Below are 57,671 nucleotides of genomic sequence, written 5' to 3' on the forward strand. Positions count from 1 at the left end.
ATGCACCAAATGATGAGAGTATGTTTGCTCAATTCCCAATCAGTGTTGGTGTGGCGAATATCGGTAAGCATCTAGCTAATATGACACATCAACCTAGTTGGATCACCCATAACCCAGGCGGCCATGGTTTTGCTGAACTTTCTGCTAAGTTGTTGAATAAATAAAGTTTTATAGATAAATTACTGCTAGATCGCCTGTCTAAAAAAGCAAAAAGCTCATCGTAAGGGGAACGAAGGGTTTTATGTTTTCTGCATCACGTTTGCGCATCACTTTTGTTTGTCGATTTGTATGAGCCTATGCGAAATTATGCCGCTTGAGTGTCTAAACTCGCATTCAAATCATCAAAACCACCCACATAGTCTTTGCCTTTAAAAATTTGAGGTACAGTGCGTACTTCTTTACCAACTAGTGCTGACAGCGCATCTTGGGTAATGCCTTCATCATGAATATTCACATAACGGTACGGCAAACCTTGCTCGTCTAAAAGCTGCTTAGCGCGACGGCAAAAACCACAGTTGTCATGACCAAAAATTGTATAACGAGACATAATCTATTCCTCTTAACCTTGTAAAACTGACTGTTTAATCTGAGTGCTTAGCAGTGCGTTTGGCCAGTGCTTAAGCGATGTAGTCATAATAGGGAATTAGAGTTGTTAGGTAAAATTAATTAAAACTAATTGCGTGTTAGGTTTTAGCTATTTTGACTTGGTTTTTCTTTAATTGGCATAGAATCTTGCAAAGGTTAGTATTCATCTCATAAGAATCATTCTCAATTTCTCTTACTGTTTTCAGTCATGCTTCATTCTCACAAGGACTTTGTTTTGCCCGACTCTTCACCTCTCTCTTCTCAGCTTAATGTGTTTTTAAAGCAGGTCTTGCCACACGATGTGTTTGCTCACTTAATCGCGCTTAAGGTATCTGAAGAGTTTAGGGACGAGTTAGTAAAACAAGGTATTGAGCTTAATGTGGCAGATGGTGCAGTGCTTAAGCGACAGTGCGAGTATTTAGCGGGTCGTTTCTGTGCCAATGAAGGTTTGAAGCAGTTGGAGCACAAGCTTGCTATCGAGATAGTTAATAAAGAGGTTGCTACGGGTAAGAACCGAGAGCCCTTGTGGCCTCAAGGCGTGTTGGGTGCCATTAGTCACTCTAGTCGCTTTGCCATGGCTGTGTTGGCTCAAGATAAAGGCCGTTACCTAGGTATTGGAATCGATATTGAAGAAGAGATGACTGAGGATTTGGCCCGTGATGTATCGGGTCAAATCATGACAGAGAAAGAAAAACGGCTGAACCATAAGCCTGATGACTTTGACAATAAAAGTTTTGTCACCTTGATTTTCTCAGCAAAAGAGTCGATTTTTAAGGCTTTGTATCCTAGTGTTGGCGAGTACTTTGGCTTTGAAGCCTGCGAGTTAATTAATTTTGATCCCATTGAAAAAAACTTAAAATTTCGCCTAGTTTCGTCTTTAAATCATGTTTGGAAAGCAGGTAAAGAGCTTAATGTGAGGTATTTTTCACTACCAATTGAGTTTGAAAAAATAACTGGTAGTCGAAGTTGGTTCACACTAGCTCTTTTCGATGGCAGGACTTGAAAGTTGAGAGAGAAGAAGCCTAATATTGTTATTAAACTTCATCTCCATAATATTTAATTTACAACTGTTTAGTTGGCAGATCCTCAAGAATGTAGCTTACGATTGAGTCAATATATTTAGGCTCATCATTGGCATCATTCTTTGCGAATATAGTATTGAAGTTCCCGCCTACTGATTGGTCACTAACTGTGCCTGAGCGATTGTAATAACCTAATTGTTCACCATTACTAACTAAGTTTACATCTGCAAAATAGCTTAATTTCGCTAGAGCTGTTCCACCCCAAGAATAGATGCGCTCAATTCGAATATTCATTTTTACATCAACGCTATTTTTTGCATTAAGATCATTATCATTTAAATAATCTCTTACCTTGCTCCCTACGTACTGCTCAACTTCGGCATTAGACATGTAACCTGCACCAGTCGCTTTTATTTCGTTTTCGCTATTAATAGAAACTTGCACCTCTGAGTATTTAGCCGCTTCAGTTTCAAAGTAAGTTTGGCCAACATCAGTGTAGTTAACATTGGAGCCACAAGCTGTTAATAATAAAGCTGTAGAGATTGCTGCGCATGTTTTAAACATTTAACTTCCTTATTTATATTACTTTTTAAAAAACGCTTACTATGCGTAGCAATTTAATCTTCAATTGAATGAGATTCAACTCAATTTACGAAACGTTTCATTTCTCTAAATTAGTTATAACTAATTAATTTTGATAGTAGTTTAATGACTAATTGTGTTGTTTGGAGTTGCTGTGAAGGTAAGTTTTAGATTTGAGAATTTTGGCATAACCTATGCCTTTAATAAAAAGTATTATCAATTGCTTTTGGATGTCAGACTGATTTAATATTGCGCGAATGATAATTATTATCAATAAAGCTAAACTTAATAAGGATGATGAAAGACAATGGCTATCCCAAGAATTGCTCAGTATGAACTGCCTGCAACAGAAACCTTTCCTGCGAATAAGGTTAAATGGACAATTGACCCAGAAAAGGCAGTGCTGCTTGTTCATGATATGCAAGATTACTTTGTGAATTTCTTTGATACACAAGCCAGCCCTGTGCCAGCCCTTGTTGAAAATATTGCGAAACTGAAGAAAGTCGCTAAAGCCGCTGGTATTCCTGTCATTTATACGGCGCAGCCAGCAAACCAAGATTTAGAAGAACGAGCATTACTTACAGACTTTTGGGGGCCAGGCTTAAAGCAAGATACCCAAGTTATCGAGGCGTTAGCGCCAGAAAGTGATGACATTCAATATACTAAATGGCGTTACAGTGCGTTTAAAAAGTCACCTTTGCTAGATTTTCTTAAAGAAGAAGGTCGAGATCAGCTAATTGTGTGCGGAATTTACGGACACATAGGTGTGCAAGCAACAGCGCTGGATGCTTTTATGATGGATATAAAGTCTTTTGTTATTGGTGATGCGATTGCAGACTTTAGCTTGGAAGAGCATCAAGGCACACTGGGTTTTGTAACAGGACGCTGTGGTTCGGTGAAAAGCCTAGAACAGGCAGTGAGTGAGATCGCTAGTTAAAAAAATACCTAGGGAAGATGACAAGCTTCTTTGGTTTGTTCACCTTCCCTAGAAATAGCTGCTCTTTAATGGCAGCTTTATTTCCCCCTTTCTTTATTCTTCTTATAGTGTTCTTTACTCATTGATTTAAAGGGTGTTTTACTGTTTTAGGTAGGCTCTCCTTGCCTCTTTAACTGCATTGATGATTAGGGGTAAGGCATCGGATAACTCGATTGGCCGAGCCAGTTGCTCATCTTTCTGGTGATCTGATAACTCTGGTTTAAGGGCAAGAAATGCATGGTAAATAGGTAAAAAGTAGCTTCTTAGGTAGGTGTTTTTCTCACTATTTTCAGACATAAGCTGATCAAAAAAATCCCACTCCTTTTTGGCTATTAAAAGGAGTAATAACTCCATTAACCAAGCCTCTTCTAACGTCCACTCAGCTTCTATATTTATCCTTTCTTGCTCATTTTTTAGGGTTTTGAATTTGAGGTAACTCATTAATAAAGAATGAGATTGCTTGCGACAGCCTTCTAATAGGGTGGCAAAGCTTGCTTGGATTAAGAGTAAAGGAGAGGTCTCTTGCGCCTGCACAATGACGACTTGCATGGATAGCCGGTAAGCCTGCTTTGTTTCTTGTGCATGACTTAGATATAGGGAGACCAGCTTATCTTCAACGTTAAAACCCTTAGACTGAGCCAGTTGGCAAATGGCTAACTTGATACGATAAGCAAGGTTGGCCTCAAGTTCTGTATTAGCTAAATCAAATAGGCTCAATAAACCTAGGTAAGCTTGCTCATAACCCTTGCTTGCAGCGGTTAATAAAAAACTTAAGCGCTCGCCCGGTAAGTGCGCCTTAAAGTATTGGCTAGCACTGTCGCAGTAGGCTTGGCCGTCTATTTCACCTTCGCCTTGTTGTAAAAATGCATGATGAAATAATGCTTCTAGCTCTGTCTGGCTCACATCTTCATTTGTTTTAAGAGCTTCCTGATAAGCTAGTGATTGCAAGCGAGAGCGAACCACTGTGTTATTTTGCTGAACCTTGTATTCGTCCATATAGGGAATCGACAGGCTGAAATAACTTAGCGTATTAAGGCTGTGGGTAATTAACGTTTGTGTTTGTGGAGAAGAAAAGCGCATTAAGTAACTGATATGAAAGCGCTTATCTGTGATTCGATAAAAGAGATTTTTATTTTGGCTGGGGATTTTCTCTACCCAGGTTTGTTTTTCTAGCTGGGTTAATTGGGCCGAAATCGTTTTACTGGCAAGATCACACTCTTGAGTAAGCTGGGCTACCTTGATGGCCTGCCAATGGCTGGCTAGGGTATGCACTATTAGTTGTTGCTGAGAGGAAAGGTGCTGCATTTTAAAGTCATATTGAGCCTGATAATGACGTAATACATAACGCAAATAGTGATGACTGGTTTGTAGGCTGGTATCTAATAAGGCTTGGGAAAAATACTCTAGGGTTTGAGCGTTGGCATGGCTAAAATGCCTTACCGCCTCTAACTTGTTAGCTGTAAAATTGAGGCAGTTCTGCTCAACTTGATATTTTTGCTCTACGTTGACCTGTCCCTCGCTTGATTGCTTCTCACTCGATTGATGCTTCAGGGCCTTGTTAGCTTGGCTTGGCGCTTTATGCAGCATGTCTTTATGAAGCATACTGATGAGTAGTTTATAGGCCAATGTCTTGTCTAATTGTGGGATATCCAAGCTGACAAAGGGTTGGGCTAATTGGCTATCCTTCTGACAACTGGCAATCAAGCGGTAATATGGTTGTTCAATAGTCAGTATGTTTTTGACAAAAAATAAATTGTCAGATTTATCTAGTTGTTTTAAAAGAATATCTAAGTTGTCTATCAAGAGAATTAGTCTGCTATTGGTGTTGTTTATCTCTTCAATCAGACTAGGCCAGCTAATGTTTTCTTTAGGGTGGAAGTGTTCAGCTAGTTCTTTTGAATGGGTGCTTCTTAATTTACTTCTGATACGTGAGCATAGGTCCTTGATAGAGCGAATACCGTATTCATATTCGTTAAGCCTCACTATGAGAGACGTTTTCGTATTGGGTTCTTGGCTTGAGGTTTGATTCCCGTTTTCTGTCAAATGCTGAGCCAGCTGTTTGATTAAAAGGCTTTTACCTGCGCCTTTATCGCCCCGTATTAATAGGTGTTCTTGTTCTTTTATCTGGCTGCTTTTACTAGAGCCTAGGTGTACTAAAAAGCGTTTTGCTTTTTGGTAAATAATTGAAAATAAAGAAGAATAAAGGCTGACCTTAGATAGGCCTTCTTGCTCTTCACGCTTATCTTTAGTGGGCTTGGTTAATAATGGCATGCCTCATCCCTGATCTGGATTTTAGTACCCAATACAGCTTTCAAATGTGGCTAGAACGCCAAACCTGAAAAGGAATACAGATGAGATAAAGCTAGTTGGCAAAATATTTATTGTCAAAAAAATAAAATGAATTTTGACAATAAATATTTTGTTAATGACTTTTTATGGTCTTTGCTCTCTATTAGAGCTTGAAAGCATTCACTAAGGATTTTTGCTTGCTTGCTAAGCTTTCTAAGTCTTGGCTGTGTTGGTTATTGGCTTGAGAGGATTGCGCAATATCATCTGCCACAGTCACAATGCGTTGGATATTTTCATTAATAGAGTCTACTTGTGTGTTTTGCACTTGGACAGCTTCACTGATGGATTGGTTGGATGCATTGACTGCATTGATGGCTTCACTGAGCTCACTATAAGAGGCGTTAATTTGCTCGGCGATATTGGCCATGGATTCGGTTTCTGACTGGCTGGTAGCCATTGCCTTGAGTACTTGGTCCGCACTTTGTTTTAGCTGCTCGACAATACTTTCAATATCATGAGTGGCAGTTTGAGTGCTGCTGGCCAAGGTTCTTACTTCATCTGCGACAACAGAAAAGCCACGGCCATGTTCACCCGCACGGGCGGCTTCAATAGAGGCATTGAGTGCTAGTAGGTTTGTTTGTGAGGTAATGTCTTGGATGCTGCTGACAATATCCCCTATACCTGCAATTTCTTTAACTAAAGATGCAATGGATTGATTGGCTTGCTGCATTTCAATGCCCATTCTGTCTGCCGATAGTTTGTTATTGTTAATACTTTGGCTATTTGCTTGTGCCAATTTGTGTAGATGCTGTACTTCCTGGTTAGAGGTTTGTGCGTGATTCGCTACCTGGCTTGCACAGTTATGAAGCTCTTCGATGGAGCTTTTCATATCATTGGTTTCTTGGTGCTGATAACTAATTTGTTTGTCGGTTTTTTGGTTATTGGAACTGGTTTCTTGGCTAACCCCTGAGACTTCTTCAGAAACATTCGCAAGCTGCTGAATAATATCAATAAGCTTGTTTCTCAATGTGTTTATTTGAGTAGCAATTTGGCCAAATTCATCGGTTTTGTTGAGATGGATATTGTTAGTTAAATCCCCTTGAGTCATTTTCGCTAGATTTTTCATGATTAAAGATAAGGGGCGTCTAATGCTATTTACTGTCGAGAAACCAATAAAGAGTGCAGCACTGAATGAAATTACCAGAAAGATGGTTTGTATTTGGCTGTAGTTCTGATTGCTACTAACGGTAGATTCGTAGGTTTGTTGTGACAGGTTCTTAATTGCTTGGCTTAATTGAGAGAAGTGGATGTCTGCTAAATTTACTTGTTCGGCAAGAGATTTTTGTAAATTCACGCTGCGATTCTGCTGGGCTATTACTGGCGCTAGTTTGGCGTATACACCGTCTGGGTCTTTTAGGGTGAAGTCCATGAAGTCGATATAAAACTGCATCCTATCGAGAATGATATCGCGATAGCTGCCTAACTCTTTTAAGGTGTTTAACATGGCGGCATATCTGTCTGTTTGTAGTGCTAGTACGCGTTCATATTCAAATTTGTCACTAATGGCCAAGGTGATATTGATATCGCCAACAAACTCACTGTTGATTTGATCCATAAATTGAAAGCTAAAACGGTCAGATAAGGCCTCATCTGGGCTTAAATCTAGCGTTAGCTCTTCTACATCCGAATTATAAAATTCCCATTCTTCTTTGAAATTCTCTAAGGCAGAAACGAGCGCTGCCCCTTGGCTGCTTTTAAGGTTGTTGTCATTCTGTAGCATTAATCCCAAGCCAAAGGTTTGCTCGCTGGCAGGGAGAGCCAAAGCTAGCTGCTCTTCTAATTCGGGGTAATCAATTAGCTGTTGTTCAAGTAATGTTTGCGTTTGGCTAAATTGGTTTCTAATCTCTTCAAAGTCAGTCTGAATGCTTTCTCTTTGCGCCGCTTCTGTGGTGGACAAGTGCTGCATAGTGAGCTTATTTGCCTGTAGCAGCTGCTTGGATAACTGGTTGATGTTATTGCTAATAGGCATCAAGGAATCGAGCTGGAATGCTTGCTGGGACAAGAGACTTGCTTGATTCATAAAGCTCACAACCGCTTGGGAAAGCATGAGCAATAACAAGATAATAAAGCCAATAACGGTTTTTTGGACAACAGTAACTCTCATCTTAGGACCCACCTATCGACAATTGGAAGCAAAAACTAGAAGCAAACACGTTGTTTAACGTATATGAGTTATAAGGGATAAAAAAAGGCGTAACCCAGAGGGTTACGCCTTCTTAGTTAGCTGCGGCTTGGCACAGGCCTTTCGAGAATTGACTGGCCTTTTTCATTGAATAAGTAGCAATGAGAAAGTTGTGCACCAACATCAATGAGATCACCGTGTCGGCTTAAGTCATTACCTGATACTTCAAGGGTTAAACTCTTACCTTGGTAGCTAGCATATAAGAAACTCACGCCACCTAAATGTTCTGCTACATCTACTGACACTTGGATTTTAAAGCTAGAGTCTTCGTCATGAGCGGTTAGGTGTTCTGGACGAACGCCGACTTTGACCTTGTCGCCAACACTACAAGTATTCGCGATAGCTGGCAGGGTAATCTGTTGATCACCAATGCTGATAGTGAGGTCTTGTGCATTGACGGCACTGACTTTAGCATCTAAGAAATTCATTTTTGGTGAGCCAATAAAGCCGGCAACAAATTCATTTACTGGATTATGGTAAAGAGCCATAGGTGAGCCTACTTGCTCAACATTACCGTCTTTAAGAACAACGATTTTGTCGGCCAGTGTCATCGCTTCAACCTGATCATGGGTGACATAAACCATGGTGGCACTAAGCTGTTGGTGTAACTTAGCGATTTGAATACGCATATCGACACGTAATTCAGCATCAAGATTAGAAAGAGGCTCATCAAACAAGAAAACTTTTGGTTCACGCACAATGGCACGACCAATCGCAACCCTTTGTCTTTGTCCACCTGAAAGCTGTTTTGGCTTACGGTTAAGCATAGATTTAAGCTGCAAAATGTCTGCTGCATGGCTTACCCTTTCTTTGATTAAAGCTGGGTCAGCGCCATTCATACGAAGGCCAAAACTCATATTTTCCTCAACAGTCATATGAGGATAAAGGGCATAAGATTGGAAAACCATGGCAACACCGCGGTCTGCGGGAGCGACTTGGTTCATATTGACATCGCCGATGAGCAAATCGCCGTCAGTAATATCTTCAAGTCCTGCAATAAGCCTTAAAAGAGTCGATTTACCACAGCCAGACGGGCCAACAAAAACAACAAATTCGCCGTCTTGTAAGTCCAGATCTACCCCGTGTATGGTTTCAACTTCATTAAAACGCTTGATGACATTTTTTAATTTTATGGTTGCCATTTTCTGTTAAACCCTAATAGTTTTGCATGATTAAAGCGTGACGCCTTTAGCTCAACATCACGCGGAGGCCATGGCCCCCATACGTTTGGATACTTCTTGGCAGGCTTCTTTTATGCGTTTTTGAAATAATTCAAAACGCTCATCATTTACCCTAAAAACAGGTGCTGTGATACTTAGCGCTGCAATCGGTTCGTTGCGATAATTAAAAATCACTGAAGCCGCACATTGAATGCCCTCTTCGTGTTCCTGCATATCGAGAGATACGCCAGTTTGGCGAATCTTTTCTAATTCATTTCTTAGTTTTTCTTCTGTATCAAGTGTGGTGTCTGTGTGCTTGATAAAGCTTTGTTTGCTAATGGCGTCTGCCAATTCTTCTTCACCTAGGTAGGCAATCATCGCCTTGCCTACACCCGTACAATAAGCTGGGCCTTTTTTACCTACCGCTGAGAATAAACGCAGGCTCTTTTGGCTTTCCATCTTATCTATGTAAATCACTTCGCCTCTATCCAGTACAGCAAGGTGAATAGTCTCGCCAGTCTCTTGCCAAAGGGCTTTCATTTGGTCTGCGGCTAGGTCACGAATGTCCATGCTAGACCAAGCTTTATGAGCAAGCTCCAGTAGGCCGTAACCTGGGTGGTAAAGCTGTGAGTGATCTTCAAAGCGAACTAGGCCTTCATCGACTAAGGTATTGAGTATGCGATGGGCGGTGGCTTTAGGTAATTCAGAGCGTTCCACTAGGTCTGCAAAGCGCATTGGATCTTGGGCACAACACACTTCTTTTAAAACCATAAGGGCTTTGCTTAGCGAAGAGCCGCCGGATTTAGCGTCGGTATCAGCCATTCTTTTCTCCTTAAAATTCGGTTTATGAAAGTGGTGCTTAGTATCTACTCTTGTGCTGAATATGACTAGCAAACCTAATTAATAAAAGTGACATATTTGAGCAAAGAGCAAAAAAGTGAAACTCCATTCCATTATTTGCACGAAACATGAGAATGTCAAGATACTAGGGAGAATTTTAAAACTTGCAAAAATTGAAACTATGTTCCATTATTTGGTTTTAAGTGATGTCAGGCGTCTTTTAATGGCATCAAATAATGATAAAAATAAGAGGTGATTTCTTCATGCAGAAGCTCCACAGCAGACAGCAGCAATGGATGCCTGTGCTATTTTTAGCACCTGCACTCATAATGTTTGTGGTTTATGTGATCTTGCCCATCTGTCAAAGCGTATTATTAAGCTTTTATGAATGGGACGGTTTGGGTGATAAGACCTTTGTAGGTTTGGATAACTATTTTGAACTGTTTGAAGATGAACAGTTTTGGCTAGCTTTGAAAAACAACATCTATTGGATGGTGTTTTACATGTTAGCGCCGCCTTTGGGTTTGGCTGTTGCCTTATTCTTGAATCAAAAAGTCTTAGGCATTCGATTAGTTAAATCCCTCTTTTTCTTCCCTTTTGTTATCTCTCAAGTTGTTGTTGGTCTTGTGTTCGCTTGGTTCTACGACCCAAGTTACGGCTTGTTTAACATTGCTCTTACCAGTTTAGGCTTTGAGCCTATTGCTGTGTTATCCGATGAGAATTGGGTGACCTTTGGCATTATCGCAGCAGGTCTTTGGCCACAAATCGCTTACTGCATGATTCTTTATCTCACAGGCTTAAATAACCTAAGTCCAGACCAATTAGAAGCAGCTCGTCTTGATGGGGCGCACGGTTGGAAAATGCTTTGGCATGTGATCTTGCCACAATTGAAGCCAGCGACTTTTATCGCAATCGTTGTCACTGTCATTGGTGCTTTGCGTAGTTTCGACTTGGTGGCAACCATGACGGCAGGTGGACCTTTTGGTTCATCAAATGTCCTTGCCTATTTCATGTATGAGCAGTCTATTTTCAATTATCGCGTCGGTTACGGTGCTGCTATTGCAACTGTCTTGTTCCTAATTATGGATGTTTATATTGCCTACTTCCTATGGCGCATGCTGAAGAGTGAGAAAGCCTAATGTTTCCAACTCCAATAGAAAAATTATCAAAATCGGTCAATATCAGTTATCGCGCTGCGATCTGGATTGCCCTTATTCTGTGGCTATTGCCTTTAATTGCGGTAATGATGACATCAGCTCGCTCTGTTGCTGATATTAATATGGGTAACTACTGGGGAATTCCCGAGCAGTGGATGATACTTGAGAACTACACTCAAGTTTTCACCTCGACGCCAATGGCGCGTTACCTTTTGAACTCCATCATGATTACTGTGCCTGCTGTTATCGGTGCTGTTGCTATCTCTACTTTGGCAGGTTATGCCTTAGCTAAGTTTAAGTTTCGCGGTAATGTCCTTTTGTTTGCGACCTTTATTGGTGGCAACTTTGTACCCTTTCAAATTCTGATGATTCCTGTACGTGACCTGACTATCTCTATGGGTCTATACGATACAGCGACAGGTTTGATTTTGTTCCATGTGGCCTTCCAAGCCGGTTTTTGTACCCTCTTTATGCGTAACTTTATTGTTGGTTTACCTGATGAACTGATAGAGGCAGCGCGTGTTGAAGGGGTAAGTGAATGGAAGATCTTCTGGCATGTGGTTTTACCGCTAGTACGACCTGCGATTGCAGCCTTGTCTGTTCTGATCTTTACCTTTATTTGGAATGATTATTTCTGGGCATTAGTGCTAGTACAAAGTGATGAAGTACGACCAGTGACTGCCGGCATTAGTGCCTTGATGGGACAATGGTTAGCTTCTTGGCAGCTGATTTCTGCAGGGTCAATTGTTGCGGCATTACCGCCTGTTATTCTTTTCTTCGCCATGCAAAAACACTTTATCGCAGGCCTGACACTCGGCGCGACTAAGGGTTAATGCTATGACAAATACACAAACGAACTTGCAATCTGATTTTCTTCGACAAGATGTGGCAGGTAAAACCCTAGTCATTTATTGTCCTCAAGAAGGTGCGCCCGAACTTGTTTATTTTGCCACAAGTTTGCCGCTAGAGACTGATCTTGCTGCGCTAAGATTGAGCCAGCAAACCAGTATTCCACAGGCTATGTTGGATGAACCTGCTCCTTTGTCTTTACTGCCAGAAGCGGGTAAGGGTTGGCAAGGTTCTCCTGCTATGGAGGTTGCCGCGAACGACAGGCCAACTTGGGCACCACGTTGGTCTTTAGGTAAGGTATTAAGCCGTGATGCGGGTTATCAAGTTTTCTTATCTGACAATATTGCTCAATTAAGTGTCTGCCTAAGTTTAGGCTTAACTCAAGAAGGTATGTTCAAGCAAAGCCTGAGAGTGACTAATTTAGGTGAAGGGGAGCTAGATGTTCAGCGTCTGGCTTTGACCATGCCTGTTCCTGCTCACTTTACCAAACGTATGAGCTTTTATGGGCGCTGGTGTCAGGAGTTTCAGCAACAGATTTCTCCATGGTTTGATACCTGGGTACAGGAAAACCGTGCTGGGCGTAATTCTCACGCAAACTTTCCTTCGCTGATTGTTGGAGATGAGTTTTTCTCTGAGCTTTCAGGGGATGTCTATGGCTTACATCTAGCCATAAGTGGTAATCACAGATTAAAAGCGGATTACACCTTGGAAGGCCATCGATATGTGCAGGCAGAAGCGCTCTATTTAGCGGGTGAAATTAAGCTTAAAAAAGGTGAGTCAATCTCGACGCCAGACCTTTTAGTTAGTAACAGTGACGCTGGCTTAAATCCAATGAGTCAGGCGTTTCACCAACATGCCCGTAGTATTCTAAAGCTTGAAAAGCCAAGGCCTGTTCACCTAAATACTTGGGAAGCTTTTTACTTTGACCATGATATGACGCAGCTAAAAGCGTTGGCTGATGCGGCGGCTGAGGTCGGAGTCGAGCGCTATATTCTAGACGATGGTTGGTTTAAAGGTCGTAATGGCGAAAGAGCTGCTCTAGGTGATTGGTATGTAGATGAAGCGAAATACCCACAAGGGTTAACGCCGCTTATTGACCATGTGAACAAGCTAGGGATGGAGTTTGGTCTTTGGTTTGAGCCAGAAATGCTGAACCCAGATTCAGACCTATATCGAGCACACCCTGATTGGGCCCTGCAATTAAGTGACTATGCTAATGTCATGGGCCGCTATCAAATGGTTCTGGATCTCGCTAATCCTGAGGCTTACCAATATATTCGCGAAAGACTTTTCAGCTTACTAGGCGATCACAATATTGCTTATGTGAAGTGGGATATGAACCGTGATTATAGCCAAGCGGGAACAGACCTTGCGCCTAAAGCCCATGCTCAAGTGCAGGCCTTATATCGTTTATTTGGCGAGCTTAATGAGGCTTTTCCACAGGTTGAGTTTGAATCTTGCTCCTCAGGTGGTGCTCGGGTTGATTTTGGTATCTTGGATTACTGTAAGCGTTTTTGGGCATCAGATTGTAATGATGCGTTAGAAAGGCAATCTATCCAGCGTGGTTTCAGTTATTTCTTCCCACCGGAAGTGATGGGGTCTCATATTGGCCCTGATAAGAGCCACACAACCAGTCGTATTCATGATGTTAATTTTAGAGCAGGCACCGCCATGCTTGGGCATCTAGGTATCGAATGGAATCTGTTAGAAGCCAACCCAGAGCAAAAGGCGAATATTACCAGTTGGATAAACCATTATAAGTCGAATCGTGACTTGCTTCATAAGGGCAACAATTGGCGCTTACCAAGTGCTGATGGCTGTGCTCAAGCGAACTGGGCAGTGAATGATGCGGCGACTCAAGGTGTGCTGGTTTATTGCCAAATGACCATGCCAAAACAGGCGCAACCTTTACCGCTGAAGTTGCCTAATTTAGTTCCTACCCAAAATTATAGGGTCAAGGTGCTAGAGCATAGTCCTATTCCTAATCATTTAATGAAAGCTATGCCTGCTTGGTGGGGGCAAGACCTCATTCTCAATGGTGCCAGCTTAACCAAGCTAGGCCTGCAATTACCCATTTTAGACCCAGAATCTCTGCTGTTGCTGGCAATAGAAGCATGCTGAGTACGCTGTTTTAAGTATTCACGAGGAAAGATCAAATGACTGATAACAAGAAGCCATCCACACCAGAAGAATTAAATCTGGTTAACCTTGATGATGAGAAACCTAGCGCAGGTAAACCATTAAGAAGTCAGCAATGGTATGGCAAGTTAGATAAAGATGGCTTTATTCACCGTAGTTGGATGAAGAACCAAGGTTTGCCTGATCATAGCTTTGATGGCAGGCCGATTATTGGTATCTGTAATTCTTGGAGTGAGCTCACTCCTTGTAATGCTCATTTGCGTGAGCTGGCTGAATATGTGAAGCGTGGTGTATGGGAAGCCGGTGGTGTGCCACTTGAGTTCCCTGTGATGTCTTTGGGCGAAACCCAAATGAAACCAACCGCTATGTTATTCCGTAACTTGATGAGCATGGATGTGGAAGAGTCTATGCGTGCTTACGGCATCGATGGCGTGGTGTTATTAGGAGGTTGTGACAAGACAACGCCTGCGCAACTGATGGGTGCCTGCTCGGTTGATTTACCTACTATCATAGTGTCTTCTGGCCCTATGCTAAATGGTAAGTATCGTGGCCAAGATATTGGCTCTGGTACCGATGTTTGGAAATTCAGTGAAGCAGTGCGTGGTGGACATATGAGCCTTGACGAGTTCATGCGTGCTGAGTCTGGTATGTCTCGTTCTCGCGGTACTTGTATGACGATGGGGACAGCCTCAACTATGTCTTGCTTGGTTGAAGCCTTGGGCATGTCTTTACCAGAAAACGGTACCTTGCCTGCAGTGGATGCAAGACGCCAAGCGCTTTCTCACCTTACCGGTCGACGTATTGTTGAAATGGTAAAAGAAGATCTAAAACCGTCTGATATTCTAACCAAGCCTGCGTTTGAAAATGCGATCCGAGCCAATGCTGCTGTGGGTGGTTCAACCAATGCTGTGATGCATTTATTGGCCATTGCTGGCCGTGTTGGTGTGGACTTAAGCCTAGATGATTGGGACAGAATTGGGGCTGAAATTCCTTGTCTTGTTGACCTAATGCCATCGGGTAAATATCTCATGGAAGACTTCCATTATGCTGGTGGCTTCCCTGCTTTGATTGAACGAATGCGTCACCTCTTTGATATGGATACTAAGACTGTCACAGGTGTTAGCTTAGGCGAATCTATGCAAGGAGCTGAGTGCTTCAATGACGATGTGATTAGAACCTTAGATAACCCATTGAGAGAAAAAGCAGGTATTGCTGTGTTACGCGGTAACCTGTCACCGCTAGGTGCCATCATTAAACCAAGTGCTGCTACGCCTGCTTTGTTACAGCACAAGGGTAAAGCTGTGGTGTTTGAAAACATTGAAGACTATAAAGCCCGCATTGATGACCCTGAGTTAGACATAGATGCGAACTCAATCATGGTACTCAAAGGCTGCGGTCCTAAGGGTTATCCCGGTATGCCTGAAGTGGGCAACATGGCACTACCAAGCAAGCTATTAGAGCAAGGTATTACCGATATGGTGCGTATCAGTGATGCCCGTATGAGTGGCACAGCATTTGGTACCGTGGTGTTACATGTTGCACCAGAATCGACTATTGGCGGCCCTTTAGCCTTAGTTGAGAATGGTGACGAGATCTCCTTAGATGTGGCGGGTCGCAGTCTACATTTGCATATCTCAGATGAAGAAATGCAAGCCCGTAAAGCCAAATGGCAGCCGGAAGAAAGTGAATATCATAGGGGTTACGCCAAGCTTTATATCGACCATGTCCTACAGGCTGATCAAGGGGCTGACCTTGACTTCCTAGTAGGTAAAAGTGGTTCTGTTGTCAAAAGGGAGTCTCATTAATGTCCCAAGCTCAAATAGAAAATTCAACCCATTACCCTAGTTTGGATGGACGCCATGTCCTAGTGACTGGTGGTGCATCGGGAATAGGGGAAGCCTTGGTTATTGCTTTGGCAAAACAAGGCTGTGCTGTGAGCTTCTTTGATATTGATGAAGAGGCCGGTAACAAGCTCGCCCAAAGCCTTAACTCTCAATCTCTAAAGGCGCATTTTGAGCTGGTGGATCTCACTGATATTGAGATGCTAAAAAGCAAAATACAAGCAAGACTTGATGACTGGGGAGCGATTCGTGCCTTGGTTAACAATGCCGCGAATGATCATAGACATACTTTAGCAGAGTTAAGCTCAGATGAGTTTGATCAATGTATGGCAGTTAATTTGAAACACCACTTTTTTGCGGCACAGAAAGTGGCACCACTTATGGCTGAAGCCGGTGGTGGCAGCATTATTAATATGAGTTCTAACTCTTGGATGTTAGGCCTAAGTGGTTACCCAGGTTATGTCACAGCAAAAGCAGGCATAAGTGGTTTAACCAAGGGGTTAGCGCGAGAGCTCGGACCAACTAAGGTACGAGTCAATACCGTACTACCTGGTTGGGTCATGACAGAGAAACAAAAAGCCCTTTGGCTGACGCCAGAGGCAGAAGTTGAGTTAATGCAGCAACAAGCATTACAGGAAAAGATTCAGCCAGAAGATGTGGCGGATCTTGTGCTCTTTTTGGCTGCCGATGATAGCCGCATGATTACTGGGCAAAGTCTGGTGGTAGATGGTGGCCGTTTATGAATACAGGGTCTCAGGAGTCAGCACGCGTGCAGAACTATCTCTGTATTGCTGTTGATTGGGGAACGTCAAATCTGCGTGCTTACTTGCTTGATCAAGAGGGTAATTCACTTGATCAAAGGGAGAGTAATAAAGGCATTTTAAATGTTGTACCTGGCCAGTTTGAAACCGTGCTGACTAATTTGGTCGGCGATTGGCTACGCCAAGGCTTGCCTATATTGATGGCAGGCATGGTGGGCAGTCGCACTGGTTGGCAAGAAGTTGAATATGAAACTTGCCCGCTTAGCCTAGATACCTTGGGTGAAAAACTGCACTGGTTAGAGACGGATCTAGATTGCCCTGTGGCCATTGTACCTGGCTTACAAGGACGTGGTATCAGTGGCAGCAACGACATAATGCGTGGTGAAGAAACCCAGTTATTAGGTGTGCTTGATTGGTTACAAAGCCAGCAATCTGATGAAGATGTTTTGTGCTGCATGCCGGGTACTCACTGTAAGTGGGTGCGTATTGAGAAAGGGCAAATCAAACAATTTTCTACCACTTTCTCTGGTGAACTATTTGCCAATATCAATCGTGATTCCAGCTTGGTCAGAGGTTTACCTAGCTTAGAAACCTTAGATGTTGAGGCCTTTAAATTAGGTTTAGTTACCAGTCAGCAAGAGGGTGGGTTGTTACATCATCTCTTTAGTGTGCGCAGTAATTACATCAGTAATGAGCTTAGCCCTGATCAAGTGCGAGATTACTTGTCTGGTGTCGTCATAGGCCATGATGTGATGGACATGTTAAAGGCTATTTCGGTACAAGCTTCTAACACTGAAAAGGCTGAAAAAGTACACCTTATTGGTAGTCGAGCTCTGTGTGACAGATATGCTATCGCCTTGGAATCTTTGGGGATGGAACATCTTTTTATTGAGGCGGGAGAAGCCAGTATTCGCGGTCTCAAACGTTTAGCAGAGCAAAACCAAGGCTGCTTTCAAACTTTTAATCAAGAACGGAATTTAGGGGAGTGTAATCAATGAAAGACTTTTCAACATTAATGGCCCAATTGCCTATGGTTGCTATTCTGAGGGGAATTAAACCGGAAGAGGTATTGGATCATGCTGAAGCTTTGATTGACGCAGGCTTTAGTATTTTGGAAGTGCCTCTTAACTCTCCTGAGCCTTTTAAAAGTATTGAAATGCTACAGCAAAAATATGGTGATAAAGCTTTAATTGGCGCTGGTACTGTAATGCGTAAAGATCAAGTTGAAAAGCTTGTCGAAATAGGGGCTGGATTGATGGTTTGTCCACATACGGATGTGGAGCTGATTCGAGCTGCAAAAGCCGCGGGATTATATGCTTTCCCAGGTTTTTTTACCGCTAGCGAAGCCTTTGCTGCAATGGAAGCAGGAGCGGATGCGATCAAGCTTTTCCCTGCTGAGGCTATGACATCACCGAAAGTCATTTCTGCTTTATGTGCGGTTGTCCCAAAAAGTGTTCGAATTTGCCCTGTAGGTGGTGTAACACCTGACAATATGAACGCTTATATTGATGCGGGCGCTCAGGGGTTTGGCTTAGGGTCTGCCTTGTATAAGGCAGGTCAAAGCGTGGCGACGACATCTGAAAATGCCAAGGCATTTGTTGCTGGTTGGCAGGCTATTTCAGAGGCAGCACGCTAATGTTATCCATGACCTCTGTGAGTATTAAGCAGCACCAATTGGCCGAAGGGCCATTTTGGTGTCAGCGCAGCCAAGCTCTATATTGGGTGGACATTCCAGGACAAGAAGTCTGGTGTTGGCATCAGTCCAGTGGATTAAGAAAAAGTTGGCGCTTCGATCAAAAAGTCTCAGCGGTATTCACCACTCAAAGTTACCGCTTATTACTTTGTCTAGCAGACGGTGTTGCTTATTTTGATCCTGAAACAGAAGCCTTAGAGTATCTGTGCAAGCTTGATGAAGATAGGCCTAATAATCGTCTTAATGATGCTAAGTGTGATCAGGATGGTGTGCTTTATGTTGGCTCTATGGATGATGATGAAACACTAAAAACGGGCCGTCTTTGGCAAGTTGATCAAACGGGTCAAAAGACCTGTTTATTAGATGATATTGGCATCTCCAATACGCTTGCTTGGGACTACTCTCGCGAACGTTTCTATTTTGCTGACTCAATGAAAGGGGAAATACATGCTTTCCCTTGGCCTAACTTTCGAGATGTAAGAAGTGATACTGCTTTTGTCAAAACACCAGAGGGCTTTGGCCCGGATGGCTCTTGTTTAGATGCTGATGGCAATCTGTGGAATGCCATGTGGGGCGCAGGAAAAGTAGTGTGCTATACCCCAGAAGGGGTGACAAAGCATGTTATTGATCTGCCTTTTAAGTGTCCAACAAGCTGTGCCTTTGGCGGAGAGAAGGGTGATATTTTATTTGTCACTTCAGCCAGTGTAGGCGAGGCAAACCCTGCGGATAAGCCTTTTGCAGGACAAGTCATCGCCATTAATTTATTTAAAACCTTAGGCATAAACGTAAGTGGCGCGCCGGGCCAAGCGTTTGCTGGAGCATAAAGTATGAAATTAGGTGTTTGTTATTACCCTGAGCATTGGCCTAAGTCTCGTTGGCAGACTGATGTTAAAGCCATGGTTGAGATAGGCATTGAGTATGTGCGTATTGGTGAGTTTAGCTGGAGTCGCCTTGAAGGTGTTGAGGGTGAATATACCTGGGATTGGTTAGATGAAGCTCTGGAGGTCTTAGGGAATGCTGGACTTAAAGTGATTTTAGGGACACCAACAGCTACACCGCCTAAGTGGCTGGTGGATAAGCATCCTAGTATGCTCGCTTGTGATGAAGCTGGCCAGCCAAGAGGTTTTGGTTCTCGTCGTCATTATAGCTTTGCGAGCCTTGATTATCGCCAAGAGTGTCGTCGAATTGTGACGGATATGGCTAAGCGTTACGGTGCTCATGATGCGATTGTCGCTTGGCAAACAGATAATGAATACGGTTGTCACGATACTATTTTAAGTTATGCCGATGTGGATCTTGCTGCCTTTAAAGTTTGGTTAGCAGAAAAATATTCAAATATTGAGGCCCTCAATCAGGCTTGGGGTAATGTTTTCTGGAGCATGGAATATGCAAGCTTTGACGAAATTGAGCTGCCTAATCTGACGGTTACAGAGGCTAATCCTGCCCATAGACTCGATTTCCATCGCTGTTGTTCTGACCAAGTGGTTGCCTATAACAAGTTACAAGCAGATATCTTGCGTGAGTATTCACCAGGGCGAGATCTGGTACATAACTATATGGGTTTCTTTACCGCTTTTGACCATCACAAGGTTGGGCAAGATCTAGATGTAGCAAGTTGGGATACTTATCCTCTTGGCTTTCTGGATCAAGAAGCAATTTACCAAGACGAAGAAAAACAAACGTATTTACGTACAGGTCATCCTGACTTTGGTGCTTTCCATCACGATTTATATCGTGGCTGTGGTAAAGGGCGCCTTTGGATTATGGAACAACAGCCGGGGCCGGTTAACTGGGCTCCCCATAACCCAACCCCTGCAGATGGCGCGGTAAGACTTTGGACTTGGGAAGCCTTTTCCCATGGGGCTGAATTAGTCTCTTATTTCCGCTGGCGACAAGCCCCATTTGCCCAAGAACAAATGCATTCTGGTTTATTAAGGCCTGATGCTTCCAAAGCAGAAGCGGCTTTTGAGGCTCAGCAAGTTTCCGATGAAATTAATCATTTAAGCCAGCAATTGGGTCTAGATAAGGATGAACTAGAAGCTTTGCCAAGTGCCGGTAGTGTCGCTTTGATGTTTGATTACGATGCCTGCTGGGCCTTGGATATTCAGCCTCAGTCTCAGGCATATCGTTATTTGTTCTGGTGTTACCGTGTTTATGAAGCGTTAAGAGAGCTTGGTTTAAGTATCGATATTATCTCGCCTAAGAGTGATTTAAGTGCTTATAAAATGTTGGTATTACCAGCGCAGGTCGTGATTGATGACATGCTGCAAAAGGCGCTTGATAAATTTGAAGGTGTTTTATTAGTTGGACCGCGCTCTGGCAGTAAAACGTCTGATTATCAAATTCCAGATGAACTGGCGCCTGGCAAACTACAAACATTAATGCCGCTTCAAGTTGAGCGAGTTGATGCCTTACCTGAGCATACCCAGCCCTCTGTAAATGGTGCTTGGGGACAAGGTCAGCTTAAACATTGGCGTGAGCAAATAAATACTGAGTTAGCTGTTCATTTAGAAGATGAACAAGGTCAGCCTGTTCTTGTGGGTGAGGATAAGCGTTTTTATCTAGGTGCTTGTTTGGACAAGGCCTTGTTAAAAAGCTGTTTTGAAAAGCTTGCGGGACAGGCGGAATTACCTGTCTATTATTTACCTAAAGGTGTGCGAGTGCGCCATCGCGGTAAGCTGATATTTGTCTTTAATTACGGGCAAAGCGCGGCGAATTATGTGCCATTAGGGGCAACTTGCTTGATTGGACAAGCTCAGGTTGCGCCGGCGGGTGTCAGTATCTGGTTGAAATCGTAAAAATGTACAAAAAATAAACTGAAACTTGGTTTCATTTATTGACGAAAGTGAAAATTTACTTAATACTGAAACTGTGTTCCGTTTTATAAAAATAAAAGTGAGGATCTACTCAACATGAAAACCATTAAGTCTTTAATTGCTGGTACAGCTATGGCTGCAGCAGCTTGGTCGGTACAAGCGGGTACGCTTGTCATTAACTCAGACCAGGCCGATCCAGCGCCGAAAAAAGCTTTTGCTGAAATCGTTGAAAAATTTACCGCTGAAAATCCGGATGTCGAAATTAAGTACAACTTATACGACAAAGAAGGTTATAAAACGGCAATACGAAACTGGTTAGCAACGTCTCCACCAGATTTGGTTTTCTGGTATGCGGGTAACCGTATGAAGACCTTTGTTGAACGTGGCATGTTTGAAGATGTGAGTGATATTTGGGATAGCGAAGATCTTCACTCAAGCATGAGCACAGCAGAAGCTGCCATGACAATTGATGATAAACAATGGGGTATTCCATACACTTATTACCAATGGGGCGTTTACTATCGTAAAGATATCTTTGAAGCTCGTGGCCTAAGTGAGCCAAAAACGTGGGATGAGTTTTTAGCTGTCTCTGCGGCATTGAAAGCAGATAAAATTGCTCCGATTGCGATCGGTACAAAATACCTTTGGACAGCGGCGGGTTGGTTCGATTATCTGAACTTACGTACTAATGGTCTGCAATTTCATATTGATCTAATGGATGGCAAAATCCCTTACACAGACGAACGTGTACGTAAAACTTTCGAGAACTGGAAGCAATTGGTTGAACCTGGTTATTTCTTAGAAAACCATGCTTCATACTCTTGGCAAGAAGCACAGCCATTTATGTATAACGGTGATGCTGCTATGTACTTAATTGGTAATTTCATTACGCCTAACTTCCCGAAAGAGTTGGATGGCAAAATGGGATTCTTCCAATTCCCACAAATTGATCCAAGTATTCCTATGGCAGAAGATGCGCCTATGGATACAGTGCATATTCCTAGCAAGGCTAAGAACAAAGAAGACGCTCGTAAGTTCTTGAAATTTATGGCGCGAGCTGACAACCAAACTTTGGTTAATGCTGCCTTGTTACAAATACCGCCACATAAGGATGCGCAAGCTGTTGATAACTACTTCCTTAATAAAGGTGTGAATATGTTATCAAATGCGGCGGGTACTGCTCAGTTCTACGACCGAGATACTGCTCCGAGTATGGCGAAGGAAGGTATGAAAGGTTTCCAAGAGTTTATGGTTAAACCAGAGCGTTTGGATGCGATTTTGAAGCGTCTTGAGAAAGTGCGTAAGCGTACTTTTAAAGTGAAATAAGCTTTCATTTGTGATGCAAAAGCAGTGCTCTATTAGAGTGCTGCTTTTTGTCGTTTTAGGGCAGTATAAAATGCTCTCACCTTATTAGCTGCTCTGTTTAATTGAATATTTAGCAATAAGCTTTTTATTAGGTTGAAGCCTAATTGATTGGAAATTAGCTTGAAAGTGCGCAAAGAACTTACTAAGTCACCTTAAATGTTACAAAATAAGCATAGTTAGATCAGGCTTTTTGATAAATACTTAGAACCTGAATCAATGTAAGGTAATTGTTATGAAAGAGCGTGTTTTATTTACAGTCTCTCTTATTCTATCAAGTATGTTTTGCTCTTTTCATAGCATGGCAGCAAGCTTGGTGTTTACTTCTAATTTACCTGACATATTGATTGCCCCAGAAAAACCAAACCTGAGTCGATTGGCAGGCTTTGTCAGCGAGTTAAGACAAGGTAATGATGGAAAAGTGCTTTTTATCCATGGTGGGGATAGCTTGTTTCCTAATGCCTTATCTAACTATGATTCTGGCGCGCATATGATTGATGTACTTAATCATATGCAAGTAAATCTATTTGCCGTAAATCAAAGAGAGTTTGCTAACGGAATAGATCAACTGACATTAAGGTCCAGTGAAGCTAGCTTCCCTATGGTGTTATCAAACTTACTTGATAAGCGCACCAATGAACCAGTAGAAGGGACTTTTTCTCATTATTTATTAGATACTGGTGATGTTCGTTTTGGATTTATAACAATATTAGATACCTCTATTAATTTGACGTATTTACAGGGAGAGGTGTCAGTATTAAATGTTGTTGACTCAATTCAGCAGCTAGATAAAACATTAAGAGAAGAAGGGGCTGATAAAGTCATTTTAATTACCGAAAATGATGTAATTAAAAAACTTGATGACAGTGCTTATGAGCCGCTTGATTTAGTTTTGGTAGCGAAAGAGGGTGATGACTATATTGATACTCGCTCAACGCCAATAAAAGTATTTAGTGGCGGCCATGATGGTGATCTCGCTGTGATTGATTTTAAGGATAAACATGCTCATGCAAGTGGACGCATTGCCAGCTATCGAGATAATCAAGAAAGTCAGTCGGTTGATCAAACCGTGCAAAGGTATATAGATAGGCTGAATATTATTTTAGAATATGAATTAGGTGTTCTTGCTTCGCCACTTAATTCTTTACGTGAAAATATTCGTACAAAAGAAGCTGCAATAGGTAATTTGTTTGCTGACAGCATGCGAGATTATGCAAAAACCGAATTAGCTGTCATTAATAGCGGTAGTATTCGAGGCTATAGAGAGTATCCAGTTGGGCAAATATTAAAGCGTTCTCATATTAATCGCGAACTTCCTTTTGGTGATCATATTCACACCATTGAAGTGAGTACCGATGAGATTCACGCCATGATGGAAAACTCCTTAAGTAAGGTGGATGTTTTATCAGGGCGTTTCCTTCAGATTTCTGGCTTTAATGTAAGCTATGACTTATCGCGTCAGCCTTTTGATCGGGTATTAGAAATTAATGTTGCAGGAAAACCACTCGAAGAGCGTCATTACACGCTATCTTTATCCGGCTACTTATTAAAGGGTGGAGATGAATATGGGATGTTTAAAGATAAATCTGAGTCCTATACTTTAAAAGAGACTCGCCTGTTATGGACGATAGTGTCGGATTATATTGAGCGTCAGGAAAATGTGAATGTAGCGCTTGATGGCCGTTTAGAAGATTTAACACCTGAATAAGGTTAGCTCAGGAGTTCTAATGAAGTTTGAATCATTACCAAAACATTTTTTCCATTCTTTGAAATTCAAAATGTTAGTTGGTTTTGTGCTCATGTTTGCTTGCATTGGTATGATGAATTGGATTTCTATGGATAGGCTACAAACCTTTGAAAATACCATAGTCCATAATACACAAGAGCAGCTGCCAATTATGGAAGCGGCTTCGATAATACAAATACAAGTTGCTTCCTTGTCTGGCTTGATGACTCAAATGGCTGAGTCAGACTCTCAGGCTGAGTTACGTATTGTGTCGGCTGAAATTAATCATCTGCTGAAAGGGCTCGCACAGCAGTTAGAACGTCTTAGCGATAGTAAGTCTACAGAACACCTTTTAGCAATTTTAATGAAGCTAACGAAGAGTTTAGAGACGACGTCTCATATTCAAAATCAACATATTATTAAAAGCCAACAGGTGGCAAAAAACATTAAGTTTATTTTATCCAATTCACTGGATAGCATGGAGTATGGCAGTTTATTACATCGTCAAATTTGGATTCCTATTTCCAAAGAAATTTCGCTTTTATCTTCAAGTACAAAACTATTTGAAATTTCTGCCGCTGAAAAAAAGATAAAAAGAATTATTGCAAAGCACAAAGCCTCTAAACATTTATTGGAAGCAGATGATCAGGCGTTATTGCAGCAAATAATGGGCGATGTCGGTCTGTTTTATCAACTTAAAGTTAGGGAAGAGAAGCGCAAGGAATTGTCTAGCATTACCACTCAAAATCAAATTTTATTGGATGGTATGACAGAGGACAGTTTACGCCTATTTGACCAGAAAAGTCAGGAAGTACAAACCAAAGCAAGTGAATTGATATCAACCATAGAGCAGACTCGATTTAACTACTTTGTGATTATTGTTTTTGGCTTAATTCTCTTTGTTTTATCTTTGCTTTATCTAAAAGAGATCTTGTTCTCACGTCTGATTATGCTGAGTAATTTGATTCGCTCGGGCAACTTAAATAAGTATGACCTACAAAATTTCGATCTGAAAAACGAAATTGGCGATATTGCATTTCAATTGAGTAATTATCTCACCACAATTGATAGTCAACGTAATCAGTTAAAGCAGGCAAGTGAGCAACTTGCTAATGTTATTAAATTTTCAAAGTTACGGATTGCGATTGTGCAAGATGAGCAAATTGTTTATCACAATCAGTCATTCCCTCGATTATTTGATCGCACTGAAATGCGCAATGTGGGTGAGCTTCCTGCCGAAATTTCCAAAGCCATTACTCGCAATGGACTGATTAGGCATACAAGTTCCATTATTTTAAAGAGTTTTTACAGTGAGTCTTGGCAGAGGTGGTTTGATGTTTCCTCCGTGACCATACTGTGGGAAGGCAAGGAATCTAGCCTGATTAGTCTTGTCGATGTAACCGATAGAGAAAACGCTGCGAAAGAGTTTAAGGAAACTATTTCGTTAGTGGAAAAAGAGTCGCAAAAAGATGCTTTAACAGGTTTATATAATCGTAAAATTTATGCTTCTACTTTGGATTTATTGGAGCAGCAATCGGCAGATGAATCCTTTGCCATGCTAGTGTGCGATATTGATAACTTTAAAGCTTATAACGATAGCTATGGGCACCAAAGTGGTGATGATGCACTGAGAGCTGTGGCTCAAACTATTGCAAGCTTCTGCCAGCATAAGGATGTGGCTTTGCGCTATGGCGGTGAAGAGTTCCTATTAGTGCTGTTTGATCGCTCTCCTGAGGGTGCCAGTGATATAGCCCAGCGAATTATTAATCAGGTACACGATTTAAATATTATCCATAAAACATCTGAGTTTCAGCGAGTAACGGTTAGTATAGGGGTTGCGATTAAAGATGAGCCAACAGTGACTCACCCAAGAGCCTGTTTTGAATTAGCCGATCAAAGGTTATATATAGCGAAACGTAGTGGCCGTAATCAATTAATCGACCAAAGTACCTCATTGGAATTAGAAGGTTAGTCTTTATGCCAAGTATTTGGCGAAAATTGCAAATTCCTGATCCTATTCGTATCGGTAGGTCTCAAAAAATGCCTGAATTGGGGCCGCGTATTTTATTTTTTAGTGGCGGCTCTGCATTAAATAAAATCAGCCGTTCTCTCAAAAACTATACCCATAACTCTATTCATTTGGTTACCCCGTTTGATTCTGGTGGTAGTTCAGCCAAATTGCGTGATGAATTTAATATGCCTGCTGTGGGCGATATACGTAGCCGCCTGATGGCTCTAGCCGATGAAACCGTATTAGGTCAGCCTGATGTTTATGACTTGTTTCATTATCGTTTGAATCCAGATCAGGACAATCAGACCTTAAGGCAAGAGCTACAAAGGTTGGAGTCTGGTGAACACCCTTTTATGACTAAAATTACGTCACCTTTAAAAGAGCTTATTCAGACTCAACTCTCAATTACGAATGCAAGTATCAGTCAGGACTTTGATTTAAGAGGTGCCAGTATTGGGAATCTCATCATTGCAGGTGGATATTTAAATAATGAGCAAAAAATAGATCCTATTATTTTTCTTTTCTCACGCTTAGTGAAAGTGCTAGGAGAAGTGAAGACGATTACGGATACCTCGCACCATATGGTGACCCTGTTAGAAAATGGTGAATCCTTGGTGGGTCAACATAGGATGACAGGTAAAGAATGTGGTGCCATCTCTTCTGCGGTAAAAGAAATCTATCTAACGCAAAATCTAATAAGTTCTAAACCTGCTGTGGTTAAGTTAGGCCATGATAGGCATAAAATGATTCAAGACGCCGATTTAATTTGTTATCCGCCTGGTAGTTTTTATAGCAGTGTTTTAATTAACTTGGTGCCAGAAGGCGTTGCTGAGGCTATTTTGGCAAACCCTAATCCTAAAATTTATATTCCTAATTTAGGAAATGATCCTGAACAATATGGTTTAACCTTGTTACAACAGGTAGAAACTATAATTCGGTTTGTTCATAAAGGGGAAAATGAACAGGGTTCATTAGGTGCATTAGACTTTTTATTAATCGATGAAAAGCTTTCTTATACCGGGCTAAATGAAATAGAAGCTTTAGGCGTAACAATAATAAGAGCGGATATTGCGGATGAAAAAGCGCATAAATATCATGAAAATAAGTTATCAGAAGCGTTAATCTCGATACTCTGAGTTTTTTTGATATTTTATTGTAAATAATTGGCCTTATTGGACGGTTTTGACTAGTTTTTGAACAGGAAATAAGCATAATAGCGGCCATTAAGGATGACACCGTTCGCTAAGCAAATTATTAATTTATCCTTACCTGCTTGATGATGGTTACAAATGATAACCAAGTGTACTTTCCATTACTGTTTATTGCCGCTAGTAACCGTTAAAGTTTAATTTAAATTCTAATAAACGTGCAAAATAAGCATATCAATATATAGTTTAAATATTCATAAGTTAATGGTTTAAGTCTAATAGTTTTATACCTAAAGTGAGATTTCATGAGTGCCAAAGTTCTTATCTGTGATGATTCCAGTGTAGCAAGAAAACAGCTTTCAAAGTTGTTGCCGGCAGATTGGACGGTCACAATTTTGTTTGCTGAACATGGTGAGCAAGCATTAGAGATTCTGGAAAGTGAAGACATAAGTTTAATGTTTTTAGACTTAAATATGCCTGTGCTTGATGGTTATCAAACCCTAGAAAGAATGCAACAAGCTCAAATGGCGACCAAGGTAATCGTCGTGTCTGGTGATGTTCAAGCACAAGCGCTTGAAAGAGTTAAGTCATTGGGGGCAATTGATTTCCTTAAAAAGCCTGCCACGAAAGACATAATACGTGCGGCGCTTGAACAGCATGGCTTTATGGGTGATGAGTCAAATGATGATTCCCATTTAACCATGGAGGATGAGGGCATAGAGTTCTCATTAAATGACTGCCTGCAAGAAGTTTCGAACGTTGCTATGGGCCGTGCCGCTAGTGTGCTTGCCGATATGTTAGGTGTGTTTGTGAAACTGCCTGTGCCTAATGTGAATATGCTGGAAGTGAGCGAATTGCAAATGGCATTAGGCTATAACGGTGAAAGCAATCGTTATTCAGCGGTTTCTCAAGGCTTTGTGGCGACAGGCATTGCGCTTGAAGCACTATTGGTATTTTCTGATTCAAGCTTTCCTGATATGGCAAAATTATTGGGTTACCAAGAGAAGCTTAATAAGAATTCAGAAGTAGAGTTATTGATGGATGTGTCTTCGGCTTTGGTTGGGCCTTTCATTTTAGCTTTAGCCCGCCAGCTAAATATTGATTTTAGCGACAGCCACCCTGTTGTATTAGGGCAACATGTTAAGAATGATCATCTTATCAATGCGAAGAAAGCCGCGTGGAAACAAACCCTAGCAGTAGAAATTACCTATGAGGTTGAAAATTATCAAGTGAGCTGTGATTTGATTTTATTGTTTACAGAAGACTCAGTGGCCACACTTGAGAATCTACTCTCTTACTTATCGGAGGACGAATAATGTCGAGTGCAGTAGATGAAATGTTAGAACTACATTGGCTGTTTGATATGATTCAAACAATCGATGTGGGGTTAGTTGTACTGAATACAGACTTTGAGGTTGAATTGTGGAATGGTTTTATGGAAAACCATTCAGGCATTACATCTTCTAGTGCTAAAGGTAAGCCGCTTTTTTCTATGTTTGAAAATATTCCGGCAGAATGGCTAAAGAACAAGCTGAATAACGTTAAGTCATTAAAGACACCGTTTTATATCTCTTGGGAACAGATGCCACACCTATTCCCATTTACCTCTTATCGCCCGATTACTAGTTTGGCTGATAAGATGTACCAGAATGTGACTTTGAGACCGATTTCCCATGTTGATGGCTCAATTAAACACTTATGCATGGTTATTTATGATGTCTCTGACATCGCTACTAGTAAGGTTTCTCTTTCCAGTGTGAATGTGAAATTGGACTATGTTAAGCGCAATGACATGGTGACCGGTCTTAAAAACAGAACCAGCCTTGAGCATGTACTCGCTACCAATTTTACTGCTTTTCAAGAAGATACCAGCACTAATCATTCTCTTATCCTGATGGAAGTTGATAATTTAAGACAATTCCATCTAGAGCATGGTTACACAGTCGGAGATGAAGTCTTTGAAAAAGTGGCTGAATTATTAGGTGAATCAGTCCGTCCTGGAGACTTTGTTAGTCGTTTTACCAGTGGTATGTTTGCAATTCTGTTAACCAATGTGACTCAGGTGAAAGCCGAACAATATAGCCAAGGTTTAGCAAAACGCGTAGCCTCCACTAAGTTTGCTACCTCAAAAGGGGATATTAAATTAACCATGAGTTTTGGTGTTGCTCAAACTCGTGAAACGGATTCCTCTTCAGAAGACTGGTTAGGTCGTGCTGATCAAGCATTATTTGCCGCACAAACTAAGGGTGGGAATTGCTCCGAAGGTGCGGTATAAAATACAAAAAATGATCACTAAAAAAGCCCTGATTATTTCAGGGCTTTTTTTATGCAAGCGTTACCCTTATATTTTGTATTTTAAGGCCCTGTTTACCTATTGGGTGTGACAGTTTGATATGAACCTATATCAAGACTAGTGAATTAAACCTAAGTAAACCTCAAATGGTCTTATATTAATTTAGTGAGCTTATCGCTAATATGCTGCTTCGGCTAATTGAGGAGAGTTAAATGGACAAGCAATTGATGGAAGACCTAGAAATGGTAGGGGGAGTGTTAACCCCGACGAGTCTTCGCGGTTGTGATGAAATTTTAATAGAACAGCCAGGCTTTAGTGCTCGTATTGCACTTTGGGGTGGTCACTTGGTTAGCTTTATACCAGAAGGTGAAGAAGACCTATTGTTCCAATCCAGCCAAGAAACTCGTGATTCACGTTTTTCTAGAATCCATATGGGCGTGCCCATTTGTTGGCCTTGGTTTGGGGCACATGAGACGAATAAAGATTTGCCTGCCCATGGGCTTGCTCGATACTTTCGTTGGCAGCTGGCGGAAGCTGGGCACTTTAAAAATGGTGATGTTAAAATTCAGTTAAAGCTAGCGTCAGAGCAACATCCTCTGATTGAAGATATGTGGGCAGATGCATTTGAGCTAAGGCTAGTATTTCGATTAGGTGATGGCTTCGAAGTTAACTTCTCTGCTGCCAATCTATCCGATAATGATGTGAAAATTTCTGAAGCACTACACACTTACTTTAATGTGGGTAATAGTGAACAGGCCGAAGTGAAAGGTTTAGAAACCTGTCAGTATCAAGACAAGTTTGAAGGGATTTCATCGGTTCAGTCTGGCTCTATTCAACCTTGCACCGAGTTAGATCGAGTCTATCTAGATACGCCAGATACCAGTATTTTAGTTGATCCTGTTTTTGGTCGTACTCTTACCATAAGCCAAGAGGGCGCAGCGAGTACTGTGGTGTGGAACCCAGGCGCGGAAAGAGCAAAAGAACGTGTTGATTTACAGGATGATGAATACTTAAACTTTGTGTGTGTTGAAAGCGCTAATGCACTGTCCAATGCCTATACCTTAACACCAGGATCGATTCATCAGCTTAAGCTAAAAGTAAAATGGGAAAAGCACTAACTTTATTCAGGACGGGACAATATTAAGACCAAAAAAAGGGCATATTAAATGCCCTTTTTTTATTAATCGATATCGTATTCCATGATAAGTGGTGCATGGTCTGCAAAGCGCTGGTCTTTGTATACGCTACCTGAGCGTATTACTTGTTTTAAGCCCGGCGTAGTAATTTGGTAATCCAAACGACCACCTTCATCTAATTTCCAAGCACGCTCATAATCTGGCCACCAAGTATACTGCTTGTCTTGCTTGTTGATCTGACGATAAGCATCTATGTACTCATGCTCATTAAAAATTTCGTTGATCCACTGACGCTCTTCAGGCAAGAAACCTGAGTTGCGCTGATTCACAAACCAGCTGCTGACATCAATAGGAGAGCGGGCAACATTTGCTGTTCCACAGAAGATAAACTCTCTGCGCTTACGGCGAGTTTTAATTAGGTGATTCTTAAAACCTTCCATAAAAGCGTATTTGTGATCTTGTAACTCTTGTTCGTGATTAGAGCCATGAGGAGCCAAGAAAGAGGCGATACTCACTTTGTCAAAGTCTGCCTGAATGAATCGGCCTTCGAAGTTGCATTCACTAAAGCCTATGCCTGTCATGATGGCTTTTGGCATCTTCTTACAATAAATCGCTACGCCTGCAGTGTCAGGGTCATTTAATGAGTCAAAAAAATACGTGTTATACCCTGCTGGAAAAAAGACGTTATCGTTTAAGCTGGCTTCTTCTGCCTGAATATCTTGTAGACACACTACATCTGCGTCTTGTTTTACCATCCAATCAAAAAAGCCGCGGTCTGCTGCTTGTCTGATACCGTTTACATTAAGGCTTATGACCTTCATTTCTGGTCCCTACAATTCAATGCCATGTGTTATATTAGCGCCTATCTTAATTGAGGCTTTGTTCGCGAGCCTTCTAGAAGCACGCTTTTCGTTTATTAATGCAATTTTGGAGCCAGGTATGAAACCTTACCAAAAAGAATTTATCGAATTCGCCATTTCTCAGGGAGTACTGAAATTTGGTGAATTTACCCTTAAATCTGGTCGAGTTAGTCCATATTTTTTTAATGCAGGACTGTTTAACTCAGGTCAAGCGCTTGCCAAACTAGGTCGCTTTTACGCTGCCGCTTTGGTTGAAGCGAATGTCCCTTACGATGTTTTGTTCGGGCCTGCCTATAAGGGTATTCCTTTGGCAACAACTACAGCTGTTGCCCTTTATGATCATCATAATGTAGACACCCCTTATGTTTTCAACCGCAAAGAGAAAAAAGCACACGGTGAAGGTGGTAGTCTTGTTGGTGCGGAACTTAAAGGCCGCATCATGATTATTGATGATGTTATTACTGCAGGCACTGCCATTCGTGAAGTGATGGCCATCATCTCTGAAGCAAATGCATCACCAGCGGGTGTGCTGATCGCTCTAGATCGACAGGAACGTGGACAAGGTGAGTTGTCTGCCATTCAAGAAGTCGAGCGCGACTTTGCTATGCCTGTTATCAGTATCGTCTCTCTTAATGACATTATGACTTATTTAGCGGAACAAGATTCTGAGGCTTTCTCTCAGCACCTTGAAGCGGTAAAAGCATATCGTGATCAATATGGTATCTAATAAGCCATAATAAGCATCTAATGCCTATAAGGACGTAGTTTTCTCTACGTCCTATTGTATTTTAATTCTCTGTTATTAACAGCTAACTATTAGGTTTTGAGACAATAATTTCCATTGCTCAGGCCAATGTGCACTCGCTTTGTTTTTAAACTCGCTACGTACATACTGACGAATCTTTCCTTCTGCTGTAGCAACCAATAAATTGGCACTGGCAGCAACGCTAATGCTAGTGCGTAAACCTTGTTTAAGCTCAGCTTCACGTAGAATCTGTTTAATCTGTGTCTCAATACGTTCAAATAACTGGCTAATCCGCTTGCGTAAGCGCTCTGTTTCGCCTGCAAGGGCATCACCGGTTAATAATCGGCACATACCTGGATTTTGATCTGCAAAGCCTAAAGTTAATTGTAAAATCAATTGCACCTTAGTTTGTACATCGTCTTCTTCCTGAATAATACGATTAATCCGCGAAAATAAGCTGTCTTCAATAAACTCAATCAAGCCTTCGAACATTTTTGCTTTACTTGGAAAGTGTCTATACAAAGCAGCTTCTGAAACGCCGACTTGCTTTGCTAATGCTGCTGTAGTGATCCGTGCACCTGGGCTGCTTTCAAGCATTTGAGCCAATGCTTGAAGTATCTGGGTGCGACGGTCAATCTTCTTATTACTCATAATGTTTTCCAATATCAAAATAGTGCTTTAGGCGAGCTGTCCCTTGCACAAACCTAATATCTAATAGCCTAATTTAATGATTTGTTGGTAATTAAGGTACCAACCCCTTCATCAGTAAAGATTTCTAACAAGGTAGAATGGGGAACACGACCGTCAACAATGTGGGCGCTGGTGACACCTGCGTTAACCGCAGAGAGTGCGCAGCTGATTTTAGGTAGCATGCCGCCATAAATGGTGCCATCAGCGATCAATGCATCAACTTGGGCAGTACTTAAGCCGGTTAAAACATTGCCATCTTTATCTTGAACACCTGAGATGTTGGTCAGTAGCATCAGCTTTTCAGCGTTAACTGCTTCTGCAACTTTACCCGCTACTAAATCCGCATTGATATTGTAGGAGTTGCCTTCAGCATCAACACCAATTGGTGCAATGACAGGGATAAAGTCACTGTTTTCTAGCATTTTAAGTACGCTAGTATCGATAGAGTCCACTTCACCTACATGACCAATATCAACAATTTCTGGGGCTGCGCCCGGGCTTGTTTGGCTCTTAACAAAGAGTTTCTTGGCTTGGATGAATCCACTGTCTTTACCAGTTAGACCAATTGCTTTACCGCCAGCATTATTAATCAAATTAACTATGCCTTTATTGACCTGACCGCCTAAAACCATCTCAACTACGTCCATGGTACGTGTATCTGTGACACGCATGCCGTTGATGAATTTAGATTCGATGTTGAGTTCTTGCAAAAGCTTACCAATTTGAGGGCCACCGCCATGTACAACAATTGGGTTGATACCAATCAGTTTCATTAAAACGATGTCTCGTGCGAATCCAGCTTGAAGTGCTAGATCTGTCATCGCGTTACCGCCATATTTGATAACTAAGGTCTTGCCGGAGAAACGTTGTATGTAAGGTAAAGATTCGCTCAGTACGCTGGCAATTTCTAATGCAGAATCACGCGTTAAAGGCATGAAAGTAGGGCTCCTAAAGTTAAGCTCATACAAAGTCATGGACTCTGTTGAGAATCATATAATTATTATGTTTTTAAAGAATGCTATAAAGATATCAGTAAGGCTAAGTGCTAGATTTTGGGGCTAAGCACGTAAGCGAATACTTAGAGAATAATAACGTGATATTTATCTATAAACTACCGAAACTTTGGCTTAAGCGCGTTTGCTTTTGTATCTAGAGGTTAAGAAATTGCGGGGAAGTAAGAAGCGATCAAAATGAAATCTTGGTTTTTTGATCGCTATGTGTAACTAATTGTTATTTGGTACCAGTTGAACCAAAGCCACCTGTACCACGATCACTGCTTTCAAATTCAGTCACAATATCGAACTCAGCCTGTACAACAGGTAATAAAACCAGCTGAGCAATACGCTCGCCAGCTTCTATTGTGAATTCAGTTTGACCACGGTTCCAGCAAGATACCATTAGCTCACCTTGGTAATCTGAGTCGATTAAACCGACTAGGTTACCTAGAACGATACCATGTTTATGACCCAAGCCTGAACGAGGCAAGATAGTCGCTGCAAGGCCTGGATCTTGAATATAAATAGATAGGCCAGTTGGAATCAGTGTTGTTTCACCTGGCTTTAGGTTAATTGCTTCATCTAGGCAAGCTCGTAAGTCTAGGCCTGCAGACCCTTCTGTTGCATAACTAGGAAGAGGGATGTCAGTGCCAATTTTGTCGTTAACAATTTTTAGTTGAATCGCTTGTTTCATGATCTTTATGTCTATGCCTAAATGAATTGGGTTAATGTGCTTGGTACTGGCTCTGAATGAGAGTAACTAAATATTTTGCTAGTTCAGTTTTAGCTGCTTGTTCTGGTGTCCAAGTTTGATCTTTACCGACCACAGTGACCTGATTTTGATCTTGGTTAAACCCTATATCTGCACGAGAAACATCGTTGGCAATAATAAGGTCTAAACCTTTGCGAGTGAGTTTATCTTTCGCATAAGCCAGCAGGTTTTGGGTTTCAGCAGCAAACCCCACAACAAACTTAGCTTGTTGTTCAGATACCATGGTGGCAATGATATCAGGATTTTTTACTAAGGTGAGTTGCATTTCATCTGAGCCTGCCTGCTTTTTCATTTTTTGCGAGGCAACTTCTTTTAATCTGAAGTCGGCAACGGCAGCAGCACCGATGAAAACATCTGGCTGATTATTAGCGGCAATCTCTCGACACTTATCAAGCATGTCTAACGCTGATTTTACCGGATGAAGCTCAACCTCTGGAGACGCTTTAACAGCGACAGGCCCACTCACCAAAGAGACTTTTGCGCCAAGAGATTGGGCAACATTTGCTAAAGCATAGCCCATCTTGCCTGAGCTGTGATTGCTGATGAAACGCACTGGATCTATGGCTTCCATCGTTGGTCCTGCGGTAATTAACCAATGTTGGCCGGATAAAGGTAAGTCTTCTATTTGGCTCTGTTCAAGGGCTTTGAAAATGGCTGCTGCTTCACTCATACGGCCATAACCCACATCGCCACAGGCTTGATCACCAGATTCAGGGCCAATAAGTTTTACGCCTCTTAGGAGTAAGCGTTTTATATTGTCTTGCGTGGCTGGATTTGACCACATGGCTTGGTTCATGGCGGGAGCAAGCCAAATGTCAGCTGTGGTGGCAAGGCAAAGGGTGCTTAGCAGGTCATTTGCCATACCTTGTGTTTGGCGAGCAATGAAGTCTGCTGAGGCTGGGGCAATAATAATAAGGTCAGCCCATTTAGCAAGTTCAATGTGGCCCATGCCAGCTTCGGCGTCCACATCTAATAAACTGGTGCGAACGGGTAAACCAGAAACCGCCTGTAATGTCATAGGAGTAACAAAGGCCTTGGCGCCTTCAGTGAGTACTACTTGCACATCTGCACCTGCTTTTTTTAGCAATCTGACTAATTCAATGCTTTTGTAGGCTGCAATACCGCCAGTAATACCCAATAATATCTTTTTGTTCGCAAGTGCAGACATAAAACTATGCTTCTCAATTCGTTTGTAGACTATAAGTGAGTAGTTGAGACCAAGGAAGTTGGCATAGGTTCTCAAATTAGCAAGATTAACATGGATCAAGGAGGACTTCATGGGTATCAAACAATGGCCTGAGGCGCAAAGACCGAGGGAGAAGTTGATAAAACAAGGAGCGCAGGCTTTATCTGATGCTGAGCTTTTGGCGATCTTTTTGCGTACAGGTACGCAAGGAATTGATGCAGTTGAGCTAGCGCGTCGAGTGATAATGCATTTTGGCAGTTTGCAGGCTTTAATTTCAGCCTCTAAATCAGAGTTTTGTGCCTGCTTAGGGTTGGGCGAAGCAACGTTTTCGCAACTTCAAGCGGTAGTTGAGATGAGTAAACGCTATCTTCATGAGACGTTAGAAAAAGATGACGTCTTTACCTGTGTTGATAGTGTGCAGCTTTTTTTAAAAGCCAAGTTAAGATTGGCAAGCCGAGAGATTTTTGCGGTTATGTTTCTAGACAGCCAGCATAGGTTAATTCATTACCAAGAGCTTTTTTATGGCACCATAGATGCGGCGGCAGTTTATCCAAGGGAAGTGGTAAAAATGGCGCTGGCATATAACGCTGCAGCCTGCATTCTTGCCCATAACCACCCATCTGGCGTCTCTGAGCCCAGCCAAGCAGACATTTATATCACGCAAAAACTGCAACAAGCCCTTTCGCTTATGGATATTAACCTGCTCGATCATTTTGTGATTGGGGATGGAAAGCCTATTTCTTTGGCTGAAAGAGGTCATGTGTGACGGAAATTTTGTGCTTTAGTTGATCATTTTTTAACAAATTAATTGCGAAGCACCAAGGGTTATGGGAGAATTCGCGCCGCTATTCCTCGGTACGGGATATTTTTGACTTATTTCAAGTCATGCTCCGCCTGAGGGAGTGAAGCACACTTCCAACAATTCTGGATAGCAATATAAGGTATTATATTATGTCTCGCGTATGTCAAGTTACAGGGAAACGCCCAGTTACGGGTAACAACGTTTCTCACTCAAAGCGTCGCACTAAGCGTCGTTTTTTGCCAAACCTTCACTGGCACCGTTTTTGGGTAGAAGGCGAAAATCGCTTTGTACGCCTACGTGTGTCTTCTAAAGGTATACGTATTATCGATAAAAAAGGCATCGAAGCAGTTCTTGCTGACCTTCGTGCTAACGGCGAAAAAGTATAAGGAGCTGAACCATGGCATCTAAAGGCGCTCGCGATCTAATTCGCATGGTATCATCTGCTGGTACTGGCCATTTTTACACTACGGATAAAAACAAGCGAAATACTCCTGATAAATTGGAGTTTAAAAAATTCGATCCTGTTGTTCGTAAGCATGTAATGTACAAAGAAGCGAAAATTAAATAATTTTCAATTCTTTATACAAAAAAGACCGGCTTAGGCCGGTTTTTTTTGTATAGGTAACAGCCCCTATAATTTGGGCTACCTAGATAAACTGTCAAAATAACCTTCACCATGCCTGAATTACCAGAAGTCGAAACCACTAAATGTGGTATCCAGCCCCATCTACAAGACCAACATATCCTTGATGTCGAAATACGTCAGGCGCAACTTCGTTGGCCGATCACGCCAGAGCTTGTTGATCAAGTAGCGGGTGAAAAAGTGACTTCCCTCTCGCGTCGAGGTAAGTACATAGGCATTCATACGGCGAAAGGCACTATTATTATCCACTTGGGAATGTCAGGTAGCTTGTATTTAGTGCCGGCAGAGACTCCCCCTTTATTTCATGATCATGTGGATTTTAAACTCAGTTCAGGCCAATGGTTAAGGTATACAGATCCAAGACGTTTTGGCGCCATTCTCTGGACACAAGAGGATTGGCTTGAACACAGTTTAATAAGAAGTCTTGGACCTGAACCTCTATCAGATGCTTTTACTGGATCTTATTTGGCTGCCCGAGCTAAAGGAAAAACTCAAGCAGTGAAAACCTTTATTATGGACAGTAAACAAGTGGTTGGTGTGGGAAATATCTACGCCAACGAAGCCTTGTTTATGGCTGGAATTAAACCAAATAGAAGGGCCGGACAAGTCAGTGCAAAACGCTTGGCTGTCTTGGTAGATTGCATCAAGCTAGTGTTAGCTAGGGCAATTGAACAAGGAGGTACAACGTTGAAGGACTTTGTAGGTGGTGATGGAAAACCTGGCTATTTTAAACAATCACTGAATGTTTATGGGCGAGCAGGTTTGCCTTGCGTTAAGTGCGAGACAGACTTGCTTGAAATCCGACTGGGACAGCGAAGCACGGTTTACTGTAAAGAATGTCAGCGATGATTATTTTGTAAACAGTTGAAAAAAAGTTTTACCAATTGGAAAAATTTTTGATATGCTGATTCACGTTGGAACCTGAACTGGTCTCAAATTACACGATTATGTAGTAAAAAAACACAAATCGACTAAGTTTAATGGGTTTTTCCCTGCTTTAATGTCACTTTGGATTGCGATAATGGTGTAATAAGTTTATTTTTGACCAGTTAGGCAGCATCTTTTTAAAATGCTGTTACAAACATACTAATAACTACAAGAGGAATTCTAATGAAAGGTGTCTTTCTTGCATCCGCTACGGCGCTAGCAATTGCAGCTTCGGCTCAAGCTGCAGATATCAAACCTGCTGTTGTATACGACCAAGCGGGTAAATTTGATAAATCCTTCAACGAAGGTGTTTACAACGGTATTACTAAATTCACTCAGGATTCTGGTGTACAGGTTCGTGAATTTGAACCGAAAAACGAAGCTCAGGTTGAACAGGGTCTTCGTCGTTTGGCGAAACGTGGACACTCTCCAATCGTTGCTGTGGGTTTCTCTATGGCATCTGCTCTTGAAAAAGTTGCTAAAGACTTCCCTGACACTAAATTTACCATCATCGACATGGTTGTTGGCTTGCCTAACGTTCAATCTATCGTCTTTAAAGAGCACGAAGGTTCGTTCCTAGTAGGTTCATTAGCTGCTATGGCATCTAAAACTGACAAAGTTGGTTTTGTTGGTGGTATGGATATTCCTCTTATCCGTCGTTTTGCTTGTGGTTACGAGCAAGGCGTTAAATACGTTTCTTCTAACGCAGACGTATTCCAAAACATGACTGGTTCTACTCCTTCTGCTTTCAATGACCCAACTAAGGGTTCTGAATTGGCTAAGAGTCAATTCTCTAAAGGTGCAGACGTAGTATTCGCAGCCGCTGGTGGTACTGGTATCGGTGTTTACCAAGCAGCGAAAGACGATGGCAAATTCGCTATCGGTGTTGACTCAAACCAAAACCACATTCAACCAGGCACAATGCTAACTTCTATGGTTAAGCGTGTTGACCTTGCGGCTTACAATGCTTACACAGCAGCGAAAGACGGTTCTTGGGCACCTGGCGTGACTGTTCTAGGTCTTGCTGAAGGTGGTGTTGATTGGGCGCTTGATAACAACAACGCAGCGCTTGTATCAGACGAGATGAAAGCAAAAATTTCAGCTATCCGTGCTGATATCGTAAATGGAACTATCTCAGTTCACGATTACATGTCCAACAACTCTTGCGACATCTAATCTAATAAGAAACAGTCGTCTGTCATAAGCAGACGGCTGTTTTTTTTGCTTAGAATAAATTTCTGAAACTAATGTGTTTACAAGAAACTTTTGTTGCAGATAGCACATTAGACGCTAATGCTTAGCCCTTATATAAAGATTAAGTTCTTTTTAAGTCAGATTATCAGCCTGTATAAAGTTAGGTGTTAGTTCATCAATAAATAAATGCAGCAAACTAAGGTGGCTAGATCCTTGTTCTGAGTGTATTTTGAACAATGTTAAACATGGCTATCTATAATTAACCGCAGATAAATCACAAATTCTTATGAATAATACTACAAGCCCATACGCGATCGAATTGCGCGATATTAGTAAGCGCTTTGGAGCAGTCCAAGCCAATAAAGACATTTGTCTTCAAGTCCCTGCTGGCACGGTTCACGGCATTATTGGTGAAAACGGCGCAGGGAAGTCCACTTTAATGAGCATCATTTATGGCTTCTACGAAGCAGACTCTGGTGATATTGAAGTGGGGGGTGAGCTTGTTAATATCCGCACCTCTGAAGATGCTATTCGTTTCGGCATTGGTATGGTTCACCAGCACTTTATGTTGGTTGAAAACTTTACAGTGCTAGAAAATGTTGTTCTAGGTGCCGAAGGTGGTGCCATGCTTAAAGGCGGTTTAGACGCTGCCCGTAAAGAGTTGAAGCGACTAGAACAAGAATACAATCTAGATGTTGATGTGGATGCGGTTGTTGAAGATTTACCCGTTGGTTTACAGCAACGAGTTGAAATCTTAAAAGCACTTTATCGTGGTGCGAAAATCCTAATTTTGGATGAACCGACAGGGGTATTAACCCCACAAGAAGCAGATCACCTGTTTAGAATTCTACAATCCCTGAAAGAGCAGGGTGTGACAGTCATGATTATCACTCACAAACTACGTGAAATCATGGCATCAACAGACAATGTCTCAGTTATGCGTCAAGGCCAAATGGTTGCTCACAGGGTAACGGCTGAAACGGATAAAGAAGAGCTTGCAGAGCTTATGGTGGGTAAGAAAGTCCGCCTGGTGGTGGATAAAGAAGAGGCTAAGCCAACAAACGTAGCCCTTTCTGCTAAAAACTTAAGCTGGTTTGATGAGCAAGGTGTTAAGCGCCTTAAAGATGTCAGCTTAGAATTAAAAGCAGGTGAAATTGTGGGTATTGCTGGTGTATCTGGTAATGGCCAAAGTGAATTGCTAAATGCTTTGTCAGGTATTACTCCTTTATCTGGCGGCGAGATTCATTTCAATGGTGAAGTGATTACTGCCAAGAATAAGAAAAATGCATCGCAAATGCGTGACCTAAAAATGGCCCATGTGCCAGAAGATCGCCATAAGATGGGCCTAGTTACTGGCTTTGAAGCTTATGAAGCGGCTATCTTGGGTTACCACAACTCTGAAGCATACAACGGTAAAATCCTATTAGACCGTAAAGCTATGTTAGATGAGTGTAATGAGCGTATGCAAAAGTGGGATGTTCGTCCTGCGGATCCTTTCTTGAAAACGGCTAACTTTTCTGGTGGTAACCAGCAAAAGATTGTTATTGCCCGTGAAGTAGAGCAAAACCCAGATGTGTTATTGATTGGCCAGCCAACACGTGGTGTGGATATTGGTGCGATCGAAAACATCCATGAAGAAATTGTTAAATTGAGAGACTCAGGTAAGGCGATCTTACTGGTCTCTGTAGAACTGGATGAAATTATGGCCTTAAGTGACCGAATTATCGTCATGTTTGATGGCGCGGTTGTTGGCGAAATTGATGCTAAAGACGCGGATGAGCGCACGCTTGGCTTGATGATGGCGAACGCCTTGAACGAAGAAGAAAAAGCAGGAGGCCAAGCATGAGTCAGCCGAAAGTTCCGGTTTGGGTGAATCTTGCCCTTATTCCGTTTATTAATATTATGTTGGCCTTTTTGGTGTCAGCCTTGGTTATTTTAGCCATAGGTGAAAACCCAATCGAAGCAGCAGGTTACCTAGTGTACGGTGCCTTTGGTTATGAAGAAGGCATTGGCTATACCCTGTATTATGCCACTAACCTTATCTTCACTGGTTTAGCCGTATCCATTGCTTTTAAAGCCGGTATTTTCAACATTGGTGGTGAAGGACAGGCTTATATAGGTGGTTTAGGTGTGGGACTGGCATGTCTCGCATTCGACCAGACTATGCCATTCTACGTGATTGTTCCGCTAGCCATTATTGGTGGTGCTGCGTTTGGTGCTGCTTGGGCGTATATCCCTGCGTATTTAAGTGCGCGTCGTGGTAGTCACGTGGTAATTACCACTATCATGTTTAACTTTATTGCGTCTTCTTTGATGGTTTATCTGATGGTGAACTGGCTTAAACAGGAAGGTCGTATGTCTCCTAACAGCCGTACTTTCGAAGAATCTGCTTGGCTGCCATACATGCATGAAATGCTAGCAGCCATTGGTATTAACATTGAGCAATCACCGCTTAATGCCTCTTTCCTTTGGGCGCTAATTTGCTGTGTTCTGATTTGGGGCTTGATATGGCATACACGCTGGGGTTACCAGTTACGTACCGTAGGTACTAACGCAACTGCTGCTATCTATGCGGGTATTGATAATGGCAAGGTGACTATTTGGGTTATGTTGATTTCGGGTGCTTTGGCTGGTTTTGTTGGCCTGAACGAAATCATGGGTGTTCAGCACAGTCTATTGCTTAACTTTACCGCGGGTTTTGGTTTTGCTGGTATTGCTGTGTCTTTGATGGGTCGTAATCACCCAGTCGGAATTATCCTTGCCGCGATATTATTTGGTGCGCTTTATCAAGGTGGTTCAGAGTTAGCGTTTGAAATTCCAAGCATCACACCAGAAATCGTAGTTGTGATCCAAGGTCTAGTTATCCTGTTCTCTGGTGCACTAGAACATATGTGTAAAGATCGTGTTGAAGCTTTCTTCACCCGTACTTCAGCAGCTTAGGAGATAGCAGATGTTTGAAACACTTATTCTTATTCTAGATGCGACATTACGTGTATCTACACCTCTTATCCTTGCTGCTTTAGCAGGTTTATTTGCCGAACGCTCTGGTATCGTTGATATTGGTCTGGAAGGTAAAATCCTTGGTGCTGCGTTTGCGGCAGCGGCAGCGGCGGCTGTATTTGGTTCTGCTTGGATAGGTTTACTTTTTGCCATTATCGCGTCGGTTGCCCTAGCGTTAATTCATGGTTTTGCTTGTATTACCCACCGTGGTGATCACATTGTTAGTGGTGTCGCGATTAATACAATCGTCGCTGGACTCACAGTTACCTTAGGCCTTGATTGGTTCAGTCAAGGTGGTCAAACACCGGCTTTGACAGGTGATGCACGATTTACCTCTATTACTTTCCCATTTGCTGATGCATTGGCAGATGTGCCTGTAATAGGTCTGATCTATTCAGAGCTATTAAGCGGCCACAACATCTTGGTTTATCTAGCCTTCGCGATTGTGCCTCTAGCGGTTTGGATTATTTACAAAACGCGCTTTGGCTTACGACTACGTGCTGTTGGTGAGAACCCTCATGCGGTGGATACGGCGGGTATCAGTGTTGCCTTTATACGTTATCGTGCCATGATCATTTGCGGTATCTTATGTGGTCTAGCCGGTGCTTATCTATCGACTGCTCATAATGCAGGCTTCTTGAAAGATATGAGTGCTGGTAAAGGCTATATCGCTTTGGCGGCTTTGATCTTTGGTAAGTGGCGTCCTGTTCCTGTGATGTTTGCTTGTCTGTTATTTGGTTTCCTAGATGCTGTTGCGGTACGTATGCAAGGTGTTCAAGTACCAGGTATCGGTGAAGTACCAGTACAGGCTATCGAAGTATTACCTTATGTACTGACGGTATTATTACTTGCTGGTTTTATCGGTAAGGCGGTTGCGCCAAAAGCTGTCGGCCGACCTTATGTGAAAGAGCGAGGCTAGTATGTCATCTCTTGATGTGAAAAAAGCAGTAGAGCTAGCGAATAAAGCAATGAGTAAGGCCTATGTGCCTTACTCAGAGTTTAAAGTGGGTGCAGTCATCGAGACACTAAATGGCAAAGTTTATTCTGGCTGTAATGTTGAAAATGCCGCTTATCCTGAAGGCACATGTGCTGAGGCTGGTGCGATTTCAGCTATGGTACTTGATGGTGAACAGAAAATAGACAATATTTATGTATTGGGTAATGGTGAACAGCTGGTCACACCTTGTGGTGGCTGTCGTCAAAAAATCAGAGAGTTCTCAACTCCTGATACTCAAATACATATTTGCGGGCCAGAAGGCGTACGCAAAACCCTATCAATGGAAGAGCTTCTTCCCTTCTCATTTGGGCCTGAAAATTTGAAAAAATAACAGGTCCGATATTGGCGCTTTCCAAGCAGGAGAGCGCTAATCAAAATCGCCAAGGAACCGCGTACTTATCACAGGAGTGGCTTACTTTAATTAAAAAGGAAAGACGTGTATGAAGGCTTATCAATTAAGTGCAGATTATTTGCAAAAGAAAATCGGTGACCGCAAACCAGAGGTTGCTATCATTCTCGGAAGTGGATTGGGCTCATTAGCTGAAGTAATCCAAGATCCTATCTATATCCCTTACGGTGAAATCCCAGGCTTCCCTAAATCGAGTGTTCATGGTCATAAAGGTCGTTTAGTCATTGGTCGTCTTGGCAATAAAGAAGTTGCCTGTATGCAGGGTCGTTTCCATGTGTATGAAGGTATTGCTCCTGAAACACTGCAAATCCCGATTCGTACTTTAAAGCTGATTGGTTGTGACACCCTATTGTTAACTAATGCCGCTGGTAGCTTGAACGAAGATATGGGGCCAGGCAGTCTGATGTTGATCGAAGATCACATTAATTTCTCTGGTGTTAATCCGTTAGTAGGTGAAAATGACGACAGCATTGGACCTAGATTCCAAGACATGACTCGCGCCTATGATCCTGAGCTAAGTGATGGCATTAATGAGGTGGCAAAAGGGCTTAACATTAACCTGTTTAAAGGGGTTTATGTGTGGGCATTAGGACCAAGCTTTGAAACGCCTGCAGAAATTCGTATGTTCCGTACTTTAGGTGCTGATGCGGTAGGTATGAGTACGGTGCCAGAAACTATCGTAGCGCGTCATTGTGGCATGAAGGTTGCGGCAATTTCATCTATCACCAACCTAGGTGCTGGCATGTCAGGTAACTCATTAAGCCATGAAGAAACCTTAGATGAAGGCCAAAAAGCGGCTGCAGAATTGAGTAAGTTGGTTATCGCTTGGTTGGAGAGTTAAGTCATGTCTGATCAAGTAAAATCTGTTACTGAAATGACGGATGCCGAACTCGCAAAACTGGCTCTTGGTCTATTAGATTTAACCAGTTTGAATGATGATGACACAGAAGCCAAAATTTCGGCCCTGTGTGAGCAAGCGCAAATTGAGTCTGTTGGCAAAGTCGCGGCTTTATGTATTTATCCAAGATTCATTCCTTGGGCAAAACAAGAGTTGGCTCGTCTTAATATCATAGATGTGAAGATAGCCACTGTCAGTAATTTTCCACAGGGACGGGATAACTTAGCGGCGGCTGTTGCTGAGACAAAAGCCTGTCTTGCTTATGGTGCAGACGAAGTCGATGTGGTTTTTCCTTACCGCGCTTTACTGGATGGCAATGAGTCTATTGGTTATAAGCTTGTGAAGGCTTGTAAGGCTGCCTGCGGTGAAAAATCACTTAAGGTCATCATAGAGTCAGGTGAATTAAAAACACCTGAGCTGATCGCTAAGGCGAGTCAGATTTCAATTGCTGCAGGCGCTGATTTCATCAAAACCTCAACCGGTAAAGTGCCAGTTAATGCGACACTAGAGGCGGCTGATATTATGCTAACGCAAATCATTGATAGCCAAAAAGCGATTGGTTTCAAACCTGCTGGTGGCGTTAAAACCCTTGCAGACGTCAGAGAATACCTGACTTTGCTAGAATCTAAGCTAGGTAAAGAGGCGTTAACTGCGACCACCTTCCGTTTTGGGACTAGCTCACTTTTAAAAGCCTTATTAGAGGCAATGGGTGAAGCAAGCGACGGAATCACAACAGGAGCATACTAGTATGAGCCGAGCAATCATTTTAATGATGGATTCTTTTGGAGTGGGTGCGGCACATGATGCGGCAGACTTTGGTGATGTGGGTTCTGATACCTTTGGTCATATCGCAAAAGCCTGTGCAGAAGGCCAAGCAGAAGTAGGTCGAACTGGGCCCCTAAAGCTACCTAACTTAGAGAAAAAAGGCCTAGGACATCTTGCTAAAGCCAGTACCGGAAACTATCCACAAGGCTTTGATTATCGAGGTCCTGTGGATGCTTTGCATGGTTATGCACAAGAGCTAAGTAGTGGTAAAGACACCCCAAGTGGCCATTGGGAGCTTGCGGGTGTACCTGTATTATTTGATTGGGATTACTTTCCTAATACGCCAAAATGCTTTCCTGCTGACTTTATGGCAGAGCTATCAAAACGCGGCAAGCTAGAAGGTGTTTTAGGTGAATGCCACGCTTCTGGTACCGAAATCATTGCCCGTTTAGGTGACGAGCATATGCTTACGGATTTCCCTATCATCTATTCATCTGCTGACAGCGTGTTGCAAATAGCAGCGCACGAAGAAAGCTTTGGATTAGAGCGCTTATTGACCTTGTGTCAGATCGCTCGTGATCTTCTGGACGAAATGAAGATGAACATAGGCCGTGTTATCGCTAGACCTTTTATCGGGTCGAATGCAGATGACTTTGCTCGTACGGGAAATCGTCGTGACCTTGCGGTTGAGCCGCCAGCGAAAACAGTTTTGAACTATCTTGCTGAAGCAGGTGGTCAGGTGATTAGTATTGGTAAAATTGCCGACATTTATGCTCACTCAGGTATTACTCATAAGGTGAAAGCAACGGGATTGATGAAGCTAGTCGATGCGACGATTGAAAGCATTAATACCGCGCCTGATAATAGCCTTATCTTCCCTAACTTTGTCGACTTTGATTCTTCATACGGACACAGACGTGATGTGTCGGGTTATGCCGCTGCATTAGAAGCCTTTGATGCCCGTTTGCCTGAAATCGAAGCGGCGCTTAAGCCGGGTGATAGAGTATTTATCAGTGCCGACCATGGTTGTGACCCGACTTGGCCCGGTACGGATCATACCCGTGAGCATGTGCCTGTGATTTGCTTTGGCCCTGGCATTGAAGCCGGAGCTGATGCTGAGGCAACGAGCATAGGCACACGTAAGAGCTTTGCTGATATTGGTCAGAGCATTGCCTCTCATTTAGGATTAGCCAAGCTAGGTTATGGCGAAAGCTTTTTATAGCTAGTTAATCTCTATTATGAATAAACAAAAACGTCCTTAGGGGCGTTTTTATTTATGTGCCACAATCGATCTAATTAAAAGAAGGGAAATATGTCAAAACCACTTAACTGGGGCATTCTAGGTACCAGCTTTATTTCAGCCGTGATGGCGGACGCGATTTTAGCAGAAGCGAATACGCACTTATATGCTGTTGCAGGCCGCTCTCTCGCACCTTTAAAGGACTTCACCGATAAGTATGACTTCGATAAGGTCTATCAAGATTACGATGCGTTAATCGCAGATCCAGAAGTGGATGTAATCTACATTGCTTTGCCAAATCACTTACACCATGAATATGTGATTAAAGCGGCGCAAGCAGGTAAGGCTATCTTGTGTGAAAAGTCCTTGTCTGTGGATATGGCGAAAACCCAAGCGGCATTAGATGCTGTGGCTGAACATAAAGTCTTTTTCTTGGAAGGCTTGATGTACTTAACTCACCCCTTTGCCCAAAAAATCAGCCAACTGCTGCAAACTAAAGCGATTGGTGAGATTAAGGCGATACGCGGTAACTACTGTGCGGCTATTAGTGAATTTGTGAATCCAGAGAGTAAAGGGACCCTTTACAACTTAGGTTGTTACCCACTTTCTCTTATGCATTTGGTTATGCAACAAGCCTTTGGCGATGATGTTTTCTCTGACTATCAGATTCAGGCGTTTGGACGTCGTGGTAAAGACGGCAATATCTGTGATACCAGTGCTAACTTCCTATTTAACAATGGTGCACAAGTGCAACTGCATACAGCAGAAGACTTTGGTATGCACTCAAGCTTCAGCATTCTAGGTAGCGAAGGTTATCTAGAGCTGAAATCAAACCCTTGGTTACCCCAAGCAAGTGGTAACAAAATCTACTTCGCCAAATATGATGGGGAAGGGAATGAAACCGAGTTCGAGCATATTGAAGTGGATGCGCCCGGTAATGGTTTTGTCTCTCAAGTGACTCAGATTCGTGAAGCGCTTGAGCAAGGCAAATTAGAGCTCGAACGTCCAGCTGCTCGCCCTCAAGATTCTTTTACCATGATGCAGCTATTAACGGATTGGGAAGCCGCTGCCTCTTAGAAATCTTAGGTTTGCGTGAAATGGAAGGTCGCTCAGGCGGCCTTTTTTTATACCTAGTACCAAGGATTCTTATAAGAGATGTGGTATAGGTGAGAATAAAAATTGGAAATCTATTGTACTAGTACATGAATACGGTATTATGTGCGCATATTAGATAAATGGCGTTTAGCTATTAGGTGGAGAAAACAGTGCAAGATCTAATCACCTACTTAAGAAGTGCAAGCTCAGATGAAGAGATGCAGAACAAGCTGACAGGGCTTCTGACCCCAAGCGAAGTGCTCGAAATGAGCAAACGTTTGCAAATATTTGCCATGCTCAAAGAAGGTGTGCCGCAACGAGAAATTGCCAAACAACTGGGTGTCGGTATAGCGACCGTGACGCGAGGTTCGAGAGCCTTAAAAGAATTAGAACAAGCCTCATCCGATAAAGATGAGCAATAAGATGGATATAAACATGAGTGTAAAACCAGAAGCCATTAAGTTGCCGAGAAAGCCTCACTATGTGAATGTCACGGCAGATTGTGATTTTTTTGATTTGTTTAAAAAAGTCGAAAAGCGTTTTGATACCTGCTTTATGCTGGAATCTTTGGGTGAAGATAGCTTTATCTCACGTCATTCCATCATAGGTTTTGACCCGGAAAAAATCCTTTGGGCCCAAGGTAATACGCTGACAATTGAAGAAAGAGATGGCTCTTCGCAAAGCTACCAGAGCGATAATCCTTACTATTTACTGCGTGAAATCGTGCCGCAAAATATTTTATCGCGTAAATACTCAGGCGGCTTAACTGGCTATGTTGGTTATGATGCCATGAACTATTTTGAGCCAAGCTTGAGTCTTAATGTCAGTGATATGTTTGAAGCCTTTAAATTCGGCCTTTATACAGATGGTTTGATTCTCGACAAGATGACAGGCGAAGTTTTTTACTTCTACTATCAAGACAGCCGCATGGACCTGATTGAAAGTATGTTGGCCGAGCCAACCCCTGAAAATGGTCCATTAGTAGTGACCTCAACCGGCGAATCTATGTCAAAAGCCGATCACGCTAAGGCAGTGGCTAAGGTCAAGCAAGACATTATTGACGGTAAAATCTTCCAGACAGAAGTGGGCTTTAAAAAGTGGTTCACCCTAGAAGGCGATAACATCAATATCTATGAAAAACTGCGTGAAGTGAATCCATCACCTCAGATGTACTATCTAAAATTCAATGAGCAAAAAGTGATTGGTGCTAGCCCTGAACTACTTTTCCGTTTACGCCAAGGAGAGATGGAAACCTTCCCACTTGCGGGTACGGCTAAGCGTGGTGCTGATGAAACAGAAGATAGAGCCTTGGCCCGTGCCTTATTGAATGATCCAAAAGAAATTGCCGAGCATAATATGATAGTCGACCTACACCGTAATGATATTGGCCGTGTGGCGCAATTTGGAACGGTAAAAGTACGTAGCTTGATGGACATTAAACGCTTTAGTCATGTGCAGCATATTTCTAGCGAAATCGTGGGCATCATGGCAGAAACAGAAGACATGTTCTCAGGTCTTGCGAGTAACTTCCCAGCAGGTACGTTAACAGGTGCCCCTAAAATTGAAGCCATGAAGATTATTGATGATCTTGAAGGTGAAGGTCGTGGCCCTTATGGTGGTGCAGTCGGTCATTTCTCCTTTAACGGTGATTGTACCTTTGCCATTCCAATTCGTACTGTGTTTGCTAATGGCGAAAAAGCCTATGTGCAAACCTGTGGTGGTAATGTGTTTGATTCCAACGCCGAAGATGAATACGAAGAAATCCAACGTAAGTTCGCCGGAACCAAGCGCGTACTTGATCAATTTGCCCCAGCTGATAAAAAAGGAGCCTGAGTATGAAGGTTTATATTATTGATAACTATGACTCTTTTACTTACAACCTTTATCAGTTTATTGGTGAGATTCTGACTAGCGAGAAAATGCGTGGCAACATTCAAGACTTTAGCGTCGTGGTGAAGCGTAATGACGAGGTTAGCATTGAAGAGCTAAAAGCCCTGTCACCTGATCGTATTATTATCTCACCTGGCCCTGGCTCTCCTGATGATGAAGCCTACTTTGGTGTGTGCGCAGACATTATTCGTGACCTAGGTAAAACCATCCCTATGATGGGCGTGTGCTTAGGCATGCAAGGTATGGTGCATGTGTTTGGCGGTAAGGTGGTGAAAGCCCCTTTACCTATGCACGGTAAAACTAGCCCGATAGCACATAATGGCGAAGGTATTTTTAAAGACATTCCTGATCAGCTAGAAATCATGCGTTACCACTCGCTGGTGGCAGAAAACGAGAGTTTCCCTGAAGCCTTAGAAGTCACGTCTAGTGTGGGTGAATTGGCTGAAGCCGACTTTACTAACTTAGCTGTGATTCGTGCAGGTGGTGATTTTGAAATTATGGGTGTGCGCCACAAAGAGTATCCAATCCAAGGCATTCAGTTCCATCCAGAATCCTTTGCGACAGAAGGTGGTAAAGATCTTATCAGGAATTTCTTGTTTCAGGTGTGACCTGCATTAAACCGCAACTTTTCTAAAAAGCCTCGAAGAGACATCTTCGGGGCTTTTTTCATGCTTAGATAAATTTGCTTCGCTTTGAAGTCAGCATTCTCTTTTTCATCTGCTATTCTTTTACTGAACAGAGTTCACAAGCGGGCTTGTTAGCCTTGGGTATTCACGGAGCGTCTATTAGGTAACTATCTAACCTTATGCGTGATTATGTTCGTCGGTTACTGCTTTCACCACGTAGAATTTTCTTCGTTTTATTATTCGTTGGCATGGTGACGTCTTTCTTTGTACTAAAACAAGTGGAGGCGCTGGCATATGAAGGTCACAAGGCATCTGCTCTGGCATTAGGGCAGAATCATGCTGCGCTGATAAATACCACCATAGCTAATAATATGTCGGCAAATTATGCTTTGGCTGCCATGGTTAAAGAAACAAATGGGGATCTGAGTTTTTTTGATTCTTATGCAAAAAGCCTGCATCAAATTTACCCAGTGGTTTCCCACTTTACCTTATCCCCGAATGGCATTATCACGCTAGTTTATCCCATGGCGGGTAATGAGGCCTCTGTTGGCTTAAATCAATTGAAATTTAAGCAACAACAGGAAGAAGCCAATAAGGCGCGCACTTCTCGCAAGTTAACCTTGGCTGGGCCTGTGAAAATGGTACAAGGGGGCGTCGCTATTATCGGCCGCTGGCCTGTTCTTTTGCCTAATGCCCAAGGAGAAAATGAGTTTTGGGGCTTTACCAATGTAGCTGTGACTTTAGATGCTTTGCTTAACAAGGCCAATTTTCAGAAGTTAAGCCAGCAAGGTTATGAATATCGGCTGGTCAAACGTCTGGCTCAGCAAGAGGTGCTGATCACAGACTCTTCTTCTGTGGACTTTAATGATTCGGTCAATATAGATATCAAGGTGCCTAATGACATCTGGCAGCTGCAGTTGGTGCCTGTGTCTGGTTGGTCCTCTTGGTCTAGGTTAAAAGGCGAGATACTGCTGACAGCCTTGATTAGCCTGTTAATTGCGGGGCTTGTTGGTTTGCTAAGGCATATTTATATTTCCAAGCAAGGCTTAGAAGAGGTAGTTAAGCAGCGTACTCAAGATATGACTCATGCCAATAAGCGCTTGTTGGGGTTACTTGAAGCCATTCCGGACCTCTTACTTGAGATAGATGATAAGGGCGAGGTTTTGCATTGCCACTTTCCCAACAAACTATTAGCCAGTCAATTTGGCCCTGACATTGTTGGCCGTAATTTGATGGAGCTGTTCCCTTTAGAGGCGGTCAGTGTTTATAAAAACTCGTTTGAAGAAGCGCAAGCTAAAGGGTATTCAGAGGGTAATAGCTTTTGCCTTGAGTTAGGGGAGAGTGAGTACTGGTTTGAATTATCCGTGTCTTTTACGGAAAGGGTCGAAGAAAATCGCCCTTGCTTTGTGGCGTTAGCGAGAGATGTGAGCCGTCGTAAAAAATCAGAGAACGAGCTCAGAATTGCCGCAACAGCTTTTAATACCCAAGACGGTATTTTAATTACAGATTTGCAGCATAAGATAGTGAGAGTGAATAAGGCGTTTCAGCGTATAACTGGCTATCAAGAAACAGAAGTCATCCACGAAGACATACGTATTTTAAGGTCTGGCCGTCATGATGATGCTTTCTTTCGTAAAATTTATAACCATTTAGAAGAGTTTGGTTATTGGGAAGGGGAGGTTTGGAACCGTAAAAAGTGTGGTGAAATTGCGCCAGAACTGACGACTATCTCGATTGTGTATAGTGATGAAAACCTGCCTCTCTATTATGTCTTTATTATCAAGGACATCAGTTTAACCAAGCAAAATGAGCAGATGATTAATCAGTTAAGTTTTTATGATTCTTTGACCTGCTTACCAAACCGAAAAATGATCTCTGAAAAGGTTGAGCAACTTATTCATCAAGCTCAATTTGTAACCGAAGAAGTCAGTGTTGAAGGACATTATGCCCCTTTAATTCGTCATGCCTTGCTCTTTATTGATCTGGACCACTTTAAAAATATTAATGACAGTAGAGGTCACTCTGTAGGTGACAAGCTATTGCAGCAGGTGGCATTAAGGCTGGTGGATGTGGTGAGAAAGACGGATATGGTGGCACGCTTTGGCGGTGATGAATTTATCATATTGCTTGAAGGGGTCGATATCAGTTTTGACCCAGGCAGAGCGCTTTATCGAGCTAAGCGTGTATCGGCTAATCTCAATGATGCTATTTCTAGAACCTTTGAGATTGATGGAGACCACTTTTATATTTCCAGCAGTATTGGCATTACCGAAATTGATGACTCAATCAATGAGGTTTTTGATGCCTTTAAACATGCGGAACTGGCTATGTATGAGGCAAAATCAACAGGCCGTAATCGTTACTGTTTTTACTCTCCGCAAATGCAAGAAAAGATACTGCAAAGGGTCAACTTAGAAGCGGCAATGCGAGAAGCGCTGGATAGACAAGAGTTCCTCTTGCATTACCAACCTCAGTTTGATCGTTCTGGCAGTATGAGAGGCGTTGAAGCTTTGATACGTTGGATGCACCCAGAGGATGGTGTTATTTCTCCCGCTCAGTTTATTCCATTAGCAGAAGAGTCAAAGTTAATTATTCCCATCGGAGAGTGGGTAGTAAGAGAAGCCTGCCAAACCTTGGCCTTATGGCAGGAAGATCCAGCATTAAAACAGGTCAAAATGTCAGTCAATGTGAGTGCTTTACAGTTCTCTCAGGATAACTTTGTTGAGCTGGTGGAGCAGATACTAGAAGAGACAGGGGCTCAGGCAAGACTTTTGCAGTTTGAATTAACAGAGAGCATGTTAATCAATGACAAGATGAATATTTTAGAAAAGATGCACGCCTTAAAAAAACTGGGTGTGCTTCTCTCCCTTGATGACTTTGGAACAGGTTATTCGTCTTTGTCTTATTTACAACAGTTACCTTTTGATCAACTGAAAATAGACCAATCATTTGTTAAAAATTTATCAGGACATGGTGATCACCACCCTCTTGCTTTGACAATTACCACAATGGGGCATAGTTTGGGACTTGAGGTGATTGCAGAAGGGATAGAAAGCAATGATCATCTGCTTATGTTGCAACGCTTTGGCTGTGACTTATTTCAAGGCTATTTTATGGGGTACCCCATGATAGTGAAAGAAATTGTGCGTATTGCACATGAGCAAGCGAATTCGCCAAAAATGTGAGACGAAATAAATAGGTGGATTGATATCACCTATTTTAATGACATATATTAGAAACTTGATACTGTTTAAACGGCGAGTCGTTTAAAGCAGCAGCGAGGAAGGTAATGGAACATAGCTTTTTACTAGATGCCTACAGACGTTGTGCCGAAGTGCTCTCAGATATCGCGCTTGGTGCATCTCAGTGTCAAATATTCGAAACCTTACAGTCCATTATTGAGGACCTAGATGAGGAACGTTTTGCCAGTATTCTCAGATTGGACCCTCATGATAATACCTTGCATTTAACGGTTGGGAATAAACTGCCTGACTTTTATAACGATGCGATTGAAGGTTTAAAAATTGGGCCCAAAGTAGGGAGCTGTGGCGCAGCCGTTTTTTGTAATAAGCCCGTGATAGTTGACGATGTCACCACTCATGAAAACTGGGTAGTGTTTCGGGATCTGGTAAAGAAAGCCAATCTAGGTTCCTGTTGGTCCGTGCCTATCGTGCTTTCTAAAGGAGAAATGTACGGCTCCTTCGCGATTTATAGTTCCAGTAAGGCCACGCCAAGAGAAGAAGAATTGGAAATCCTGACTCTAGCCGCTCATATCTCTGGTGTGGTGATAGAAAAACAAAGGTCTGAAAACCAACTGACTTTTAATGCCACCCATGACCCGCTTACACGTTTAACAAACCGAAGCTTGTTTGATAATTTGGCGAGCCAAGCGCTCAAACAATCTAAACGAAAGCGCGAGCCAATTTGTATTCTGTTTATTGATATTAATAATTTTAAATATGTGAATGATCATTATGGTCATGACATGGGAGATAGGTTGTTATGCCTATTAGCCGAAGTACTTAGCCAAGAGTTAAGAGAAGCGGATATTGCCAGTAGACGTGGTGGTGATGAGTTTATCTTGGCACTAGTGGGGACAGGCGAAGACGGCGCTAAAGTACTGATTGACAGGGTAACTCGGCACTTTGCCGAGTCGCAAAAAGCATTGTTTAGTGATTATCAGGTGACCATGGCAATTGGTATTGCTGAGTCTAAAAAAGGTAATTATCAACCTATTTCTGAAATGATAAAACATGCCGATATTGATATGTACCGCAACAAACGCTCATTTAAAAAGAGCAACTAAAGGTTTTTTGCCAGATTAAAATGCGTTAAGTCTGGCTTAAGGTTCGCTCCTTATACTCCTTCTTAATCTAAAGAAGGAGTGATACTCATGAAACCCATTCAAAGTTTAATCGTTTTCCTTGCCGTATTTGGGCTATCTAGTTCTGCCTTTGCAAAGTCAGTTGATATGCAGCTCACCATGAAAGGGTATAACGGAGATGGCGCCTATGTGGCGGTTTATCTAATGGATGCTAATGGTCGTCTGGTTCAAACCCTTGCAGTAGAAGGCCGTAAGAAAAAGTATCAGAAGCATTTGCGAGATTGGAAGCGTGCCAACCGCTCGTTAAAGTTCGATGGTAAAACAGGTGCAAGTTTGCACAAAAATCGTAGCAGAAACTTCTTTGTCACTATCGATGATAAATACATAGACTCAAATTACTTTATCCATATCGATACCTCGGTCGAAGATAAACGAGATGTGCCCTCTGATGTTGTTGTGCCTTTAACTCAGCAAGGCATTGGCCAAGCCGTATCAGGTAAGGGGTATGTCAAATCGTTTGTTTATCGCTTTTAACCTTTATTAATCCTTTAGCGTCTTTTAACCCAGTTCTATAGTCAGTCTGTTTCCCCCTTTTCAGGCTGACTACTAGGAGGACTTATGTCTCGCTTAATTCATACTTGGCTCGCGATTCCTGCCACCTTCTTTATTATTCTGATTGCCTTATCTGGCAGTATTTTATCTTTAGAGACCCTAAACGAAGCCGCGACAGCACCTAAGTTAAATCTTGGTCAGACTTCATTAGCGACACTTGCGGATAAAGTAAAACAAGATTATCCAGGTGCAGAGCAACTAACTCGAACACAAAACGGGCTCTTTTTAGTCTCCTTCTCAAATGATCAGAGCTATGGTGAAGACCAAATTGATCCTGTGACAGGTTTAAAAGTGCAAGCACATCAAAGGTCTGATCTTTATAACTGGATGAAAAACTTCCATCGTTCCATGCAAATGGGTGATATAGGTAGAATGCTGGTGGCATTTGTTGCCTTTGCTTTACTTGCGTTGAGCATTAGTGGACTTTTCTTAATGATTCGACGCCTTGGGGGCATCAAACACTTCTTTAAATTAGCCAAAGGCAGTACAAGTCAAAAGCTTCATATTGAATTAAGTCGTTTTGCCTTGGTAGGCACCTTGATCTTAACGCTTACTGCTCTCTACTTAAGCGCAACCACTTTCTCTTTGTTGCCAGAGGCAACCCCAGCAGAACCAGATTACCCTGAGGCTGTTTTTGTTGAGCAAACTTCTTTAGAGTACTCAAAAAATGCTCAAACTTTATCTATTGAGAATTTACCTGCACTTAAAGAAGTAGATGCAAGTGAACTGGTTAGTCTTGGGTTTCCTTATGCTGATGACCCTAGCTCTGTTTACACCTTAGAGACTCAGTTCGGTCTTGGTTATATTCACCCTGAAACGGGTCTTTGGCTAGAGTTTCAACCCCATTCAAGTTTCTATCAGGTTAGTCAATTTATTAGTGCGCTTCATACTGGTGAAGGCATGGGGCTTTGGACACTTTTCTTAGGTCTGACGAGTCTGACACTGCCTATTATTGGTATCACTGGCATCATCATTTGGGTACGTAAACGTATTAATTCGAAGGCGTTTGGGCAGACAGATAGCTTAAGTTTGCAAAACTATGTAGAAGCACAAGAGGCAAACATTGTCATCTTGGCGGGTAGTGAAGGTCTGAGTACTTGGCGTTTTGCGCAGGAGTTTTCACAGGCGTTAATCACAGCGGGTAACAAGGTACACCTCAATAAAATGAATCAGGTGGAAGAGCAATATGCCAAGGCAACGCATGTCTTTTTCATGACCTCTACCTATGGTGAAGGTCAAGCGCCTTCAAGTGCTTCACTTTTCTTGGAAAAAGCCAAAAATCTTAGCTTATCAGAAGATTGTCAGGTCAATGTCCTAGGCTTTGGTGATAGCCAATTTAAGCACTTTATTGGTTTTGCGAAGCAGGTTGAAGCCTTAGTTGCCAAGAAGGGCTTTAAGCAAATGTTGCCTTTAACCGCGATTGATAAGTTTTGCCAAACGAGCTTGGATACTTGGATAGAAAACGTCTCTACCTGCCTTAATCAAAGTCTATGTTTGAAATTAGATAAGGAAAAAGTCAGTCCATTTCAGATGAAACTTGTTGAGCAAAGCCACTATGGTGATGAAGTAAATGCCCCTGTTAGGATTCTGCGTTTTAAAGCGGGAGCCCAAGCTGAAAGCGTATTAAATCCAGCAATTGATGAGGCTTTTGCCTTAACCCCTGACATGCCGTGGCCAAAGTTTGAAGTGGGTGATTTAGTGGGTATCATGCCACCGGGTTCTGACTTTGTTCGCTATTACTCCTTAGCCAGCTGTGATCAAGATGGCATGCTAGAAATCTGTGTACGTAAACAGCTTGAAGGGGAATGTTCTGGTTTCTTACATGGCCTAAAAGAAGGGGATTCGATACAAGCCTTTATCCAAAAGAAAGCCTCTTTTAGACCTGCTCAAGATGCAAGCTCAGTCATCATGATAGGGGCAGGTACCGGAATGGCACCGTTACAGGGTTTTATCAAACAAAACGAGAAACAAGTGCCTTATTACCTTTACTGGGGTGGTAGATTGCAAAACTCGGACTTTATCTATGAGGATAATTTGAGCCAAGCCTTAGCCACATCAAGATTAAAACAGCTTCGACTCGCCTTTTCGCGATCTGCTAAACCTCAATATGTGCAAAACCTATTAACGGATGATGCCAAGGATATTTCTAAACGCATTCTAGAAGGCGCTCAAATTATGGTTTGTGGTAGCAAGGTGATGGCTGATGGAGTAAGAGCATCACTGGATAATATTCTGAAACAAGAGCAGCTAACGGTTTCTGAATTAGAGCAAGCAGGGCGTTATGTTCAGGATGTGTATTAATAAAGGCCCTAAATTCAGATATTAAGTGCGACACTGCAATATAAGAAGCCCTGACGGTTGATCCAGTCGGGG

General features: G+C 42.3%; 51 protein-coding genes (1 of these 51 running past the window's edge). 40 read left to right on the forward strand and 11 right to left on the reverse strand.

Going from position 1 to position 57,671, the window contains the following annotated elements; all coding sequences use genetic code 11:
* Positions 1 to 164, forward strand: the 3' end of a protein-coding gene (locus OA91_RS16730) for an HAD hydrolase family protein (RefSeq protein ID WP_063339175.1). 640 nt of this gene lie to the left of the window's left edge; 164 of the gene's 804 nt are visible here — the last part of the coding sequence; its start codon lies beyond the left edge, outside the window; it ends in the stop codon at positions 162 to 164.
* Between the two features lie 140 nt (positions 165 to 304).
* Here the strand turns inward: OA91_RS16730 and OA91_RS16735 are convergent, their stop codons facing one another.
* On the reverse strand, positions 305 to 547 hold the full coding sequence (locus tag OA91_RS16735) for a glutaredoxin domain-containing protein (protein ID WP_046015533.1): 243 nt from the start codon (positions 545 to 547) through the stop codon (positions 305 to 307).
* A 273-nt stretch (positions 548 to 820) separates the two neighbouring features.
* On the opposite strand from OA91_RS16735, the gene OA91_RS16740 reads away from it, so the two are divergent.
* Positions 821 to 1,588, forward strand: coding sequence for a 4'-phosphopantetheinyl transferase family protein (locus OA91_RS16740; RefSeq protein ID WP_197477834.1), 768 nt, complete (start codon positions 821 to 823; stop codon positions 1,586 to 1,588).
* 58 nt (positions 1,589 to 1,646) lie between these two features.
* On the opposite strand, the gene OA91_RS16745 is transcribed toward OA91_RS16740, so the two are convergent.
* Positions 1,647 to 2,171, reverse strand: a complete 525-nt coding sequence (locus OA91_RS16745) for a hypothetical protein (RefSeq protein ID WP_063339177.1) — start codon at positions 2,169 to 2,171, stop codon at positions 1,647 to 1,649.
* A gap of 325 nt (positions 2,172 to 2,496) precedes the next feature.
* Between OA91_RS16745 and OA91_RS16750 the strand changes: the two genes are divergently transcribed.
* Positions 2,497 to 3,126, forward strand: coding sequence for an isochorismatase family protein (locus OA91_RS16750; RefSeq protein ID WP_046015885.1), 630 nt, complete (start codon positions 2,497 to 2,499; stop codon positions 3,124 to 3,126).
* A gap of 138 nt (positions 3,127 to 3,264) precedes the next feature.
* Here the strand turns inward: OA91_RS16750 and OA91_RS16755 are convergent, their stop codons facing one another.
* The 4 genes from OA91_RS16755 to OA91_RS16770 all read right to left on the reverse strand — a co-directional run bounded on the left by OA91_RS16755 (position 3,265) and on the right by OA91_RS16770 (position 9,678).
* Entirely contained in the window at positions 3,265 to 5,436 is a 2,172-nt protein-coding gene (locus OA91_RS16755; protein WP_063339178.1) for an AAA family ATPase, read from the reverse strand.
* Positions 5,437 to 5,617: 181 nt separating this feature from the next.
* Positions 5,618 to 7,618 (reverse strand): HAMP domain-containing methyl-accepting chemotaxis protein, encoded by a 2,001-nt coding sequence (locus OA91_RS16760; protein WP_063339179.1) that lies wholly within the window; start codon positions 7,616 to 7,618, stop codon positions 5,618 to 5,620.
* A gap of 116 nt (positions 7,619 to 7,734) precedes the next feature.
* A complete protein-coding gene (locus tag OA91_RS16765; protein WP_063339180.1) occupies positions 7,735 to 8,838 on the reverse strand; it encodes an ABC transporter ATP-binding protein in 1,104 nt (367 codons plus the stop codon).
* A 57-nt stretch (positions 8,839 to 8,895) separates the two neighbouring features.
* Positions 8,896 to 9,678 carry an IclR family transcriptional regulator gene (locus tag OA91_RS16770; RefSeq protein WP_063339181.1) on the reverse strand — a complete coding sequence of 261 codons (783 nt, stop codon included), beginning with the start codon at positions 9,676 to 9,678 and terminating at the stop codon, positions 8,896 to 8,898.
* A 281-nt stretch (positions 9,679 to 9,959) separates the two neighbouring features.
* On the opposite strand from OA91_RS16770, the gene OA91_RS16775 reads away from it, so the two are divergent.
* The 16 genes from OA91_RS16775 to OA91_RS16850 all read left to right on the forward strand — a co-directional run bounded on the left by OA91_RS16775 (position 9,960) and on the right by OA91_RS16850 (position 30,610).
* A complete protein-coding gene (locus OA91_RS16775) occupies positions 9,960 to 10,835 on the forward strand; it encodes a carbohydrate ABC transporter permease (RefSeq protein ID WP_046015539.1) in 876 nt (291 codons plus the stop codon).
* On the forward strand, positions 10,835 to 11,686 hold the full coding sequence (locus OA91_RS16780) for a carbohydrate ABC transporter permease (protein WP_063339182.1): 852 nt from the start codon (positions 10,835 to 10,837) through the stop codon (positions 11,684 to 11,686). The genes OA91_RS16775 and OA91_RS16780 overlap by 1 nt, the downstream gene beginning before the upstream one ends.
* A gap of 4 nt (positions 11,687 to 11,690) precedes the next feature.
* Positions 11,691 to 13,823: an alpha-galactosidase gene (locus tag OA91_RS16785; RefSeq protein ID WP_063339183.1), complete on the forward strand. Its 2,133-nt coding sequence runs from the start codon at positions 11,691 to 11,693 to the stop codon at positions 13,821 to 13,823.
* A 35-nt stretch (positions 13,824 to 13,858) separates the two neighbouring features.
* Entirely contained in the window at positions 13,859 to 15,646 is a 1,788-nt protein-coding gene (locus tag OA91_RS16790; RefSeq protein ID WP_231870392.1) for an IlvD/Edd family dehydratase, read from the forward strand.
* Positions 15,646 to 16,425 (forward strand): SDR family NAD(P)-dependent oxidoreductase, encoded by a 780-nt coding sequence (locus OA91_RS16795; protein WP_046015542.1) that lies wholly within the window; start codon positions 15,646 to 15,648, stop codon positions 16,423 to 16,425. Before OA91_RS16790 ends, OA91_RS16795 begins: the two co-directional genes overlap by 1 nt.
* Entirely contained in the window at positions 16,422 to 17,441 is a 1,020-nt protein-coding gene (locus tag OA91_RS16800; protein ID WP_063339184.1) for a 2-dehydro-3-deoxygalactonokinase, read from the forward strand. The genes OA91_RS16795 and OA91_RS16800 overlap by 4 nt, the downstream gene beginning before the upstream one ends.
* Positions 17,438 to 18,079, forward strand: a complete 642-nt coding sequence (locus tag OA91_RS16805) for a 2-dehydro-3-deoxy-6-phosphogalactonate aldolase (protein ID WP_063339185.1) — start codon at positions 17,438 to 17,440, stop codon at positions 18,077 to 18,079. Before OA91_RS16800 ends, OA91_RS16805 begins: the two co-directional genes overlap by 4 nt.
* Complete coding sequence (locus tag OA91_RS16810; protein ID WP_082827983.1) at positions 18,079 to 18,960, forward strand: SMP-30/gluconolactonase/LRE family protein; 882 nt, start codon at positions 18,079 to 18,081, stop codon at positions 18,958 to 18,960. Before OA91_RS16805 ends, OA91_RS16810 begins: the two co-directional genes overlap by 1 nt.
* Positions 18,961 to 18,963: 3 nt before the next feature.
* On the forward strand, positions 18,964 to 20,934 hold the full coding sequence (locus OA91_RS16815) for a beta-galactosidase (protein WP_063339186.1): 1,971 nt from the start codon (positions 18,964 to 18,966) through the stop codon (positions 20,932 to 20,934).
* A gap of 114 nt (positions 20,935 to 21,048) precedes the next feature.
* A complete protein-coding gene (locus tag OA91_RS16820) occupies positions 21,049 to 22,278 on the forward strand; it encodes an ABC transporter substrate-binding protein (protein ID WP_046015546.1) in 1,230 nt (409 codons plus the stop codon).
* A 271-nt stretch (positions 22,279 to 22,549) separates the two neighbouring features.
* Positions 22,550 to 24,022: a bifunctional metallophosphatase/5'-nucleotidase gene (locus OA91_RS16825; RefSeq protein ID WP_063339187.1), complete on the forward strand. Its 1,473-nt coding sequence runs from the start codon at positions 22,550 to 22,552 to the stop codon at positions 24,020 to 24,022.
* Between the two features lie 19 nt (positions 24,023 to 24,041).
* Positions 24,042 to 26,012, forward strand: coding sequence for a GGDEF domain-containing protein (locus OA91_RS16830; RefSeq protein WP_063339188.1), 1,971 nt, complete (start codon positions 24,042 to 24,044; stop codon positions 26,010 to 26,012).
* A gap of 5 nt (positions 26,013 to 26,017) precedes the next feature.
* Positions 26,018 to 27,187, forward strand: a complete 1,170-nt coding sequence (locus OA91_RS16835) for a GAK system CofD-like protein (protein WP_063339189.1) — start codon at positions 26,018 to 26,020, stop codon at positions 27,185 to 27,187.
* Positions 27,188 to 27,504: 317 nt separating this feature from the next.
* Positions 27,505 to 28,515, forward strand: coding sequence for a response regulator (locus OA91_RS16840; RefSeq protein ID WP_063339190.1), 1,011 nt, complete (start codon positions 27,505 to 27,507; stop codon positions 28,513 to 28,515).
* Positions 28,515 to 29,474, forward strand: coding sequence for a diguanylate cyclase domain-containing protein (locus OA91_RS16845; protein WP_063339191.1), 960 nt, complete (start codon positions 28,515 to 28,517; stop codon positions 29,472 to 29,474). The genes OA91_RS16840 and OA91_RS16845 overlap by 1 nt, the downstream gene beginning before the upstream one ends.
* A 230-nt stretch (positions 29,475 to 29,704) precedes the next feature.
* The gene (locus OA91_RS16850) at positions 29,705 to 30,610 is read left to right on the forward strand and encodes a D-hexose-6-phosphate mutarotase (RefSeq protein ID WP_063339192.1); all 906 of its coding nucleotides are present in this window, start codon (positions 29,705 to 29,707) and stop codon (positions 30,608 to 30,610) included.
* 62 nt (positions 30,611 to 30,672) lie between these two features.
* On the opposite strand, the gene OA91_RS16855 is transcribed toward OA91_RS16850, so the two are convergent.
* Positions 30,673 to 31,449: an exodeoxyribonuclease III gene (locus OA91_RS16855; protein WP_046015552.1), complete on the reverse strand. Its 777-nt coding sequence runs from the start codon at positions 31,447 to 31,449 to the stop codon at positions 30,673 to 30,675.
* A 118-nt stretch (positions 31,450 to 31,567) separates the two neighbouring features.
* On the opposite strand from OA91_RS16855, the gene pyrE reads away from it, so the two are divergent.
* Positions 31,568 to 32,215 carry an orotate phosphoribosyltransferase gene (gene pyrE, locus OA91_RS16860; RefSeq protein WP_046015889.1) on the forward strand — a complete coding sequence of 216 codons (648 nt, stop codon included), beginning with the start codon at positions 31,568 to 31,570 and terminating at the stop codon, positions 32,213 to 32,215.
* Between the two features lie 75 nt (positions 32,216 to 32,290).
* Here pyrE and slmA read toward each other — a convergent pair whose 3' ends face one another.
* The 4 genes from slmA to coaBC form a co-directional block, all read right to left on the reverse strand.
* Positions 32,291 to 32,884, reverse strand: coding sequence for a nucleoid occlusion factor SlmA (slmA, locus tag OA91_RS16865; RefSeq protein WP_046015553.1), 594 nt, complete (start codon positions 32,882 to 32,884; stop codon positions 32,291 to 32,293).
* A gap of 68 nt (positions 32,885 to 32,952) precedes the next feature.
* A complete protein-coding gene (gene argB, locus OA91_RS16870) occupies positions 32,953 to 33,858 on the reverse strand; it encodes an acetylglutamate kinase (protein WP_046015554.1) in 906 nt (301 codons plus the stop codon).
* A gap of 295 nt (positions 33,859 to 34,153) precedes the next feature.
* A complete protein-coding gene (dut, locus tag OA91_RS16875) occupies positions 34,154 to 34,612 on the reverse strand; it encodes a dUTP diphosphatase (protein WP_046015555.1) in 459 nt (152 codons plus the stop codon).
* A 31-nt stretch (positions 34,613 to 34,643) separates the two neighbouring features.
* Positions 34,644 to 35,858 carry a bifunctional phosphopantothenoylcysteine decarboxylase/phosphopantothenate--cysteine ligase CoaBC gene (gene coaBC, locus OA91_RS16880; RefSeq protein WP_063339193.1) on the reverse strand — a complete coding sequence of 405 codons (1,215 nt, stop codon included), beginning with the start codon at positions 35,856 to 35,858 and terminating at the stop codon, positions 34,644 to 34,646.
* A 109-nt stretch (positions 35,859 to 35,967) separates the two neighbouring features.
* Here coaBC and radC point away from each other — a divergent pair, with 109 nt between their 5' ends.
* The 20 genes from radC (at position 35,968) to OA91_RS16980 (ending at position 57,599) form a co-directional block, all read left to right on the forward strand.
* Positions 35,968 to 36,642: a RadC family protein gene (radC, locus tag OA91_RS16885; protein ID WP_063339194.1), complete on the forward strand. Its 675-nt coding sequence runs from the start codon at positions 35,968 to 35,970 to the stop codon at positions 36,640 to 36,642.
* A 185-nt stretch (positions 36,643 to 36,827) separates the two neighbouring features.
* A complete protein-coding gene (rpmB, locus tag OA91_RS16890) occupies positions 36,828 to 37,064 on the forward strand; it encodes a 50S ribosomal protein L28 (RefSeq protein WP_046015558.1) in 237 nt (78 codons plus the stop codon).
* A gap of 11 nt (positions 37,065 to 37,075) precedes the next feature.
* Positions 37,076 to 37,246: a 50S ribosomal protein L33 gene (rpmG, locus tag OA91_RS16895; RefSeq protein WP_009834226.1), complete on the forward strand. Its 171-nt coding sequence runs from the start codon at positions 37,076 to 37,078 to the stop codon at positions 37,244 to 37,246.
* A gap of 108 nt (positions 37,247 to 37,354) precedes the next feature.
* Positions 37,355 to 38,170, forward strand: a complete 816-nt coding sequence (mutM, locus tag OA91_RS16900) for a bifunctional DNA-formamidopyrimidine glycosylase/DNA-(apurinic or apyrimidinic site) lyase (protein WP_063339195.1) — start codon at positions 37,355 to 37,357, stop codon at positions 38,168 to 38,170.
* 261 nt (positions 38,171 to 38,431) lie between these two features.
* Positions 38,432 to 39,424, forward strand: a complete 993-nt coding sequence (locus OA91_RS16905; RefSeq protein ID WP_046015560.1) for a BMP family lipoprotein — start codon at positions 38,432 to 38,434, stop codon at positions 39,422 to 39,424.
* 304 nt (positions 39,425 to 39,728) lie between these two features.
* The gene (locus OA91_RS16910) at positions 39,729 to 41,288 is read left to right on the forward strand and encodes an ABC transporter ATP-binding protein (RefSeq protein WP_063339196.1); all 1,560 of its coding nucleotides are present in this window, start codon (positions 39,729 to 39,731) and stop codon (positions 41,286 to 41,288) included.
* Positions 41,285 to 42,382 (forward strand): ABC transporter permease, encoded by a 1,098-nt coding sequence (locus OA91_RS16915; protein WP_046015562.1) that lies wholly within the window; start codon positions 41,285 to 41,287, stop codon positions 42,380 to 42,382. The genes OA91_RS16910 and OA91_RS16915 overlap by 4 nt, the downstream gene beginning before the upstream one ends.
* Before the next feature lie 10 nt (positions 42,383 to 42,392).
* Positions 42,393 to 43,361 (forward strand): ABC transporter permease, encoded by a 969-nt coding sequence (locus OA91_RS16920; protein ID WP_046015563.1) that lies wholly within the window; start codon positions 42,393 to 42,395, stop codon positions 43,359 to 43,361.
* A 1-nt stretch (position 43,362) separates the two neighbouring features.
* Positions 43,363 to 43,770 carry a cytidine deaminase gene (locus OA91_RS16925; RefSeq protein ID WP_063339197.1) on the forward strand — a complete coding sequence of 136 codons (408 nt, stop codon included), beginning with the start codon at positions 43,363 to 43,365 and terminating at the stop codon, positions 43,768 to 43,770.
* Positions 43,771 to 43,879: 109 nt separating this feature from the next.
* Entirely contained in the window at positions 43,880 to 44,689 is an 810-nt protein-coding gene (locus OA91_RS16930) for a purine-nucleoside phosphorylase (protein ID WP_063339198.1), read from the forward strand.
* Positions 44,690 to 44,692: 3 nt separating this feature from the next.
* Positions 44,693 to 45,493, forward strand: a complete 801-nt coding sequence (deoC, locus tag OA91_RS16935; RefSeq protein WP_157203859.1) for a deoxyribose-phosphate aldolase — start codon at positions 44,693 to 44,695, stop codon at positions 45,491 to 45,493.
* A 1-nt stretch (position 45,494) separates the two neighbouring features.
* Positions 45,495 to 46,733 (forward strand): phosphopentomutase, encoded by a 1,239-nt coding sequence (locus OA91_RS16940; protein WP_063339199.1) that lies wholly within the window; start codon positions 45,495 to 45,497, stop codon positions 46,731 to 46,733.
* A gap of 90 nt (positions 46,734 to 46,823) precedes the next feature.
* The gene (locus OA91_RS16945; RefSeq protein WP_063339200.1) at positions 46,824 to 47,828 is read left to right on the forward strand and encodes a Gfo/Idh/MocA family protein; all 1,005 of its coding nucleotides are present in this window, start codon (positions 46,824 to 46,826) and stop codon (positions 47,826 to 47,828) included.
* A 188-nt stretch (positions 47,829 to 48,016) separates the two neighbouring features.
* On the forward strand, positions 48,017 to 48,268 hold the full coding sequence (locus tag OA91_RS16950; protein WP_063339201.1) for a Trp family transcriptional regulator: 252 nt from the start codon (positions 48,017 to 48,019) through the stop codon (positions 48,266 to 48,268).
* Positions 48,269 to 48,281: 13 nt separating this feature from the next.
* Positions 48,282 to 49,679 (forward strand): anthranilate synthase component I family protein, encoded by a 1,398-nt coding sequence (locus OA91_RS16955; RefSeq protein WP_063339202.1) that lies wholly within the window; start codon positions 48,282 to 48,284, stop codon positions 49,677 to 49,679.
* A 2-nt stretch (positions 49,680 to 49,681) separates the two neighbouring features.
* The gene (locus OA91_RS16960) at positions 49,682 to 50,344 is read left to right on the forward strand and encodes an anthranilate synthase component II (RefSeq protein ID WP_063339203.1); all 663 of its coding nucleotides are present in this window, start codon (positions 49,682 to 49,684) and stop codon (positions 50,342 to 50,344) included.
* Positions 50,345 to 50,541: 197 nt separating this feature from the next.
* Positions 50,542 to 53,547, forward strand: a complete 3,006-nt coding sequence (locus OA91_RS16965) for an EAL domain-containing protein (RefSeq protein WP_063339204.1) — start codon at positions 50,542 to 50,544, stop codon at positions 53,545 to 53,547.
* A 104-nt stretch (positions 53,548 to 53,651) separates the two neighbouring features.
* Complete coding sequence (locus tag OA91_RS16970; protein WP_046015570.1) at positions 53,652 to 54,668, forward strand: sensor domain-containing diguanylate cyclase; 1,017 nt, start codon at positions 53,652 to 53,654, stop codon at positions 54,666 to 54,668.
* An 87-nt stretch (positions 54,669 to 54,755) separates the two neighbouring features.
* Entirely contained in the window at positions 54,756 to 55,220 is a 465-nt protein-coding gene (locus OA91_RS16975) for a DUF2271 domain-containing protein (RefSeq protein ID WP_063339205.1), read from the forward strand.
* 84 nt (positions 55,221 to 55,304) lie between these two features.
* Positions 55,305 to 57,599, forward strand: coding sequence for a PepSY domain-containing protein (locus tag OA91_RS16980; protein WP_063339206.1), 2,295 nt, complete (start codon positions 55,305 to 55,307; stop codon positions 57,597 to 57,599).
* Positions 57,600 to 57,671 lie beyond the last annotated feature (72 nt).

Source organism: Marinomonas sp. SBI8L, assembly GCF_001624705.1.
Taxonomy (GTDB): Bacteria; Pseudomonadota; Gammaproteobacteria; order Pseudomonadales; family Marinomonadaceae; genus Marinomonas.

Excerpts from the sequence above, each read along its gene's own strand:
- OA91_RS16775 (WP_046015539.1), top strand. The coding sequence starts at position 9,960 with ATGCAGAAGCTCCACAGCAGACAGCAGCAATGGATGCCTGTGCTATTT.
- OA91_RS16755 (WP_063339178.1), bottom strand. The coding sequence starts at position 5,436 with ATGCCATTATTAACCAAGCCCACTAAAGATAAGCGTGAAGAGCAAGAA.
- OA91_RS16940 (WP_063339199.1), top strand. The coding sequence starts at position 45,495 with ATGAGCCGAGCAATCATTTTAATGATGGATTCTTTTGGAGTGGGTGCG.
- OA91_RS16785 (WP_063339183.1), top strand. The coding sequence starts at position 11,691 with ATGACAAATACACAAACGAACTTGCAATCTGATTTTCTTCGACAAGAT.
- OA91_RS16920 (WP_046015563.1), top strand. The coding sequence starts at position 42,393 with ATGTTTGAAACACTTATTCTTATTCTAGATGCGACATTACGTGTATCT.
- OA91_RS16980 (WP_063339206.1), top strand. The coding sequence starts at position 55,305 with ATGTCTCGCTTAATTCATACTTGGCTCGCGATTCCTGCCACCTTCTTT.
- OA91_RS16810 (WP_082827983.1), top strand. The coding sequence starts at position 18,079 with ATGTTATCCATGACCTCTGTGAGTATTAAGCAGCACCAATTGGCCGAA.
- OA91_RS16960 (WP_063339203.1), top strand. The coding sequence starts at position 49,682 with ATGAAGGTTTATATTATTGATAACTATGACTCTTTTACTTACAACCTT.
- OA91_RS16855 (WP_046015552.1), bottom strand. The coding sequence starts at position 31,449 with ATGAAGGTCATAAGCCTTAATGTAAACGGTATCAGACAAGCAGCAGAC.
- dut (WP_046015555.1), bottom strand. The coding sequence starts at position 34,612 with ATGAAACAAGCGATTCAACTAAAAATTGTTAACGACAAAATTGGCACT.
- OA91_RS16830 (WP_063339188.1), top strand. The coding sequence starts at position 24,042 with ATGAAGTTTGAATCATTACCAAAACATTTTTTCCATTCTTTGAAATTC.
- OA91_RS16790 (WP_231870392.1), top strand. The coding sequence starts at position 13,859 with ATGACTGATAACAAGAAGCCATCCACACCAGAAGAATTAAATCTGGTT.
- deoC (WP_157203859.1), top strand. The coding sequence starts at position 44,693 with ATGTCTGATCAAGTAAAATCTGTTACTGAAATGACGGATGCCGAACTC.
- OA91_RS16835 (WP_063339189.1), top strand. The coding sequence starts at position 26,018 with ATGCCAAGTATTTGGCGAAAATTGCAAATTCCTGATCCTATTCGTATC.
- OA91_RS16965 (WP_063339204.1), top strand. The coding sequence starts at position 50,542 with ATGCGTGATTATGTTCGTCGGTTACTGCTTTCACCACGTAGAATTTTC.
- OA91_RS16795 (WP_046015542.1), top strand. The coding sequence starts at position 15,646 with ATGTCCCAAGCTCAAATAGAAAATTCAACCCATTACCCTAGTTTGGAT.
- OA91_RS16765 (WP_063339180.1), bottom strand. The coding sequence starts at position 8,838 with ATGGCAACCATAAAATTAAAAAATGTCATCAAGCGTTTTAATGAAGTT.
- pyrE (WP_046015889.1), top strand. The coding sequence starts at position 31,568 with ATGAAACCTTACCAAAAAGAATTTATCGAATTCGCCATTTCTCAGGGA.
- OA91_RS16930 (WP_063339198.1), top strand. The coding sequence starts at position 43,880 with ATGAAGGCTTATCAATTAAGTGCAGATTATTTGCAAAAGAAAATCGGT.
- OA91_RS16970 (WP_046015570.1), top strand. The coding sequence starts at position 53,652 with ATGGAACATAGCTTTTTACTAGATGCCTACAGACGTTGTGCCGAAGTG.
- OA91_RS16760 (WP_063339179.1), bottom strand. The coding sequence starts at position 7,618 with ATGAGAGTTACTGTTGTCCAAAAAACCGTTATTGGCTTTATTATCTTG.
- rpmB (WP_046015558.1), top strand. The coding sequence starts at position 36,828 with ATGTCTCGCGTATGTCAAGTTACAGGGAAACGCCCAGTTACGGGTAAC.
- OA91_RS16840 (WP_063339190.1), top strand. The coding sequence starts at position 27,505 with ATGAGTGCCAAAGTTCTTATCTGTGATGATTCCAGTGTAGCAAGAAAA.
- OA91_RS16845 (WP_063339191.1), top strand. The coding sequence starts at position 28,515 with ATGTCGAGTGCAGTAGATGAAATGTTAGAACTACATTGGCTGTTTGAT.
- radC (WP_063339194.1), top strand. The coding sequence starts at position 35,968 with ATGGGTATCAAACAATGGCCTGAGGCGCAAAGACCGAGGGAGAAGTTG.
- OA91_RS16735 (WP_046015533.1), bottom strand. The coding sequence starts at position 547 with ATGTCTCGTTATACAATTTTTGGTCATGACAACTGTGGTTTTTGCCGT.
- OA91_RS16955 (WP_063339202.1), top strand. The coding sequence starts at position 48,282 with ATGAGTGTAAAACCAGAAGCCATTAAGTTGCCGAGAAAGCCTCACTAT.
- argB (WP_046015554.1), bottom strand. The coding sequence starts at position 33,858 with ATGCCTTTAACGCGTGATTCTGCATTAGAAATTGCCAGCGTACTGAGC.
- OA91_RS16910 (WP_063339196.1), top strand. The coding sequence starts at position 39,729 with ATGAATAATACTACAAGCCCATACGCGATCGAATTGCGCGATATTAGT.
- OA91_RS16915 (WP_046015562.1), top strand. The coding sequence starts at position 41,285 with ATGAGTCAGCCGAAAGTTCCGGTTTGGGTGAATCTTGCCCTTATTCCG.
- OA91_RS16945 (WP_063339200.1), top strand. The coding sequence starts at position 46,824 with ATGTCAAAACCACTTAACTGGGGCATTCTAGGTACCAGCTTTATTTCA.
- OA91_RS16820 (WP_046015546.1), top strand. The coding sequence starts at position 21,049 with ATGAAAACCATTAAGTCTTTAATTGCTGGTACAGCTATGGCTGCAGCA.
- OA91_RS16975 (WP_063339205.1), top strand. The coding sequence starts at position 54,756 with ATGAAACCCATTCAAAGTTTAATCGTTTTCCTTGCCGTATTTGGGCTA.
- OA91_RS16745 (WP_063339177.1), bottom strand. The coding sequence starts at position 2,171 with ATGTTTAAAACATGCGCAGCAATCTCTACAGCTTTATTATTAACAGCT.
- OA91_RS16815 (WP_063339186.1), top strand. The coding sequence starts at position 18,964 with ATGAAATTAGGTGTTTGTTATTACCCTGAGCATTGGCCTAAGTCTCGT.
- OA91_RS16850 (WP_063339192.1), top strand. The coding sequence starts at position 29,705 with ATGGACAAGCAATTGATGGAAGACCTAGAAATGGTAGGGGGAGTGTTA.
- mutM (WP_063339195.1), top strand. The coding sequence starts at position 37,355 with ATGCCTGAATTACCAGAAGTCGAAACCACTAAATGTGGTATCCAGCCC.
- OA91_RS16750 (WP_046015885.1), top strand. The coding sequence starts at position 2,497 with ATGGCTATCCCAAGAATTGCTCAGTATGAACTGCCTGCAACAGAAACC.
- rpmG (WP_009834226.1), top strand. The coding sequence starts at position 37,076 with ATGGCATCTAAAGGCGCTCGCGATCTAATTCGCATGGTATCATCTGCT.
- slmA (WP_046015553.1), bottom strand. The coding sequence starts at position 32,884 with ATGAGTAATAAGAAGATTGACCGTCGCACCCAGATACTTCAAGCATTG.
- OA91_RS16800 (WP_063339184.1), top strand. The coding sequence starts at position 16,422 with ATGAATACAGGGTCTCAGGAGTCAGCACGCGTGCAGAACTATCTCTGT.
- coaBC (WP_063339193.1), bottom strand. The coding sequence starts at position 35,858 with ATGTCTGCACTTGCGAACAAAAAGATATTATTGGGTATTACTGGCGGT.
- OA91_RS16770 (WP_063339181.1), bottom strand. The coding sequence starts at position 9,678 with ATGGCTGATACCGACGCTAAATCCGGCGGCTCTTCGCTAAGCAAAGCC.
- OA91_RS16925 (WP_063339197.1), top strand. The coding sequence starts at position 43,363 with ATGTCATCTCTTGATGTGAAAAAAGCAGTAGAGCTAGCGAATAAAGCA.
- OA91_RS16905 (WP_046015560.1), top strand. The coding sequence starts at position 38,432 with ATGAAAGGTGTCTTTCTTGCATCCGCTACGGCGCTAGCAATTGCAGCT.
- OA91_RS16805 (WP_063339185.1), top strand. The coding sequence starts at position 17,438 with ATGAAAGACTTTTCAACATTAATGGCCCAATTGCCTATGGTTGCTATT.
- OA91_RS16825 (WP_063339187.1), top strand. The coding sequence starts at position 22,550 with ATGAAAGAGCGTGTTTTATTTACAGTCTCTCTTATTCTATCAAGTATG.
- OA91_RS16780 (WP_063339182.1), top strand. The coding sequence starts at position 10,835 with ATGTTTCCAACTCCAATAGAAAAATTATCAAAATCGGTCAATATCAGT.